General features: G+C 72.7%; 51 protein-coding genes, 3 pseudogenes and 1 riboswitch (2 of these 55 cut by a window edge). Of the genes and pseudogenes, 13 read left to right on the top strand and 41 right to left on the bottom strand.

All coding sequences use genetic code 11. The annotated features are described in order from the left end of the window. The 6 genes from AB0F01_RS10800 to AB0F01_RS10775 all read left to right on the top strand — a co-directional run. A protein-coding gene (locus AB0F01_RS10800; protein ID WP_362092363.1) for an Lrp/AsnC family transcriptional regulator crosses the window boundary here: on the top strand, positions 1-439 show its 3' portion. Its footprint begins 80 nt before the window's first position; the window shows 439 of its 519 coding nt (coding positions 81-519); the start codon falls outside the window, past its left edge; it ends in the stop codon at positions 437-439. Positions 440-441: 2 nt separating this feature from the next. Continuing rightward, on the top strand, positions 442-1815 hold the full coding sequence (locus AB0F01_RS10795; RefSeq protein ID WP_362092361.1) for an aspartate aminotransferase family protein: 1374 nt from the start codon (positions 442-444) through the stop codon (positions 1813-1815). A gap of 243 nt (positions 1816-2058) precedes the next feature. Then, positions 2059-2808, top strand: a complete 750-nt coding sequence (locus tag AB0F01_RS10790; protein WP_362092358.1) for an ATP-binding cassette domain-containing protein — start codon at positions 2059-2061, stop codon at positions 2806-2808. Further along, complete coding sequence (locus AB0F01_RS10785) at positions 2790-4187, top strand: hypothetical protein (RefSeq protein ID WP_362092356.1); 1398 nt, start codon at positions 2790-2792, stop codon at positions 4185-4187. The genes AB0F01_RS10790 and AB0F01_RS10785 overlap by 19 nt, the downstream gene beginning before the upstream one ends. 359 nt (positions 4188-4546) lie before the next feature. Next, positions 4547-4954, top strand: a complete 408-nt coding sequence (locus AB0F01_RS10780; protein ID WP_362092353.1) for a VOC family protein — start codon at positions 4547-4549, stop codon at positions 4952-4954. A gap of 238 nt (positions 4955-5192) precedes the next feature. Continuing rightward, complete coding sequence (locus AB0F01_RS10775) at positions 5193-5897, top strand: LAETG motif-containing sortase-dependent surface protein (protein WP_362092351.1); 705 nt, start codon at positions 5193-5195, stop codon at positions 5895-5897. Between the two features lie 162 nt (positions 5898-6059). Here the strand turns inward: AB0F01_RS10775 and AB0F01_RS10770 are convergent, their stop codons facing one another. The 9 genes from AB0F01_RS10770 to rpsB all read right to left on the bottom strand — a co-directional run bounded on the left by AB0F01_RS10770 (position 6060) and on the right by rpsB (position 16116). Further along, entirely contained in the window at positions 6060-7085 is a 1026-nt protein-coding gene (locus AB0F01_RS10770) for an ABC transporter ATP-binding protein (protein ID WP_362092348.1), read from the bottom strand. Continuing rightward, on the bottom strand, positions 7086-8687 hold the full coding sequence (locus AB0F01_RS10765) for an iron ABC transporter permease (protein ID WP_362092345.1): 1602 nt from the start codon (positions 8685-8687) through the stop codon (positions 7086-7088). Positions 8688-8734: 47 nt separating this feature from the next. Further along, positions 8735-9853, bottom strand: a complete 1119-nt coding sequence (locus AB0F01_RS10760; RefSeq protein WP_362092343.1) for a thiamine ABC transporter substrate-binding protein — start codon at positions 9851-9853, stop codon at positions 8735-8737. A gap of 73 nt (positions 9854-9926) precedes the next feature. Then, positions 9927-10032, bottom strand: a riboswitch (TPP riboswitch). Between the two features lie 99 nt (positions 10033-10131). Continuing rightward, entirely contained in the window at positions 10132-11238 is a 1107-nt protein-coding gene (gene rlmN, locus AB0F01_RS10755; protein WP_362092340.1) for a 23S rRNA (adenine(2503)-C(2))-methyltransferase RlmN, read from the bottom strand. A gap of 217 nt (positions 11239-11455) precedes the next feature. Beyond that, positions 11456-12583, bottom strand: a complete 1128-nt coding sequence (locus tag AB0F01_RS10750) for a phosphatidate cytidylyltransferase (RefSeq protein WP_362092337.1) — start codon at positions 12581-12583, stop codon at positions 11456-11458. Further along, positions 12583-13140 carry a ribosome recycling factor gene (frr, locus tag AB0F01_RS10745; protein ID WP_362092334.1) on the bottom strand — a complete coding sequence of 186 codons (558 nt, stop codon included), beginning with the start codon at positions 13138-13140 and terminating at the stop codon, positions 12583-12585. The genes AB0F01_RS10750 and frr overlap by 1 nt, the downstream gene beginning before the upstream one ends. Positions 13141-13267: 127 nt before the next feature. Beyond that, a complete protein-coding gene (gene pyrH / locus AB0F01_RS10740) occupies positions 13268-14026 on the bottom strand; it encodes a UMP kinase (protein WP_362092331.1) in 759 nt (252 codons plus the stop codon). A gap of 186 nt (positions 14027-14212) precedes the next feature. After that, positions 14213-15049: a translation elongation factor Ts gene (tsf, locus tag AB0F01_RS10735; protein ID WP_362092328.1), complete on the bottom strand. Its 837-nt coding sequence runs from the start codon at positions 15047-15049 to the stop codon at positions 14213-14215. 158 nt (positions 15050-15207) lie between these two features. Then, a complete protein-coding gene (rpsB, locus tag AB0F01_RS10730; protein WP_362092325.1) occupies positions 15208-16116 on the bottom strand; it encodes a 30S ribosomal protein S2 in 909 nt (302 codons plus the stop codon). Between the two features lie 718 nt (positions 16117-16834). On the opposite strand from rpsB, the gene AB0F01_RS10725 reads away from it, so the two are divergent. Next, positions 16835-17290: a M23 family metallopeptidase gene (locus tag AB0F01_RS10725; protein ID WP_362092323.1), complete on the top strand. Its 456-nt coding sequence runs from the start codon at positions 16835-16837 to the stop codon at positions 17288-17290. Between the two features lie 95 nt (positions 17291-17385). Here the strand turns inward: AB0F01_RS10725 and AB0F01_RS10720 are convergent, their stop codons facing one another. From AB0F01_RS10720 to AB0F01_RS10640, 17 genes and pseudogenes are all read right to left on the bottom strand, one after another. Beyond that, on the bottom strand, positions 17386-17943 hold the full coding sequence (locus AB0F01_RS10720; protein ID WP_362092602.1) for a helix-turn-helix domain-containing protein: 558 nt from the start codon (positions 17941-17943) through the stop codon (positions 17386-17388). Positions 17944-18453: 510 nt separating this feature from the next. Then, a complete protein-coding gene (gene whiG, locus AB0F01_RS10715; RefSeq protein ID WP_362092320.1) occupies positions 18454-19296 on the bottom strand; it encodes an RNA polymerase sigma factor WhiG in 843 nt (280 codons plus the stop codon). Between the two features lie 285 nt (positions 19297-19581). Next, complete coding sequence (gene dprA, locus AB0F01_RS10710; protein ID WP_362092600.1) at positions 19582-20670, bottom strand: DNA-processing protein DprA; 1089 nt, start codon at positions 20668-20670, stop codon at positions 19582-19584. A 119-nt stretch (positions 20671-20789) separates the two neighbouring features. Then, positions 20790-22418 carry a YifB family Mg chelatase-like AAA ATPase gene (locus AB0F01_RS10705; protein WP_362092317.1) on the bottom strand — a complete coding sequence of 543 codons (1629 nt, stop codon included), beginning with the start codon at positions 22416-22418 and terminating at the stop codon, positions 20790-20792. 1 nt (position 22419) lies between these two features. Then, positions 22420-22779: pseudogene (locus AB0F01_RS10700) on the bottom strand (YraN family protein); the annotation flags it as partial. 302 nt (positions 22780-23081) lie between these two features. Then, the gene (locus tag AB0F01_RS10695) at positions 23082-23390 is read right to left on the bottom strand and encodes a DUF2469 domain-containing protein (protein WP_003993268.1); all 309 of its coding nucleotides are present in this window, start codon (positions 23388-23390) and stop codon (positions 23082-23084) included. A 55-nt stretch (positions 23391-23445) separates the two neighbouring features. Then, the gene (locus AB0F01_RS10690) at positions 23446-23976 is read right to left on the bottom strand and encodes an NUDIX hydrolase (RefSeq protein ID WP_362092597.1); all 531 of its coding nucleotides are present in this window, start codon (positions 23974-23976) and stop codon (positions 23446-23448) included. Positions 23977-24025: 49 nt separating this feature from the next. Then, positions 24026-24880 carry a signal peptidase I gene (gene lepB, locus AB0F01_RS10685; protein WP_362092315.1) on the bottom strand — a complete coding sequence of 285 codons (855 nt, stop codon included), beginning with the start codon at positions 24878-24880 and terminating at the stop codon, positions 24026-24028. Positions 24881-24924: 44 nt separating this feature from the next. Continuing rightward, positions 24925-25902, bottom strand: coding sequence for a signal peptidase I (gene lepB, locus AB0F01_RS10680; protein WP_362092313.1), 978 nt, complete (start codon positions 25900-25902; stop codon positions 24925-24927). Beyond that, positions 25844-26881, bottom strand: a pseudogene (gene lepB, locus AB0F01_RS10675) (signal peptidase I); the annotation flags it as partial. The pseudogene lepB (AB0F01_RS10675) and the gene lepB (AB0F01_RS10680), both read right to left, overlap by 59 nt. Next, positions 26874-27611, bottom strand: coding sequence for a signal peptidase I (gene lepB / locus AB0F01_RS10670; protein ID WP_362092311.1), 738 nt, complete (start codon positions 27609-27611; stop codon positions 26874-26876). The gene lepB (AB0F01_RS10670) and the pseudogene lepB (AB0F01_RS10675), both read right to left, overlap by 8 nt. Before the next feature lie 45 nt (positions 27612-27656). Further along, complete coding sequence (rplS, locus tag AB0F01_RS10665) at positions 27657-28007, bottom strand: 50S ribosomal protein L19 (RefSeq protein WP_362092308.1); 351 nt, start codon at positions 28005-28007, stop codon at positions 27657-27659. Positions 28008-28138: 131 nt separating this feature from the next. Then, a complete protein-coding gene (gene trmD, locus AB0F01_RS10660; RefSeq protein ID WP_362092306.1) occupies positions 28139-28972 on the bottom strand; it encodes a tRNA (guanosine(37)-N1)-methyltransferase TrmD in 834 nt (277 codons plus the stop codon). After that, entirely contained in the window at positions 28972-29568 is a 597-nt protein-coding gene (gene rimM / locus AB0F01_RS10655; RefSeq protein ID WP_362092303.1) for a ribosome maturation factor RimM, read from the bottom strand. Before rimM ends, trmD begins: the two co-directional genes overlap by 1 nt. Positions 29569-29650: 82 nt before the next feature. Then, positions 29651-29890, bottom strand: coding sequence for an RNA-binding protein (locus AB0F01_RS10650; RefSeq protein ID WP_055606155.1), 240 nt, complete (start codon positions 29888-29890; stop codon positions 29651-29653). Between the two features lie 2 nt (positions 29891-29892). Further along, positions 29893-30321: a 30S ribosomal protein S16 gene (rpsP, locus tag AB0F01_RS10645; RefSeq protein WP_362092300.1), complete on the bottom strand. Its 429-nt coding sequence runs from the start codon at positions 30319-30321 to the stop codon at positions 29893-29895. Positions 30322-30589: 268 nt separating this feature from the next. Further along, complete coding sequence (locus AB0F01_RS10640; protein WP_362092297.1) at positions 30590-31189, bottom strand: hypothetical protein; 600 nt, start codon at positions 31187-31189, stop codon at positions 30590-30592. 578 nt (positions 31190-31767) lie between these two features. On the opposite strand from AB0F01_RS10640, the gene AB0F01_RS10635 reads away from it, so the two are divergent. Beyond that, positions 31768-32622 (top strand): SAM-dependent methyltransferase, encoded by an 855-nt coding sequence (locus tag AB0F01_RS10635; RefSeq protein WP_362092294.1) that lies wholly within the window; start codon positions 31768-31770, stop codon positions 32620-32622. Between the two features lie 74 nt (positions 32623-32696). Here the strand turns inward: AB0F01_RS10635 and ffh are convergent, their stop codons facing one another. The 5 genes from ffh to AB0F01_RS10610 form a co-directional block, all read right to left on the bottom strand. Then, a complete protein-coding gene (gene ffh / locus AB0F01_RS10630; RefSeq protein ID WP_362092291.1) occupies positions 32697-34247 on the bottom strand; it encodes a signal recognition particle protein in 1551 nt (516 codons plus the stop codon). Between the two features lie 134 nt (positions 34248-34381). Then, positions 34382-36823, bottom strand: a complete 2442-nt coding sequence (locus AB0F01_RS10625) for a [protein-PII] uridylyltransferase (protein WP_362092288.1) — start codon at positions 36821-36823, stop codon at positions 34382-34384. 42 nt (positions 36824-36865) lie between these two features. Continuing rightward, complete coding sequence (locus AB0F01_RS10620; RefSeq protein ID WP_362092285.1) at positions 36866-37204, bottom strand: P-II family nitrogen regulator; 339 nt, start codon at positions 37202-37204, stop codon at positions 36866-36868. Then, positions 37201-38541 (bottom strand): ammonium transporter, encoded by a 1341-nt coding sequence (locus AB0F01_RS10615; protein WP_362092282.1) that lies wholly within the window; start codon positions 38539-38541, stop codon positions 37201-37203. Before AB0F01_RS10615 ends, AB0F01_RS10620 begins: the two co-directional genes overlap by 4 nt. Positions 38542-38852: 311 nt before the next feature. Continuing rightward, positions 38853-40343, bottom strand: coding sequence for a hypothetical protein (locus AB0F01_RS10610; RefSeq protein WP_362092279.1), 1491 nt, complete (start codon positions 40341-40343; stop codon positions 38853-38855). Positions 40344-40789: 446 nt separating this feature from the next. Here AB0F01_RS10610 and AB0F01_RS10605 point away from each other — a divergent pair, with 446 nt between their 5' ends. Continuing rightward, positions 40790-41491 carry a bifunctional DNA primase/polymerase gene (locus AB0F01_RS10605; RefSeq protein WP_362092276.1) on the top strand — a complete coding sequence of 234 codons (702 nt, stop codon included), beginning with the start codon at positions 40790-40792 and terminating at the stop codon, positions 41489-41491. A 397-nt stretch (positions 41492-41888) separates the two neighbouring features. Here AB0F01_RS10605 and ftsY read toward each other — a convergent pair whose 3' ends face one another. The 5 genes from ftsY to AB0F01_RS10580 form a co-directional block, all read right to left on the bottom strand. Further along, positions 41889-43088 (bottom strand): signal recognition particle-docking protein FtsY, encoded by a 1200-nt coding sequence (gene ftsY, locus AB0F01_RS10600; RefSeq protein WP_362092273.1) that lies wholly within the window; start codon positions 43086-43088, stop codon positions 41889-41891. Between the two features lie 586 nt (positions 43089-43674). Next, entirely contained in the window at positions 43675-45093 is a 1419-nt protein-coding gene (locus tag AB0F01_RS10595) for a sugar porter family MFS transporter (RefSeq protein WP_362092270.1), read from the bottom strand. A 203-nt stretch (positions 45094-45296) separates the two neighbouring features. Further along, complete coding sequence (gene smc / locus AB0F01_RS10590; protein WP_362092267.1) at positions 45297-48851, bottom strand: chromosome segregation protein SMC; 3555 nt, start codon at positions 48849-48851, stop codon at positions 45297-45299. 287 nt (positions 48852-49138) lie between these two features. After that, positions 49139-49342 carry a hypothetical protein gene (locus tag AB0F01_RS10585; RefSeq protein WP_030824772.1) on the bottom strand — a complete coding sequence of 68 codons (204 nt, stop codon included), beginning with the start codon at positions 49340-49342 and terminating at the stop codon, positions 49139-49141. A 377-nt stretch (positions 49343-49719) separates the two neighbouring features. Beyond that, entirely contained in the window at positions 49720-50001 is a 282-nt protein-coding gene (locus tag AB0F01_RS10580; RefSeq protein WP_362092264.1) for an acylphosphatase, read from the bottom strand. Between the two features lie 794 nt (positions 50002-50795). On the opposite strand from AB0F01_RS10580, the gene AB0F01_RS10575 reads away from it, so the two are divergent. Beyond that, the gene (locus AB0F01_RS10575; RefSeq protein ID WP_362092594.1) at positions 50796-51908 is read left to right on the top strand and encodes a CAP domain-containing protein; all 1113 of its coding nucleotides are present in this window, start codon (positions 50796-50798) and stop codon (positions 51906-51908) included. Here AB0F01_RS10575 and AB0F01_RS10570 read toward each other — a convergent pair. The 3 genes and pseudogenes from AB0F01_RS10570 to AB0F01_RS10560 form a co-directional block, all read right to left on the bottom strand. After that, positions 51838-52157 (bottom strand): annotated as a pseudogene (locus AB0F01_RS10570) (hypothetical protein); the annotation flags it as partial. The gene AB0F01_RS10575 and the pseudogene AB0F01_RS10570 sit on opposite strands and share 71 nt — an antisense overlap. A gap of 171 nt (positions 52158-52328) precedes the next feature. Further along, positions 52329-52973: an SMI1/KNR4 family protein gene (locus AB0F01_RS10565; RefSeq protein ID WP_362092262.1), complete on the bottom strand. Its 645-nt coding sequence runs from the start codon at positions 52971-52973 to the stop codon at positions 52329-52331. Positions 52974-53450: 477 nt separating this feature from the next. Continuing rightward, positions 53451-54137, bottom strand: a complete 687-nt coding sequence (locus tag AB0F01_RS10560) for a hypothetical protein (RefSeq protein WP_362092259.1) — start codon at positions 54135-54137, stop codon at positions 53451-53453. A 268-nt stretch (positions 54138-54405) separates the two neighbouring features. Here AB0F01_RS10560 and AB0F01_RS10555 point away from each other — a divergent pair, with 268 nt between their 5' ends. From AB0F01_RS10555 to AB0F01_RS10545, 3 genes are read left to right on the top strand one after another with little or no spacing between them, the layout of a single operon-like run. Next, positions 54406-54621, top strand: coding sequence for a hypothetical protein (locus AB0F01_RS10555; RefSeq protein WP_362092256.1), 216 nt, complete (start codon positions 54406-54408; stop codon positions 54619-54621). Between the two features lie 19 nt (positions 54622-54640). Further along, the gene (locus AB0F01_RS10550) at positions 54641-55240 is read left to right on the top strand and encodes a GNAT family N-acetyltransferase (RefSeq protein WP_362092253.1); all 600 of its coding nucleotides are present in this window, start codon (positions 54641-54643) and stop codon (positions 55238-55240) included. 54 nt (positions 55241-55294) lie between these two features. Further along, entirely contained in the window at positions 55295-55696 is a 402-nt protein-coding gene (locus AB0F01_RS10545) for a helix-turn-helix domain-containing protein (protein ID WP_362092250.1), read from the top strand. Here AB0F01_RS10545 and mutM read toward each other — a convergent pair. After that, on the bottom strand, positions 55669-56535 hold the full coding sequence (gene mutM, locus AB0F01_RS10540; RefSeq protein WP_362092247.1) for a bifunctional DNA-formamidopyrimidine glycosylase/DNA-(apurinic or apyrimidinic site) lyase: 867 nt from the start codon (positions 56533-56535) through the stop codon (positions 55669-55671). The two genes, AB0F01_RS10545 and mutM, sit on opposite strands and share 28 nt — an antisense overlap. A gap of 124 nt (positions 56536-56659) precedes the next feature. Next, positions 56660-56845, bottom strand: the end of a protein-coding gene (gene rnc, locus AB0F01_RS10535; RefSeq protein ID WP_362092591.1) for a ribonuclease III. The gene runs 681 nt beyond the window's last position; the window shows 186 of its 867 coding nt (coding positions 682-867); its start codon lies off the right edge, out of view — the gene reads right to left on this strand; it ends in the stop codon at positions 56660-56662.

The following is a 56845-nucleotide window of genomic DNA, read 5'->3' as shown; positions in this document are numbered from 1 at the left end:
GGACGCCGTCTCCCTCGCCATCATCGAGCAGCTGCAGGAGGACGGCCGCAGGCCGTACGCCGCCATCGGCAAGGCCGTGGGCCTGTCGGAGGCGGCGGTGCGCCAGCGGGTGCAGAAGCTGCTCGACCAGGGCGTGATGCAGATCGTCGCCGTCACGGACCCGCTCACCGTGGGCTTCCGCCGCCAGGCGATGGTCGGTGTCAACGTCGAGGGCGACGTGGACGCCGCCGCCGACGCGCTGGCCGCGATGTCCGAGTGCGAGTACGTGGTGATGACCGCGGGCTCGTTCGACCTCATGGTCGAGATCGTCTGCGAGGACGACGACCACCTCCTGGAGGTCATCAACAAACGCATCCGGGCCGTGCCCGGCGTGCGCTCCACCGAGAGCTTCGTCTACCTCAAGCTCAAGAAGCAGACCTACATGTGGGGAACCCGATAATCGTGAGCAGCGACAGCCCCAAGGACCTCAGCCGGTCCGCGTACGACCACCTGTGGATGCACTTCACCCGCATGTCCTCGTACGAGAACGCGCCCGTCCCCACCATCGTCCGCGGTGAGGGCACCCACATCTACGACGACCAGGGCAAGCGGTACCTCGACGGTCTCGCCGGCCTGTTCGTCGTCCAGGCCGGACACGGCCGCACCGAACTCGCCGAGACCGCCCTGAAGCAGGCGCAGGAACTGGCCTTCTTCCCGATCTGGTCCTACGCCCACCCCAAGGCCGTGGAACTGGCGGAGCGGCTCGCCCACGAGGCGCCGGGCGACCTGAACAAGGTCTTCTTCACCACCGGTGGCGGCGAGGCGGTCGAGACCGCCTGGAAGCTGGCCAAGCAGTACTTCAAGCTCACCGGCAAGCCGACCAAGTACAAGGTCATCTCGCGTGCGGTGGCCTACCACGGCACCCCGCAGGGCGCCCTGTCCATCACCGGACTGCCCGCTCTGAAGGCCCCGTTCGAGCCGCTGGTGCCGGGCGCCCACAAGGTGCCCAACACCAACCTCTACCGCGCGCCGATCCACGGCGACGACCCGGAGGCCTTCGGCCGCTGGGCCGCCGACCAGATCGAGCAGCAGATCCTCTTCGAGGGCCCGGACACGGTCGCCGCGGTCTTCCTGGAGCCGGTGCAGAACGCGGGCGGCTGCTTCCCGCCCCCGCCCGGCTACTTCCAGCGGGTCCGCGAGATCTGCGACCAGTACGACGTGCTGCTCGTCTCGGACGAGGTCATCTGCGCCTTCGGCCGCCTGGGCACCACCTTCGCCTGCGACAAGTTCGGTTACGTCCCGGACATGATCACCTGCGCCAAGGGCATGACCTCGGGCTACTCCCCCATCGGCGCCTGCGTCATCTCCGACCGGCTGGCCGAGCCGTTCTACTCGGGCGACAACACCTTCCTGCACGGCTACACCTTCGGCGGCCACCCCGTCTCGGCCGCGGTCGGCCTGGCCAACCTCGACCTGTTCGAGCGCGAGGGCCTCAACCAGCACGTGCTGGACAACGAGGGCGCCTTCCGCGCCACCCTGGAGAAGCTGCTCGACCTGCCGATCGTCGGCGACGTCCGAGGCAACGGCTTCTTCTACGGCATCGAACTGGTCAAGGACAAGGCCACCAAGGAGTCCTTCGACGCCGAGGAGACCGAGCGCGTCCTGTACGGCTTCCTCTCCAAGAAGCTGTTCGAGAACGGCCTGTACTGCCGTGCCGACGACCGCGGTGACCCCGTCGTCCAGCTCGCGCCGCCGCTGATCTCGAACCAGGAGACGTTCGACGAGATCGAGCAGATCCTGCGCGCGACGCTCACGGAGGCGTGGACGAAGCTGTAGCCGGAGGCTGCGGTCGGGAACCGTACGCCGTCCGAGGTTGTGATCTTCCCTTTGGATGATCAACACCGGCCCCGGAGCCCCCCGTTCGAGTGAGAAACGGAGGCCCGGGGCCGCGTGCTGTCCGGCCTCCCCGCGTCGCCTGCCTAGCGTGCCAGTGACCGATCGGCCCCGCGTTTCGTTCCCCCGCACGGGGGATTTCCCGAACCGCGCACGGCATTTCCGATCCGAACCGAGGTGTACGCCATGGTGGCCCCACCGGACAACGACGTGCTCTGGGCGCGCGCCCTGCACTACCGGCACAACGACGGCTCCCCCGGGCTGAGCGGGGTCTCGCTCGGCGTCCGGGAGGGCGAGATCCTCGCCGTCGGCGGACCGCGCGGAAGCGGCAAGACGACCCTGCTGCGCTGCCTGTCCGGCCTGGTGCCCGTGCACAGCGGAGAGGTCTGGTTCAACAGCGGTCCCGTGCACACCCTCGGCCCGGTGGCCCGCGAACGGCTGCGCCGCGAGCGCTTCGGATGGATCGACCCCGCCCCGGTCCTGGTCCCCGAGCTGAATGTGTGGGAGAACGCGGCGCTGCCCCTGATGCTGCGCGGTGTCGGGCGGCGCCGCGCCAAGACGGCCGCCCTGGAATGGCTGGAACGCCTCGACGTCGGCGACAGGTCCCGCCGGCACCCGGCGGACCTGGTGCACGCGGAGCGGCAGCGGGTCTGCATCGCCCGGGCCCTCGCCCCCGCCCCCACCGTGCTGTTCGCCGACGAACCGACCGCGCCGCTGCACCGCGCCGACCGACGGCACGTGCTGCGCACCCTGACCACGGCGGCCCGCTCGCACGGCATCACCGTGGTCCTGGCGACCTCCGACCCGGACACCGCGGCCCTCGCCGACCGCACGGTGTCCCTGCTCGACGGGCGCCGCGTGCGGACCGTGCACCTGCCGCCGGTCTCCGGCACCACCGAGGCGGAAGGCCGGGCCGCGTGCTCGCTCTCCGTCTGACCCGCGGCGCCCATCCCGCCGTCCACCTGCGCCGCCTGCTGGTCGCGGCGGCCTCGGCGGGCACCGGCTTCCTGCTCCTGTGCGCGCTCGGCCACGCGCTGGGCCACACCGCCGAACCCCCCGCCTCGGCGCTGCGCCTCGCCTGGTGCGCCGCCCCGCTCGCGGCCACGGTGTACCTCGCGATCGCCGTGGCCCGGACCGACCCGGGCACCCGGCCCCGTCCGGGCCTGTCGGCGGTCGGGCTCGGCCCGGCCCGTCTGATGCTCGTCTCGGCCGCCACCACGGTCCTGTCCTGCACGGCCGGCTCGCTGGTGGCGCTCCTGGTCTTCCTGCACCTGCGCGGCGACCTCACCGGTGTCCCCGTCGTCGGCGACGGCGACTTCCTGGCCGCCGGGCAGCCCCTGCCGGTCCCGGCCACCCTCACGCTGCTGGCCCTGGTGCCGCTGACCGCGTCGGCCGCGGTCGCGATGGCCCTGCGCCCGCGCGAGGAACCGGCTCCGGCGGCGACGGGAGCGCGCGGCTTCGGACGGTTCGGGGCGTACGCGCGCACCGCCCAGCGGGAGACCTTCGGGGCGTACGGCCGCTTCGGCAAGCACCTGGTGACGGCCGGCCGCCTCCCCCAGCCCGCCGGCACGGCACAGGCCCTGGACGCCACGTCCACGGCCGGGACGGCGCCGGAGGGCACGACCCCGGTACCGGGTCAGGAGCAGCCGGCCGGGGCCGCCGCCGTGGCCGGTGACACCGGCAGTGCGGACGCCGGGACCGCCGCGGGCATCCCGCCGGCCACCCCGCTCGCCGCCCCGTCCGGACTGCCGTGGGGCATCGCGGTGCTGGCCATGGGGCTGGCCGTGGAGGCCCTCACCAGCCCGTCGGGCTCCGGCGGCACGCCCGGTGACCGTCCCGGCGCCCTGGTGGGCCTGGTGCTCGCCGCGATCGGGCTCGCCCTGGCCGGCCCCGGCCTCACCCACCTGTGCGGACGGCTCCTGCAGACGGCCCGGCCCGGCGCCCTGCGGCTGCTGGCCGGGCGGGTCCTGATGGCGGAGGCCACCCGCATCGGCCGCCCGCTGGGCGTGGTCTGCGCGGTCACCGCGGCCACGTACGCCATGGCGGCGCTGCGCTACCCGGAGGCCGGGGCCATCGGCCCGCTCACGGTGCTCGGGGCGGCCCTGGTCACCGGCTGCACGGTGGCGACCCTGCTGACAGCGGCCGTCGAGGCCCGTCAGGACCGCGCCGACACCACGGCCGCGCTGCTGCTGCTCGGTGCGCCCCCGGCGACGCTGCGCAGGGCCGCGGCCCTGCGGGCCGGGGCGCTGCTGGCCCTGTTCGGCCCGCTGACCGTGGTCGTGGCGCAGGTGTCCGCGCTGCCGCTGACCCGCTGACCCGCTGAGTCCGTCGGTCCACCGGCCGGCCGGGGGCGTGCGGCGGGTGACGCCGGCCCGCCCTCCGGCCGGTCGGCGTGACGTGACCCGCGGTGCCGCCGGCCCGGTTCCCGGGGCCACCGGGCGGCCCGTCCGGCCCCTCGACCGGATCGGATCGGAGCGGGTCGGCCGGATCGGGTCGGTCGGGTCGGGTCGGAGCGGAGCGGGTCAGTCGGGTCGGACCGAGTCGGGCCGGGACGGATCTGACCGCATCGGAGGGGGCGTGTTCCCGGAAAAAGATCCCCGGCGACCGATGAGTTCCGTCCCGGCCTCGGGTCTACCCCACCGAACGCCACGGAACCGATTGGGAGCGACCGACCATGTACCAGCAGATGATCTTCGTGAACCTGGCCGTGAACGACCTCGACGCCTCGAAGAAGTTCTACACGGAGCTGGGCTACACCCTCAACGACCAGTTCAGCGACGAGAACACCGCGTCGGTCGTCATCAGCGACACCATCGTCGCGATGCTGCACACCCGGCAGCGCTACGCGGAGTTCACCAAGAAGGAGATCGCCGACCCGACGCGCACCAGCGAGGTGCTGCTGGCGCTGAGCTCCGAGACGCGCGAGAAGGTGGACGAACTGGTGGACCGGGCCGTGGCCGCGGGCGGGTCGGTGGCCGGTGAGACCCAGGACCAGGGGTTCATGTACGGCCGTGCCTTCGACGACCTGGACGGCCACACCTGGGAGATCGTGTGGATGGACCCCTCGGCGGTGGAGGGCTGAGCCCCTGGCCGCACCGGTCCGACCGGCACCCGGCGCCCCCGTCGGCCCGCCCTGCGCGGGCCCGGAGGCGCCGAAACGTATCGGTGGTTAATATTCAGGCAAAGGCAAGTCCCGCGGCTGGCATATGCGTTGACATCCTTATGGGACGCTTATAGACCTGGGAGCCTCCCGGGAGTGCTGAGGTTTCGTCACCACTCCCTCCACCCCCCGCTTTTGCGCTCGTTCGTAAAGGACAAACGTGACTGTTTCGTCCGTATCCCGCCGTACCGCAGCCCGTACGGCTCGCTCCCTCGGTGTGGTCTCCGCCGCGGCGGCCCTCGTGCTCGGCCTCGCCGGCAACGCCGCCGCCTGCGACATCGACGACTTCTCGGCCGAGGCCAAGTGCGTCGGCGGCAAGGGCGTCATCGCCGTCACCGACGCCGACCCGACCGGCGTCCCCGCCACCGTCAGCGTGTTCCTCGAGAACAACGGCGCCGACGTGAAGAAGGTCGGCGAACAGGTGGTCAAGGGCTCCAGCAAGGGCGTCACCATCACCTTCGAAGAGGACTGGGAGCCGAACGCCGAGTACCGCGTCCACGTCACCGCCGACGGCTACGTGGACGCGGACATCGAGCCGAACCTCACCACCCCGGCCACGGCGTGCGCGAAGCAGCAGGACACCACGTCTCCCTCACCCGAGCCGACGCCCTCGGACTCCGCCTCCGCCTCGACCCCGGCCGGGGAGAGCGGCGCGCCGACGACAGAGCCGAGCGAGGGCATCCCGGCGGAGGACCCCGGAGGCAACGCCCTGTCCCCCGCCGTCGGCGAATCCCACCTCGCCGCGACCGGCGCCGACTCCAACACCGGCCTCATCGCCGGTATCGCCGCCGCCCTGGTCGCCGTCGGCGGAGTCGCGATCTTCTTCGGCATGCGCCGTCGTGGAGCGAAGACCGACGACAGCTGACGGCCCTCGGCTCCGCGTGCCGTGCGGTGGCCCGTCCCTGACGGGGCGGGCCACCGCCCGTTGCGACGCCCTTTCAGGGACGGGCCGACGAATCGGCTGCAGGACAGCCGGCCGGCGTCGGTCAGCCCGGGAGTCGGACCCGGCGGCGAGGTCACGACGTCCTCACTGTCGGTCCAGGACAACAACCTCCGCCGGGTCGAACTCCACCCCGACCTTCGCACCGGTCTCCGGCGCCGCGCGCAGCGGGCAGGCGGCCTCCAGCACGGGGGCGTTCTCGGGCTGCAGCCGGACCGCGACATGCGTGCCCCGGAAGGTGCGGGCGGCGACCCGGCACCGCAGTCCCGCGTCGGCCGGGACCAGCCGGACCCCGGCGGGCCGGACGAGCAGCGTCCGGGTGCCCCGCGGAGCGTCCTCCGGGACCGGCACCTTGCCCCACGGGGTCAGTGCCACCCCGGAGTCGACCGTCGCCTCCGTCACGTTCTCGAAGCCCAGGAAGCGCGCCACGAAGGCGTCGGCCGGCCGCTGCCACACCTCCAGCGGCGTCCCCGACTGGGCGATCCGTCCGTCGCGCATCACCACCACCCGGTCGGCCAGCGCGAACGCCTCGCCCTGGTCGTGTGTCACGGCGAGCACGGTGGTGCCCAACCGGCCGAACAGCTCGCGCAGTTCGACCACCAGCCGTTCCCGCAACGACCGGTCGAGCTGGCCGAGCGGCTCGTCGAGCATCAGCAGCCGGGGCCGCGGTGCCAGGGCCCGCGCCAGCGCGACCCGCTGCTGCTCGCCGCCGGACAGTGCGGCCACGGCCCGGCGGGCGGCCCCGGGCAGGCCGACCATGTCCAGCAACTCCCGTACCCGCTCGCGCTGTTCCGCACGCGGGGCGCCGTGCATCCGCAGGCCGAAGGCCACGTTGCCGCCCACGTCCCGCTGCGGGAACAGCTGGTGGTCCTGGAACATCAGCCCGACCCCTCGCCGGTGCGCGGGCACACCCGCCTGGTCGCGGCCGTCCAGCAGGACGCGGCCCGCGTCGAGCGGCTGCAGCCCGGCCACCGCGCGCAGCAACGTGGACTTGCCGCTGCCGCTGGGACCGAGCACGCACACGATCTCCTGCTCGGCGACCCCCAGGTCGACCCTGTCCAGCACCGCCCGGCCGCCGAAGCGGACGGTCGCGCCTGCGAGGCTCAGCAGCATCTAGAACTCCCCGGTCCGGTCGGTCCGCAGGCGCTCCAGCAGGAGCAGCGCCACCGCGCACACGATCATCAGAATCGTCGACAGGGCCATCGCCTGGCCGTAGTTGAGGTCCCCGGGCCGCCCGAGCAGCCGGGCCACCGCGACCGGCAGGGTCGGGTTGTCCGGCCTCGCGATGAACACCGTGGCGCCGAACTCGCCCAGCGACACGGCGAACGCGAACCCGGCCGCGATCAGCAGCGCCCGCCGCACCATCGGCAGGTCCACTTCCCGCCAGGCCCGCCACGGCGACGCCCCGAGCACCGCCGCCGCCTCCCGCAGCCGGGAGTCCACGGCCCGCAGCACCGGCAGCATGGTCCGGACGACGAAGGGGACACCGACCAGCGCCTGCGCGAGCGGCACCAGGATCCAGGACGCCCTGAGGTCCAACGGCGGTTCGTCCAGCGCGATCAGGAACCCGAAGCCGACGGTCACCGCCGACACCCCGAGCGGCAGCATCAGCAGCGCGTCGAACCCGCGCACCCAGCGGCCGGCGTCCCGCCGGGTCAGCGCCACGGCGGCGAGACCCCCGATCACCACGGCGATCACCGTGGCGGCGAGGGCGTAGCGCAGCGAGTTGCCCACCGCCTCGACGGGGGCGACCAGGAACACTCCCCCGTCGTCGCGGGTCAGCGCCCGGTAGTAGCCGAGACCGGCCGCGCCCAGGGAGCGTTCGACGAGCACCGCGAGCGGCAGCACCAGCAGTACGGCCGCCGTGGCGACGACCGAGCCGAGCAGCGCCCACTGTCCGGCGCCGCGCGGCCTGCGCGCGGTCGTCGCCGCGTCGACCAGGCGCAGCGCGGCCTCCCTCCGCCGCACGGTCCAGGCGTGCAGGGCGAGGATCGCGCCGACGGCGGCGAACTGGATCATCGTCAGCACGGCGGCCGTGGAGAGGTCGAAGATCTCGGCGGTCTGGCGATAGATCTCCACCTCGAGGGTCGAGAAGGCGGGTCCGCCGAGGATCTGGACCACGCCGAAGGAGGTGAAGGTGAACAGGAAGACCATCAGCGCGGCGGCGGACACGGCCGGCGCGAGCGCGGGCAGGGTGACGGTCCGCCAGGCCGCGAACCGGGAGGCGCCGAGCATCCGCGCGGCTTCCTCCTGCCGCGGGTCCAGCTGGGCCCACAGACCTCCCACCGTCCGTACGACGACGGCGTAGTTGAAGAAGACGTGGGCGAGCAGGATCGCCCAGACGGTGGTGTCCAGGCGCACCCCCCACAGGTCGTCCGTCAGCCCGCCGCGTCCGACGACCGCCAGGAAGGCGGAGCCGACGACGACCGTGGGGAGCACGAACGGGACGGTGACCACCGCCCGCAGCACCTGCTTGCCGGGGAAGTCGAAGCGGGCGAAGACGTAGGCGCCCGGCAGGGCGATCAGCAGGGTGAGGGCGGTGGAGGCGAGGGCCTGCCAGGTGGTGAACCACAGCACCTGGCGCACGTCGGACCGCGCCAGGACCTCGCCGATCCGGCCGAACTGCCACACCCCGTCGATGTTCAGTCCGCGCGCGACGATCGCGGCGACGGGGTAGGCGAAGAAGACGGCGAAGAAGGCGACGGGCAGGGCCATCAGGCCGAGCCGCGCCGCACTTCCGCGCCGCCTCGCCGCGGGTCGCTTCACTTCAGGACGAGCGAGGTCCACGACTTGACCCACTGGTCACGGTTCTCGGCGATCTTCGCCGGGTCCATGGTCTGCGGGTTCTCCGCCCGCGGACCGAACTGCGCGAACTCCTCGGGCACCTCGGCGTCCTCGCGCACCGGGTGGACGAACATGTTGAGCGGCATGTCCTCCTGGAACTGCTTGCTGATCAGGAAGTCGAGCAGTGCCTTGCCGCCCTCGGGGTTCTCGGCGTTGCTCAGCAGCCCCGCGTACTCGACCTGGCGGAAGCAGGTGCCCTCGGCGACGCCGGTGGGGGCGGTGTCCGGCTTCGGGTCCGCGTAGATGACCTCGGCGGGCGGCGAGGAGGCGTAGGACACCACGAGCGGACGGTCCGCCTTGGCCTCCTTGCCGCCTGCGGAGCCCGAGAACTCCTCGTTGTAGGCCTGCTCCCAGCCGTCGACCACCTTGACGCCGTTGGCCTTGAGCTTCTTCCAGTACCCCTCCCACCCGTCGTCGCCGTACTTCGCGGCGGTGCCCAGCAGGAAGCCCAGGCCGGGCGAGGAGGTGGAGGCGTTCTCCACGACGAGGAGGTCCTTGTACTCCGGCTCGACGAGGTCGTCGAGGGTCCGCGGCGGGTCGATGCCCTCCTTCTCGAACCATGCCTTGTCGTAGTTGACGCAGACGTCACCGGTGTCGATCGGCGTGACCCGGTGCCGGCCCTCGTCGACGCGGAACTCCGGCAGGACGAGGTCGGCGTCCTTGGCCTCGTACGGCTGGAACACGTCGTTGTCGAGGGCCCGGGAGAGCAGGGTGTTGTCGACGCCGAAGAAGACGTCGCCCTGCGGGTTGTCCTTGGTGAGGATGGCCTTGTTGACGGCGGAGCCGGCGTCGCCGTCCTTGAGGACCTTGACCTTGTACCCGGACTCCTTCTCGAAGGCGGCGATCACGTCCTTGGACGCGGCCCACGAGTTGTGGCTGACGAGGGTCACGGTCTTCGACCCGCCGGACCCGGACGTCCCGCCGTCGCCGTCGCCGCCGTTGCCGCCGGACGAGCAGGCGGACAGCGTGACCAGCCCGAGCCCGAGGGCCAGGACGGTGGCCCGCTGTGTGACCTTGTGGGTGATGCTCACTGACATTCCTCCTGGAGGCGACCAGGAAGAGACGCGGCCCTGCCCGGGACCGGTGAGGGTCCCGGGCAGGGCGCAACAGCTCGAGTGGTGACCGATCTCCCTACCCAGAATGACCTGGGCGAGGTTCGGAGGGTCTGCGGCCGGTGCCGCACTCTCAGCGCTGTGGCGCTCCCCTGTCGGAATATGAAGATGTGACTGCCGTGACGGGCCGGGTGCCCGGCCACGGCGATCCATGCGGGTGCCCTGACGGTCCCCGCACGTGTCCTACTGTCCTGCGGGCCAGGCTACCTCTCGCTCGCGGCGAGCTGGCCACAGGCCCCGTCGATCTCCTGACCACGGGTGTCCCGGATGGTCACCGGCACCCCGTGCGCGGCGATGGCCTCGACGAACGCCTTCTCGTCCTCCGGCCGCGAGGCGGTCCACTTCGAACCGGGCGTCGGGTTCAGCGGGATCAGGTTGACGTGCACAGGCCGCCCCTTGAGCATCCGGCCGAGCCGGTCGCCCCGCCACGCCTGGTCGTTGATGTCCCGGATCAGCGCGTACTCGATGGACAGCCGCCGCCCGGACCGGGCCGCGTACTCGAACCCGGCGTCCAGCACCTCGCGCACCTTCCACCGCGTGTTGACGGGCACCAGGGTGTCGCGCAGCTCGTCGTCGGGAGCGTGCAGGGAGATCGCGAGCCGGCACTTGAAGCCCTCGTCGGTGAACCGGTGGATCGCCGGGACCAGCCCGACGGTCGACACGGTGATCCCGCGCTGCGACAGCCCCACACCGTCCGGCTCGGGATCGGTCAGCCGACGGATCGCGCCGACCACCCGGTTGTAGTTCGCCAGCGGCTCACCCATGCCCATGAACACGATGTTCGACAGCCGCGCCGGCCCGCCCGGCACCTCGCCGTCCCGCAGCGCCCGCATGCCGTCCACGATCTGATGCACGATCTCCGCCGTGGACAGGTTCCGGTCCAGCCCGGCCTGTCCCGTCGCGCAGAACGGGCAGTTCATGCCGCAGCCCGCCTGCGAGCTGATGCACATGGTCACCCGGTCCGGGTACCGCATCAGCACCGACTCGACGAGCGTGCCGTCGAACAGCTTCCACAGCGTCTTACGGGTGGCCCCCGCGTCGGTCGACAGGTGCCGCACCACGGTCATCAGCTCCGGCAGCAGCGCCTCCCGCAACCGCCCCCGCGACCCGGCCGGGATGTCCGTCCACTGCTCGGGGTCGTGCGCGTACCGCGCGAAGTAGTGCTGCGACAGCTGCTTGGCCCGGAACGCCTTCTCACCGGCCGCGACGACCGCCTCCTTGCGCTCGGCGGGCGTGAGGTCGGCAAGGTGCCGCGGCGGCTTCTTGGCTCCGCGCGGCGCTGTGAAGGTGAGTTCTCCGGGCTTAGGCATGGCTGTACCAGTGTCGCAGATCCAGAGGGGTGGCCCGCGGGTGTCGGCTGCCACACCTGTCGGGGGTGGTCGTCGCCGGTCGCCCGGGAGCGGCGCGGGACGGAGTTCCCGCCCGGCGACAGGGCCGGCGCCCGGGCGCCCGCTCGAACCGCCCGGCAACGACGCGGCCCCCGCCCCGGAGTGGCGGGGGCGGGGGCCGTGACGCGCAGGCGGGCCGTCAGGCCGAGCCGACGAAGAGGACTAGGAGCAGCCAGACCACCGGGGCGGTCGGGAGGAGGGAGTCCAGGCGGTCCATGATGCCGCCGTGGCCCGGGAGGAGGGTGCCCATGTCCTTGATGCCGAGGTCGCGCTTGATCATGGACTCGCCCAGGTCGCCGAGCGTGGCGCTGACCGCGACCGCGAGGCCGAGGAGCAGGCCCTGCCACCAGGAGCCGTCGTCGATCAGGAACTGCATGCACAGCGCGCCCGCCACCATGGCGAAGCCGATGGCGCCCAGCAGGCCCTCGCGGGTCTTGCCGGGGCTGATGCGCGGGGCCAGCTTGTGGGTGCCGAAGCGCCAGCCGACGGCGTAGGCGCCGGTGTCGCTGACGACGGTGAGCACCAGGAACGTCAGCACCCGCCAGGAGCCGTCGTCCGCGGTCAGCATGAGCGCCACGAAGGTCGCCAGGAACGGCACGTAGAAGGCGGTGAACACGCCGGCCGTGACGTCCTTGAGGTAGCCCTCGGGCGGTTCGGTCATCCGCCAGACCAGGACCGCGAGCGCGGTGAGCGCCATGGCGGCCCAGGCTCCCTCGGCGCCCCGCGCGTACCCGGCGACGACCATCGCGGCGCCGCCGATCGCGAGGGGGACGAAGGGCGCCCGGATGTCCTTGCGCTCCTGGAGCCGCTTGGTCAGCTCCCAGACGCCCACCACGACCGCGACGGCGATCACGCCGACGAAGACCGCCTTGACGACGAACAGGGACGCGACGATCACCGCGCCGAGTCCGACACCGACCCCTATCGCGGCACCGAGGTCACGACCCGCGCTCTTCTTCTGCGGGACGGGTGCCGGCTGCGGGGCGTCGGGCATGGGCTCCGGATTCTGCGGCACCTCCCCCGGGTGGGGCCGCGCCTGTGGTGTCTCGTCCCGGAACAAAGGACCGCTCAGCCGAGCGGCCCCCTGGTCCGGGTCCTGGTCTCCACCGGGTTCGGGCAGGTCGGGCACGATGGGCATGGGGCGAGTCTGCTGCGCGGGATGCGCATCGTACGCGGGACCCGCCGGGACGGCCCCCTGGACGGGCCCCTGGTCGGAGGGCCCCCAGTACCCGGCCTGCGGCGACGCCCCCCAGGAAGAGTCGTTCATCAGACTTCGAGGAGTTCCGCTTCCTTGTGCTTCAGGAGCTCGTCCACCTGGGCGACGTACTTCGCGGTGGTGTCGTCGAGCTCCTTCTCGGCACGGCGGCCCTCGTCCTCGCCGACCTCGCCGTCCTTGATCATCTTGTCGATGGCGTCCTTGGCCTTGCGGCGCACGGCGCGGATGGAGACCTTGGCGTCCTCGCCCTTGGCCTTGGCGACCTTGATGAACTCACGGCGGCGCTCCTCGGTGAGCTCCGGGAACACCACCCGGATGATGCTGCCGTCGTTGCTCGGGTTGACGCCCAGGTCGGAGTCGCGGATCGCCTGCTCGATGTTGCGCAGCGCGGTCTTGTCGAACGGCGTCACCACGGCCATGCGCGGCTCGGGCACCGAGAACGAGGCCAGCTGGTTGATCGGGGTCAGCGCGCCGTAGTAGTCGGCCACGATCTTGTTGAACATCGCCGGGTGCGCACGGCCGGTGCGGATCGCGGCGAAGTCCTCCTTGGCGACCACGACGGCCTTCTCCATCTTCTCCTCGGCCTCGAGGAGGGTCTCTTCGATCACCACTTGCTCCTGCGTGTCTTGAGTAGGCCCGGCTGCGGTGCCTGTCGTGGCGGCGGCCGGCTGCGTCGTGTCTTCCTTCTGCACGGTTCCCGACCGGCGGGGCGTTGTCCACCCCCGGCCGGGCTGATCAGCCCTGGCTGACCGGGTCACCGACCAGCGTGCCGATCTTCTCACCCTTGACGGCGCGGGCGATATTGCCCTCCTTCAGGAGTTCGAAGACGACGATCGGGAGCTTGTTGTCCCGGCACAGCGTCACGGCCGTGGCGTCGGCGACCTTCAGGTCGCGCGTGATGACCTCGCCGTAGCCGAGGTGGTCGAACTTCACCGCGTCGGGGTTGGTCTTCGGGTCGGAGTCGTAGACCCCGTCCACACCGTTCTTGCCCATGAGCAGCGCCTCGGCGTCGATCTCCAGGGCACGCTGGGCGGCGGTGGTGTCGGTGGAGAAGTACGGCATGCCCATACCGGCGCCGAAGATGACGACGCGGCCCTTCTCCAGGTGGCGCACGGCGCGCAGCGGGATGTACGGCTCGGCGACCTGGCCCATGGTGATGGCGGTCTGCACCCGGCAGTCGACGCCCTCCTTCTCCAGGAAGTCCTGGAGGGCCAGGCAGTTCATGACGGTGCCGAGCATGCCCATGTAGTCGGAGCGGGCCCGGTCCATGCCGCGCAGCTGGAGTTCGGCTCCGCGGAAGAAGTTGCCGCCCCCGATGACGATCGCGATCTGCGCGCCGTCGCGGACGACGGCCGCGATCTCACGCGCGATGGCGTGCACGACGTCGGGGTCGACGCCCAGGCCGCCGCCGCCGGAGAAGGCCTCTCCGGACAGCTTCAGCAGGAACCGGCCGTGTACTTTGCCGTCGTCGCTCTTCTCAGCCTTGGTGGTCATCGGGGATCCCGCCTCTTTCGTTGCACATACGAAGAAGGCCATTGCCGGTGGGGCGTGGTTCGCATCCCATGCGGCAATGGCCTCCTCGTCAGATCTGCTGTCGCCCGGCACGCGCGCGTGCGTGACGGCGTGTCCGGACGACTGCTGCCGACCCTATCGGGGCCGGCCGCCCGTCGCGGTACGGACTCAGATGCCGACCTTGATGCGCGTGAAGCGCTTCAGGGTGACACCGGCCTCGTCCAGGACCTTCTGGACGGACTTCTTGTTGTCGAGCGCGTAGGGCTGGCCGAGCAGCGTGGCGTCCTTGAAGAAGCCGTTGAGGCGACCCTCGACGATCTTCGGCAGGGCGGCCTCGGGCTTGCCCTCGGCGCGGGTGGTCTCCTCGGCGACGCGGCGCTCGGACTCGACGACGTCGGCCGGCACGTCCTCCTTGGAGAGGTACTTCGGCGCGAAGGCGGCGATGTGCTGGGCGATGCCCTTGGCGACCTCGGCGTTCGGCTTGTCCAGCTCGACGAGGACACCGATCTGCGGGGGCAGGTCGGGCATCGTGCGGTGCATGTACGCCGACACGTAGCCGTCGGAGAACTGCGCGAAGCGGTCCAGGACGATCTTCTCGCCGAGGTTGGCGTTGGCCTCGTCCACGTACGCCTGGACGGTCTTGCCGGCCTCGATCTCGGAGGCGAGCAGGGCCTCGAGGTCGGCCGGGGAGGTCTTGGCGACGTGCTCGGCGATGGCGGTGGCCACGGCCTGGAACTTCTCGCCCTTGGCGACGAAGTCCGTCTCGCACTTCAGCTCGACCAGGACGCCGGAGGAGTTGTCGTCGGCGATGATCGAGACCACGGCGCCGTTCTCGGCGGAGCGGCCCTCGCGCTTGGCGACGCCCTTCTGGCCCTTGATGCGGAGCGCCTCGACGGCCTTGTCGACGTCGCCGTTGGCCTCGTCCAGCGCCTTCTTGCAGTCCATCATGCCGGCGCCGGTGAGCTCCCGGAGCTTCTTGACGTCGGCGGCGGTGTAGTTCGCCATGAGTCTGTGTGTCTTTCTCGAAGTCTGGAGGTTCGAAGGTCCGCGGGCCGGGTCCGCAGCGGGACTGCGGGGGCCCGGCACATCGCCGACCTACGGGTGAACGGCGGGAGGGGACGTCATGTCACCGCTCCCGCCGTTGACACCACGGACGGGCGCGGTCAGGCCTGCTCGGCCTCGGCGGCCGGGGCGGCCTCGGCGGGCTTCTCGGCCTCGGCCGGCTTGTCGGCCTCGGCGGCGGGGGCCTCGGCCGGCTTCTCACCCTCGGCGGCGGCCGGGGCGGCGGCCTCCGCCTTCTTCTCGCCCTCGAGCAGGTCGCGCTCCCACTCGGCCAGCGGCTCGCCGGCGGCCTTCTCGCCCTTGCCCTCGGTGGCGACACCGGAGCGGGCGATGAGGCCCTCGGCCACGGCGTCGGCGATCACGCGGGTGAGCAGGGTGACGGAGCGGATCGCGTCGTCGTTGCCCGGGATCTTGTAGTCGACCTCGTCGGGGTCGCAGTTGGTGTCGAGGATGGCGACGACCGGAATGTTGAGCTTCCGGGCCTCGCCGACCGCGATGTGCTCCTTCTTGGTGTCCACGATCCAGACGGCGCTGGGCACCTTCTGCATCTCGCGGATACCGCCGAGGGTCTTCTCCAGCTTGGCCTTCTCGCGGGAGAGGACCAGCAGCTCCTTCTTGGTGAGGCCGGAGGCGGCCACGTCCTCGAAGTCGATCTGCTCGAGCTCCTTCAGGCGCTGCAGGCGCTTGTAGACGGTCGAGAAGTTGGTGAGCATGCCGCCCAGCCAGCGCTGGTTGACGTAGGGCATGCCGACGCGGGTGGCCTGCTCGGCGATGGCCTCCTGCGCCTGCTTCTTCGTGCCGACGAACATGACCGTGCCGCCGTGGGCCACGGTCTCCTTGACGAACTCGTAGGCGCGGTCGATGTACGACAGCGACTGGAGCAGGTCGATGATGTAGATGCCGTTGCGCTCGGTGAAGATGAAGCGCTTCATCTTCGGGTTCCAGCGACGGGTCTGGTGACCGAAGTGGACGCCGCTTTCCAGCAGCTCCCGCATCGTGACGACGGCCATGGCCGTATCTCCTTGATTTTCTCGGTTGTGCCGCGGGTGCCGGACGGCTCCCGCGCCTGACGCCCACGACGCGCCGTGCCACGAAGGACCGAGGGGCGCTGACACCGGGGTCCGGCCGTGACCGGGCGCCCGATGTCGGGGCGTGCGAAGTCGACCCGGCTGCCCGGGTCGCCATAGAAGTGTACGGGACCCACGGCGTGCCGGGTGACGCCGTTGTCCACAACCGCCCGGCGGTCCACAGGCCGCTGCCGTGATCGCGGATCTCCGGGAGGCTGCGGACATGCGATCCACGACTGATGCCGGGGACTCCGGAGACACCGGACGCCCCCTGACCGCGCGGTGGACACGGGTGTGCGCGCGGTCGGCACTCCTGCTGTTCCTGACCGCGACGCTGCTGCTGGCGCCCTCCCCCGCCCAGCTGTCGGCGGCGACGGGCGTGACGGACGTGACGACGACGCAGTTCGGCACGCCGCCGATCCCTGCGGCGCCCCGGGGCACGACCACTGCGGCGGCGTCCCGGGTCACGGCCACTGCGGCGGCGTCCCGGGTCACCACCGCTACGGCCCCCCGGACACCCGCCGGGGCGGTTGCGTCCCTGGCGGGTTCCGCCCTGCCGTGGGCCGGCCCTTACCCGCCCCGGGCGCACCCGGCACGGTCGCGGGCGGCCCCGGCTCCGCCGGGTGGTGCCGTCGCGTCGCCGCCCGCGGGGGTTCCCGCGGTGGGACGGACGTGGCCGGTGGGTGTGCGGCCTCGGGTGCTGCGGGGCTGGGAGCCACCGCCGACGGTGTACGGGCGGGGGCACCGCGGCGTCGACCTGGCGGCGCCTCCCGGGACACCGGTGAGGGCGGTCGCGGCGGGGCGCGTCTCGTTCGCGGGCCGGGTGGCCGGCAAGGGGGTGGTGGCCGTGGAGCTGGCGGGCACGGGAGACCCACCCCTGCGCACGACCTACGAGCCGGTCCGGGTGTCCGTGACGAAGGGGGACCGGGTCGGCGCGGGCACGGTCCTCGGCACGGTGGAACCCACGGGCTCCCACTGCGCCGCCGACCCGTGCCTGCACTGGGGGCTGCTCAGCGGCGACACCTACCTGGACCCGCTCGCCCTGCTCCCGCCGTGGCTGCTGCACCGCGGCCCCTCGAGACTCCTGCCGGTGCTGGACCTCCCGGTGCCGGAGTGAAGGGCAGCGGTGGGGGACGGGGAGGGAGGGGGTGGGGAGGGAGGGGCGGGGAGCGACATCCCGGCGGACGTTGCAACCGCCGCTGCCTGGGAGGGTCAGGCCCGGACGCCCCGCAGGGCCATGGAGACCGCCGCGTCGGTGATGGTCCGCGGATCCTCCGCCGCACCGAGTTCGAGGCGCCGCACGGCCGCGTCGACCACGCCCTGGAGCAGCATGGCCGCCAGCCGCGGCTGGTCGTGGCCCAGTTCTTCGAGAGCCTCGACGATCATGGTGATCAGACCGCCGTGCGCGGCCCGGATCTTCTCCCGGGCGCCGGCGTCCAGCTCGCTCGCCGAGATCGCCACCACCGCCCGGTGCCGTCGGTCACCGACCAGTTCCAGCTGCTTGCGGACGTACGCCTCCACCTTGGCGTCGGTGCCCTCGGCCGCGGCCATCGCCGCCTCGACCTCGGCCGCCCAGACCGGGAAGTCGACCTCGCAGAGTTCCTCGACGACGGCGGCCCGCGACCGGAAGTACTCGTAGACGGACGAACGGGCAAGACCCGTGCGTTCGGCGAGTGCGGGGAAGGTCAGCGCCTCCGTACCGCCCTCGGACAGCAGGGAGCGTGCCGCGTCCAGCAGGGCGGCTCGCTGCATCGACCGGTGCTCGGCCACGGAGGCCGCTCGAATCCTTGGCACGCCGTCCACTGTACGGATGGACCGTCCGGGACGGGAGTCACCCGACCGGAACCGCAGGTCGAGGGCTCGCGAGCGGGGGGCTCCGGCGTCCCACGGATCCGGCCGAAAAGCGACGGCCACGAGCGACCACGGACGGAGGGCGGCAGGCCGGCCCGCGCCCGAGGAGTCGTCCCCGGAAGGAGCGCGCCCTGCCGAAGGAGTAGCCCCTGTGCTGTGGGGAGAGCAGGGTCCTCCGGGAAGAGCCGTCCCCGGAGGAAGCACCCCCGGGCAATCGAGCCCCTGCAGAGAGGGTCCGGCGGAGCGGGCCCTGCCTCAAGAGGTGCGGGGAAGCGAACCCTGCGGAAAGAGGTCCGAGGAGGGCGGGTCCTACGGGGAAGCGGGCCACCGCGGTGCTGCCCTGCAAGACGCGACGGGGCCAAGGGGAGGCGGGACGGGGCGGGGCGGGCGCACTGCACAGCCCTTCCGTCACCGGGAGGCGCCGTCGGCTCAGCGGGCGAATCCGGCCAGCTTGGCCCGCAGCTGGAGCACCGACTTGGTGTGGATCTGGCTGACCCTGCTCTCCGTCACGCCCAGCACGTTGCCGATCTCGGCCAGGGTGAGGCCCTCGTAGTAGTAGAGCGTGACGACGGTCTTCTCACGGTCGGGCAGGGTGTTGATCGCCCGGGCCAGGAAGCGCCGGAGCTCCCGGTCCTCGGCCACCTCCACCGGGTTGTCGGCGGAGGTGTCCTCCAGGGTGTCCATCAGGCTCAGGCGGTCGCCGCCCTCGCCCCCGACGTGCAGCAGTTCCTCCAGGGCGACGACGTTGGCGAGTGACAACTGGCTGAAAACCGCGTGCAGGTCGTCCACCGCGATGCCCATCTCACGGGCGACCTCGCTCTCCGACGGGGTGCGCCGCAGTCGTGCCTCCAGGGTCGCGTAGGCCCGCTCCACGTTGCGCGCCTTCTGCCGCACCGAGCGCGGGATCCAGTCCAGCGCACGCAGTTCGTCGATCATCGCGCCGCGGATGCGAGTGATCGCATAGGTCTCGAACTTGATCTGTCGCTCGACGTCGAACTTCTCGATCGCGTCGATCAGTCCGAAGACACCGGAGGAGACGAAGTCCGCCTGGTCGACGTTGGACGGGAGTCCCACGCCGACCCGGCCCGCGACGTACTTGACCAGCGGTGAGTAGTGCAGGATCAGCTGCTCCCGCAGCCGCTCGTCCCCCGTCTCCTTGTACGACCGCCACAGCTCGTCGAGCGTCGAGGGAGCGGGCGGCCGCACGTTGCCATGGTCGCGGGCGGCTGGGGGGATCGCCGCCCGGTCTGACCCGGAGGTGTGCTGGGGCATTCGTCGCCTTGTGCCGTTCTGCCGAGGAGTGGTGCTGCCTGGTGTCGGGGTGCCGGTGGGATGGGATGCGTGCCCGTTCGGACCCTTGTGAGCGTAGCGTGACTGAGGCGTCGCGTTGTGCGAAGAGGGGTGGGTGGACCGGACACGGAGGCGTTCCGCACCCGGCCCACCCGACGCCCGACCGTCGCTCTCGGTGATCACCCGAGTGTCCCAACTGACGTATTTTCCAAGGGATGTCGGTGTTCCCCCGGACGGCCGAACACGCTCGGTCAGGACGCGCCTCGATCACCGCTCGGCCGGGATCACCGCCTGGCGTGTCAACTTCCAGCCGTCGCCGTGTCGTTCGACGTATCCGAGTGCTCGCAGTTCGTACAGTCTCGCGACCGCGTCGTCGGGCGTGGTCTGCGCGCCGCGGGCGACCTCGTCGGGGGAGGCCGCACCACGTCCCGGCAGGGCGGCCAGGACCCGGCGGGCGGCGGGTTCCAGCAGGTCCCTGGGCAGGACGGGCCCCCGGCGCTCGGGTGCCAGTTCGCCCATCCCGCCGACCAGTTCCACGACCTCGGCTGCGTCGGTGACGAGGACGGCGTCCTGTCGCAGCAGTTCGTGCACACCGGCGGAGAGGCCGCTGGTGGCGGGTCCCGGTACCCCCATCGTGTGACGCCCCAGGCGCCGGGCTGCCCTCACCGTCACCAGGGACCCGCTGCGGTGAGCGGCCTCGACGACCACGGTGCCGCGGGTGAGGCCGGCGATCACCCGGTTCCGGACGATGAACCGGCTCTGTGTGGGATGGTCGCCGGGCGGCAGTTCGCCGATCACCAGGCCCTGTTCGGCGATCCTGGTGATCAGCCCGGTGTGCCCGCGGGGGTAGGGCCGGTCGACGCCGCAGGCGAGGACGGCGACGGTCGCGCCGCCGGAGCCGAGGGCCCCGCGGTGGGCGGCGCCGTCGATGCCGTAGGCGCCGCCGGACACCACGACCCACCCGCGCTCGGCGAGTCCGGCGGACAGCGTGGCCGCCATGTGGGCGCCGTACGGGGTGCAGGCACGCGCGCCCACGACGGCGACCGAGCGCAGGGCCCACATCCGCAGGTCGGCCGGGCCGCGCACCCAGAGGCCCAGGGGGCGGGCGTCGCCCAGGTCGTCGAGCTGCCGGGGCCACTCGGCGGTCCCCGGGCACACGAACCGCACACCGGCTTCCCGGGCGACGGCGAGATCCCTGTGCGGATCGCCCCGCTCGGCCCGGCTGCGGAGCCCGGCCCACCGCTTGCCGCTCACTCCGGGCAGGGGCTGCCCGGCCGATCGCAGCCGTCGTACCACCGCCGGCGCCCCGCGCTCCCGCACCCACCGCCCGACGGCCTCGTCACCGGGTTCGAGCACCCGGGTGAGGAAGACCCGGGCGAGGAGGTCCTCGGGGTGGTCCTCGACGTGGTCCTCGTCGTCGGCGCCGCCTCCGTCCGGCCCGCTCCCGGCCGGGGCGCCCGGGGCCGCCCCGGCGCTCACGTCAGGGCTCCGATGGCCATCACCGCGCCCCGGGGAACGCCGGTGCGCAGTTGCAGGGCGAGGGCGACGTCCGCGGCCTGGGGGCGGTCGTGGCCGACCAGGTCGGCGACGGTCCAGGCGACCCGCAGCACCCGGTCGAGGCCCCGGGCGGTGAGCACGCCCCGTTCCAGGCTCCGTTCGGCGTCGTCCATGGCGCCGGGGGCCGCCCCCCAGCGGCTGCGCAGTTCCCGGCCGGGGATGTCGCTGTTGGTGCGCCACGGGGTGCCCTCGAAGCGGGCCGCCGCGCGTTCCCGGGCACAGCGCACCCGGGCCGCGACGGTGGCCGTGGACTCGCCCCGGGCACCGGCGGCGGTGAGTTCGGCGCGGGTGACGCGGTCGGCCTCCACGCGGAGGTCGACGCGGTCCAGCAGGGGCCCGGAGAGCCGCGCCTGGTAGCGGCGGACGGCGGAGGGCGGGCAGTCGCAGGAGCCGTCCCGCAGCGAGAACCTCCCGCACGGGCAGGGGTTGGCCGCGAGCACCATCAGGAACCGGGCCGGGAAGCGCACGACCCCCGAACTGCGGGCGATCACCACGTGCCCCGACTCCAGCGGCTGGCGCAGGGCGTCCAGGGCGTGGCTGCTGAACTCGGGCGTCTCGTCCAGGAACAGCACACCTCGGTGGGCGAGCGAGACCGCCCCGGGCCGGGCGACGCCGGGGCCGCCGCCGACGAGCGCCTGGAGCGTGGCCGAGTGGTGCGGGGCGCAGTAGGGGGCGGTGGCGACGAGGGGCTTGCCCGGAGGAAGCAGGCCGGCCACCGAGTGCACCGCGGTGACCTCGAGCGACTCCTGGCGGTCCAAGGGGGGCAGCAGGCTCGGCAGGCGCTCCGCCAGCATGGTCTTGCCGGCGCCCGGGGGGCCTTCCAGGAACAGGTGGTGACCGCCGGCCGCGGCCACCTCGACGGCGGTCCGTGCCGAGGTCTGGCCGACGATGTCGGCGAGGTCGTGCCCCTGCCCCTGGTCCCAGGTGGCCGCGGACCCGTGCATGCCGGTGGCCGCGCCGGCGCCCGGGACCCGCAGGCCCGCCAGGAGCGGATCGGGACGGCCGGGCTCCACGGGTTCCTCGTCCGGCACGGGTTCGTCGGTGAGCACGGCGATCAACTGACGCAGGCTGCGGATGCCCAGTACGGACACCCCCGGCACCAGCGACGCCTCGGCGGCGGCGCACTCCGGTACGACGACCTGTTCGTATCCGGCGTCGGCGGCGGCCAGCACGGCCGGCAGCGTGCCGCGGACGGGCCGGACCCGGCCGTCCAGCCCCAGCTCGCCGATCATCACGATGTCGGCCAGCACCCGCGGGTCGACCCGTTCCGCCGCGCCCAGCACGGCGCTCGCCACGGCGAGGTCGAAGCCGCTGCCGCCCTTGGGCACGGAGGCGGGGCTGAGGCCCACGGTGAGCTTCTTCTGCGGCCATTCGGCGCCGGAGTTGACCACGGCCGCGCGGACCCGGTCCCGGCTCTCCGTCAGGCTCTTGTCCGGCAGGCCCACCAGGGTGAACGCGGCGACTCCCGGTTCCAGGTCGGCCTGGACCTCCACGACGACGCCCTCGACGCCGACCAGCGCCACCGCGCACGTACGGGCGAACCCCATCTCAGGCCACCCCCCGCGCGTGCTCGACCCGGGGAGCCCCACGGGTGGGCAGCAGGACACCGACCAGGTCGATGCGGACACCTCCCGGGGGCGCTCCCCCGTGCTGGCACAGCCAGCGCTCGGCCAGGTCGCGCAGGCGGCTCGCCTTCGCCGCCGTGACCGCCGCCATGGGGTGCTGGAACTCCCCTGACCTGCGCGTCTTCACCTCGCAGACGACCAGGACGTCCCCGTCCCGGGCCACGATGTCGATCTCGCCGACCCGGCCGCACCGCCAGTTGCGTTCCAGGACGGTCATGCCGGCCTCGGTCAGTCGCCGTGCGGCCAGTGCCTCGCCGTACCGGCCGAGTGCGCCGCGGGCGCTGCGGGCGCCGTGAGCGCCGTGGGCGCGCGTCGCGCCGCGGGCCCGTACACGGGCGCCCTCGGCCGTACGGGTCGCCGGCCGGGCGGGGAGCCGTCCTCCGGGACGCGCGGAGCCCGCGCCCTCCGGCGGCTCCTCCCCGGCTCGTGGACCGGATGCGGAATGTGCGCCATGCCCGGGGGACCTGCCCTGACCGGGGTCTGCGTTCGGTTTCATGTAGGCACCGCCTTTCGGCACCCACCGTCACGCAGCCTGCCGCCCCGAGTGGATCTTGGTGGACTACCGGCCGGTTGTGGAAAACTCCGTCACCCGCTCGGCAGCTCCAGGTCGCTCTTGTTGAGCTCCTCGATGTTCACGTCCTTGAACGTCAGGACGCGCACCTGCTTGACGAACCGGGCGGGCCGGTACATGTCCCACACCCAGGCGTCCGCCATCGACACCTCGAAGAACACCTCTCCCTGGACCGAGTGCACCTGCATCTCGTAGTCGTTGGTCAGGTAGAAGCGGCGCTCGGTCTCGATCACGTATTTGAACAGACCGACGACGTCGCGGTACTCCCGGTAGAGCTTGAGCTCCATCTCGGTCTCGTACTTCTCGAGGTCCTCGGCGCTCATGGCATGTTCCCCTTCAGCGTGCGATCCCCCCATTGTGCGCCAGTCCCGGAAACCCTCAGACGATGTGGGTGTCCAGGGTCTCGGGCCCGGCGGGAGGACCTTCGTCGAGCAGCCTCCGCAGCAGCCCGGCGAGTCCGGTCGGATACACCGTCTCATGCGCCCGTGCCAGTTCCGGGCACGTCCACCACCGTGCACCCACCACACTGCGGCGTTCCAGATCGGTCAGCGCGGTCGCCGCGGTCGCGGTCTGTTCGGTCCGCCCCAGGAAGTACCACTCGTCCTGGTCCCATCGGCGGCCGGCGAAGGGGAAGGAACACCGGCGCCGCCAGAGCACGGGACCGAGTTCCACGTCCGTGATGCCGGTCTCCTCGGCGAGTTCCCGCCGGGCGGCCTCCTCGCGGGTCTCCGAGCCCTCCACGCCGCCCCCGGGGGTGAACCACCAGTCGTCCGAGGGGTCGTCCGGTTCGTGACCGTGCAGCAGCAGGATGCGGTCCCGCGGGTCCAGCAGCACCACGCGGGCCACCCGGCGGGGTCCGTCCGGCCCCGGCCCGTCCAACCCCGATCCGTCCTGCCCCGGCCCCGCCAGCCCCGGCCCGTCCCGTCCGGTCTGCTGCTCGCCGGGCACCGGAGGGGGTTCAGCGGCCACCGGAGGACCCCGTGCCCGTTCCGGAGGACCCGGCTGCCGGTCCTGCGGACCCGGCGCGCCCCGCGGACCCGGCAGACCCGCCCGCACCCTTGCCGGCCCGGGCCCGGGAGGCCGCCGCGCGCTGGGCGAGCGGGGTGTACGCGGCGCCGCCGAGCACCAGCACGGCCCCCGTGACGATCATGGCCAGCATCACCGGCAGCGGGCCCGGGGAGGACAGGGCACCCAGCTCGCGGAAGCCGGAGGGGGCCGGGAGCATGCCGTCCATCGGCCACACCACGGCGTCGACGCGGGCCTGGACCGCGCTGCGCGCGACGGTGCCGTTGGCGGCGTCGGTGAGGTGGGCGGTGGAGTCCACCGAGCCGGACCGCTCGTCGCCGAGGAGGAACAGCCGGCCCTCGGGCACGGTCACCTCCGGGAAGGTCTGGAGGTCGGCGAGGTCGTCGCGCGACAGGTACGGCTCGTCGATCTCCTTGCCGTTGACCTCCAGCCTGCCGTCCTCGCAGCAGGAGACGGTGTCGCCGCCGACGGCCACCACGCGCTTGAGGACCGGCACGTCGGCCCAGTTCTCGTCGCGGAAGACGACGACGTCGCCGCGGCGCACGTCGGCGTCGTCGATCCGCTGGGCCAGGACACGGTCACCGGCGCCGATCGTGGGCGCCATGGAGGTGGTCGGCACGGTGTACGGGCGGTACACGACGGCGCCCCAGACGAAGCCGCCGAGGAACAGCACCATGCCCAGGGCCACGGCGAGCCCGGACAGGATCCGTCCGGTCCGGCCCGGCGCGGAGCCCCGGCCGGTGCCGCCGCTGCCCGAGGCCGTGCGCGTCGTGCTCTGACCACTCATGGGCGGCACCCTACCCGGCGGTACCTCGGCGGGTCAGCCCTTTCTCAGTGGCCCGGGGCGACGTGCGCGCGCCGGCGGCGCCACAGGACCAGCGGCACCGCGCCGACGAGTGCCAGGCCCTGCGGGGCGAGGGTCAGGGCGGTTCCGGCCGAGGACGCGGCGTCAAGTGCGGGCTGGTCGTAGGTGTCCGGGACCGGGAGGTTGTCCCAGCGGTTGACGGGCCAGGCGATGACGACGGCCCGGCCGACGACCTCCTTCACGGGCACCATGCCGTTGTTCTTGTCGGCCCGGTTGTACCGCGAGTCGCGGGAGTTCTGCCGGTGGTCGCCCATGACCCAGATGTGGCCCTCGGGCACCTTCACCTTGAACTGGCCGCCCTGGTCGTCCTGGCTGCACGGGGTGTTGCCCGGGTACACGTAGGGCTCGTTCAGCGCCTTGCCGTTGACCTTCAGCGGGCCGGTGCCCTTGCACTCGACCGTGTCCCCGCCGACGCCGACGACCCGCTTGATCAGGTCCTTCTCCTCGGCGGACGGCATCAGACCGATCCAGCTGAGCACCTGCTGCAGTGCGTTGGGCTCGGGGGTGGGCTCACCCGCCAGCCAGTTGTCGGGGTCGTGGAAGACGACCACCTCGCCCCGCTCGGGCTCGGAGCCGAACCACGGGGTGAGCTTGTCGACGAGGACCCGGTCACCCTGCTGGAGGGTGTTCTGCATCGAGTCGGACGGGATCGAGAAGGCCTGCACCAGGAACGTCTTGATCAGCAGCGCGAGGACCAGCGCGATGCCGATCAGGATCGGCAGTTCCTTCCAGAACGAGCGCGGCTTCTTCGCCGGGGACCCGCCGCTGTCCGCCCCTCCGTGTGCCGTGGGGGGCTGGTCCCCGGGTCCGTCCCCGCCGTCCGCCGGGTCGTGGTTCCGGGAGGTCACGGAGTCCCCCGGCGACGGACGGGCCGCTCCGACGGAACGTCCTCGGTACTCCTCGCCCTCGTGCCCGGACCGTGCGCCAAGCGCCGCATCCCCCACGCCAACTCCTTACTCTCTGCCGCCGCCCGCCCCTCGGACGGAGCAGGCCCACCACTCCCATAACGAGCGGGAGTTCCGCAGGGATCGGGAGCTGCATCATCGTGTTCGGATCGTCGGGGGCAACCCTATGCGACGGCGGGGGGCCCGCTGTCGCGGCGGGCGCCGAGTCCGACACGGAGGCGTAGGTTCTCGGTTCGTCCAGGGTGCTCCAGTGACCGAGGGGCCAGGCGATCACCATCGCCCGTCCGACGACCTCGTCCTCGGAGACGGTGCCGCCGTAGTCGGTGTCCTGGTGCGAGCGGGAGTCGGCGGAGTTGGACCGGTGGTCGCCCATCACCCACAGCCGTCCCTCGGGGACGGTGATGTCGAAGGGGATCGTGGACGGGCGGTTGCCGGGGTACAGATAGTCGTTCTCGTCCAGGGGGACGCCGTTGACGCTGACGCGGCCCTGGCGGTCGCAGCACTGGACCCGGTCGCCGCCGACCCCGACGACCCGTTTGATCAGGTCCTGTTCGTTGTCGGAGGGCAGCAGTCCGATGAAGGTGAGCCCGTCCTTGATCTGCTTGATGCCGATCGGGTCGTCCTTCTTCGGCGCGGGCTGCTCGTTCTGGAGCCAGCCGCCGGGGTCCTTGAACACCACGACGTCCCCGCGCTGCGGCTTGGAGCCGAACCACGGGGTGAGCTTGTCGACGAGGACCCGGTCGCCGATCTGGATCGTCTGCTCCATCGAGCCGGACGGGATGACGAAGGCCTGCACCAGGAAGGTCTTGAGGACCAGCGCGATCAGGACGGCGACCCCGACGAGCAGGGGGATCTCCTTGACGGCACTGCGCCGGCGGCGCCGCTTGACCTTGCGCTGGAGCCTGCGCCGCTCGGCCCGGCCGCGGGAGTCACCCTTGGCGGCCCGGCGGGAGCCGGTGGGCAGCAGGTTCTCCACGGCGCTCGCCGGTGCGCCCCGGGGCTTGCCGCGGTTACCCATGGGAACCCCCCGTGGTGCGCGGGGCGCCGGATGCCGGGGACGGGACGCGCGCGTAGGCGTCGGGGCGGTGCAGCCGGCGGGCCCGGTCCATTGGCCAGGCGATCGCGTCGGCGCGGCCGATCAGGTCGTCGGCCGGGACCATGCCGCCGCCGGGCGAGCCGAGGCGGTCGCGTGAGTCGCTGGAGGCGCTGCGGTGGTCGCCGAGGAGGAACAGGCGCCCCTCGGGCACCACGACGTCGAAGGGGACCGTGGAGGCGTCGTCGCCGGGGTACAGGAAGCCCGACTCGTCGACCGACCGGCCGTTCACCCGGATCCTCCCCTCCTCGTCGCAGCAGACCACGCGGTCGCCGCCGACCCCGACGACGCGCTTGATGAAGTCGCCGTCGCCGAAGTACCCGCCTCCGTCGAACACCACCACGTCACCGCGCTGCGGCGCGGATCCGAAACGGTATGCCAACTTGTTTACGAGAACGCGGTCCCCGATCCTCAACGCGGGCTCCATCGAGCCGCTGGGGATCTGGAAGGGCCGCACCACGAACGTGCTGAGCGCCAGCAGGAAGGCCAGGCAGAGCGTCAGGGTCAGCGTGACCCATCCGCCGGGAAGCCAGGCGACGCCCCGCCCCAACGCGGAACGCGACCGGCCCTCCGGGCCCGGTGTCCCCGAGGTGTCCTCGGTCGTGTCCGGGCGGGAGGAGCGGTCGCGCTCCGTCTGCTGTGCTTCGGTGTCCATCGGGGCCAGATGGTATCCGGCCCCGGCTCGACCCCGGAAAAGCGCTCAGCTCTCGCGCTTCTCCTTGATCTTCGCGGCCTTGCCGCGGAGGTCGCGCAGGTAGTACAGCTTGGCGCGGCGGACGTCACCCTTGGTGACGAGCTCGATCTTCTCCACGATCGGGGTGTGCACCGGGAAGGTGCGCTCGACGCCGACGGAGAAGGAGACCTTGCGGACCGTGAAGGTCTCGCGGACGCCGGCACCCTGGCGGCGGATCACCACGCCCTTGAACTGCTGCACACGGGAGCGGCTGCCCTCGATGACGCGCACGTGGACGTTGACGGTGTCGCCGGGGCGGAAGGCCGGGATGTCGCTGCGCAGCGACGCGGAGTCGACGGAGTCGAGCAGGTGAGACATTTCGTCTGCTTTCTTCGCTGATGCCGCAGGTCATCAACGGCAAGGAGGTTCGGATCGGGGATGTGCGGTGCGGGCGGGCGTCGTGTCCCCCTGCGGCAGGGGCGCACGCCGGAACGACGCACAACAGCGGCCTATTCTTCCACGGCGTCGGTCCTGCGCCAAAATCGGCCGTACGGCTCGCCCTCGGGGTCCGGTTCCCAGCCCAGGATCGACAGCATCTCGCGGTCCTTGCGGTCGAACGCCCCGGGCTCGCAGCGTGCGATGAGGTCCGGGCGGTGGGCGGTGGTGCGCTTGAGCGCCTCGTCGCGGCGCCAGCGGGCGATCCTGCCGTGGTGGCCGCTGAGCAGCACGTCCGGGATGCCCCGCCCCCGCCACAGCGGCGGCTTGGTGTGCACGGGGCCCTCCAGGAGGTTGGCCATGGCGCCGGGGGCGAAGGAGTCGTCGCGGTGCGACTCGGCGTTGCCCAGCACGCCGGGCAGCAGGCGGGCCACGGCCTCGGTGACGACGAGCACCGCCGCCTCGCCGCCGGCCAGGACGTAGTCCCCGATGGACACCTCGTACACGGGCATCCGGGTCGCGTACTCGTCGACGACCCGGCGGTCGATGCCCTCGTAGCGGGCCGGGGCGAAGATCAGCCAGGGGCGCTCGGACAGTTCGACGGCGAGGTCCTGGGTGAAGGGGTGCCCGCTGGGGGCGGGCACGATCAGCGCCGGTGCGCCGGCCCCGGTCTCGTAGCCGTCCGCGAGGACCGTGTCGAGGGCCTCGCCCCACGGTTCGGGCTTCATCACCATGCCGGGGCCGCCCCCGTAGGGGGTGTCGTCGACGGTGTGGTGCCGGTCGTGGGTCCAGGCGCGCAGGTCGTGCACGCGGACGTCGAGCTGTCCGCGGGCGCGGGCCTTGCCGACCAGGGAGACGTTCAGTGGTTCGAGGTACTCGGGGAAGATCGTGACGACGTCGAGCCGCATCAGGCGTCGTCCCCGGCGTCGTCGCGGGTCCCGTCGGCGGCGTCGCGGGTCCCGTCGGCGGCGTCGCGCGCGGAGGCGATCTCGGCGCGGTCGTCGATGAGGCCCGGGGGCGGGTCGATGACCGCGCGCTGTTCCTCCAGGTCGATGACGGTGACGATCTCCTCGACGAACGGCACGTAGACCTCGCTGCCGTCGGGGCGTTCCACCACGAAGAGGTCCTGGGCGGGCAGGTGGGAGATCTCGGTGATCCGGCCGACGGCGGTGCCGTCCACGGTGACCACGTCGAGGTCGATCAGCTGGTGGTCGTAGTACTCGTCCTCGTCCTCGGGCCGCTCGTCGGGGTCGACGTCGGCGATGAGGAGGGTGTTGCGCAGCGCCTCGGCGCCGGTGCGGTCGCGCACGCCCTCGAAGCGCAGCAGGAGGCGCCCGCTGTGGACCCGGCCGGTCTCGATGGTCAGCGGTCCGGCCGAGGGCGGGTCGGTGGCCAGGACGGCGCCGGGGCCGAGCCGCAGCTCGGGCTCGTCGGTGCGGACCTCGACGGTGACCTCGCCCTTGATGCCGTGGGCGCGGCCGATGCGTGCGACTACCAGCTGCACGGTGCGGTATCTCCTGTCGGGACGACTTCGGGCCGGGGACGGCCGGTGGCCCTCCCCGGCCCGAGCCGGTTTGCGATAAGCGTCAGCGGACGTGGTCCACGTCGACGAGGTCGACGCGGACACCGCGGCCGCCGATGGCGCCCACGACGGTGCGCAGAGCGCGTGCGGTGCGGCCGTTGCGGCCGATCACCTTGCCGAGGTCGTCCGGGTGGACCCGGACCTCGAGCACACGTCCGCGGCGCAGGTTGCGCGAGGCGACCTGCACATCGTCAGGGTGGTCGACGATGCCCTTCACGAGGTGCTCGAGAGCCTCCTCGAGCATGCTCAGGCCTCGGTCGGCTCGGACGCGGAGGAGTCGGCCGCGGCCTCGTCCTTCTTGTCCGCCTTCTTCTTCCGGGTGATGGCCTCACCCTTGGCGTCGTCGTCGCCGCCGATCGCCTCGAAGGAGGGGCGGGCCGCCTTCTCCTCGGGCTGCAGCAGCGGCGCCGGGGCGGGCTCGCCCTTGAACTTCTGCCAGTCGCCGGTCTTCTGCAGGATGGCGCGGACGGCCTCCGTCGGCTGGGCGCCGACACCGAGCCAGTACGCCACGCGCTCGCTGTCGACCTCCATCACCGACGGGTTGTACGTCGGGTGGTACTTGCCGATCTCCTCGATCGCCCGGCCGTCACGGCGGGTGCGGGCGTCGGCGACGACGATGCGGTAGTGGGGCGAACGGATCTTGCCCAGACGCTTCAGCTTGATCTTGACTGCCACGGGAGTGGAATCTCCTGGTTTTGACGTGGTTGGGCACGGCGGGAAGGCCGCGTGGGGTTGCGGTACCCGAGTGCCCGACGGACGCGTCAGCCGGAGGAGAGAGGGGTCCTGTGCGGCTGTCGAGTACAGCAGGCCATTCTGCCACACCCGTGAGGGGCCGCGGACCACGGGTGCGAGCGGGCACGACGCCGAGGCGCTCCGCGCGTGGGCGGAGCGCCTCGGCACACCGGCACCCGACCCTCCGGCACCCACGAGATGCCGGGCGGGGTCAGCCTGCCGCTGCCACGACCTCCGGAATGCGGAACGGCTTGCCGCAGCCGCCGCAGACGATGGGGGCCTGGGCCAGGACGGACGGGACGACGCGGACGTTGCGTCCGCAGTCGCACACCGCCTTGACGCGTACACCTCCTCCGGAGGATCCGTGCCGTGCGGCGGGACCGCGGAAGCTGCGCGCGGTGTCGCCGGCGGTTGCGGCGGAGTGGGCCTTCAGCGCGCGCTGGAGGCGTTCGATGGTCGGGCGGTACCGGCGCTTCGCCTCGGGAGTGAGCGTGACCAGCGAGAAGCCGCTGCTCGGGTGCGGCTCCTCGGGGTGGTCCAGGCCCAGCTCCTCGGCGATCGCGAGGAACCGGCGGTTGTGGTAGCGGCCCGCTCGGGACGTGTCGCGTACACCGCGCGCGGCGGCGACGCCATGGACTGCCTCGTGCAGCAGTCGCTCGAAGGAGAGCTCGTGACCGCACGCGGACGACGACTCCCCGATCAGGGACTCGGGCGCGGCAAGATCCGGCAGTTCGGGGTGGTGCCGCTGAATGTCGGCCCACGCCTGCGCCAGTTCTGCGGCGAGTACAGGTGGTGTCTGTGTCGTGCTCACGTAATGACAACGAGCCGGGGTGGCTGTGTGTTCCGATTCCGGGCCATCGCAAATATTTTGCACGTACCCGTCAGTTCGCACTGATGCGTCGCGACGAGGGCGCGTGCGCCGATCTGCGGAGAAGCCTCGCAGCTCGCCGCAGAGCGGTACGTAGACCGACGTACGGCCCGGCCCCCGGACCGAGCGGGTGCGCCGAGCATGCCAGGGACGACGGGGACGCAAGAGGCGTTTCGGCCGTTCTGCCGGCCGGACGCGCGCCCGCACCCGGCCCGGCAGGAGGTCGCCGCGACCGGTCCGGCGGTACCACCGGACGAGTCGTACGACGGTGACGTTACCGGTCCCCCGGCCCGGCCGCCGCCCCGCCCCGCCCCTTTCGGGCCGCCGGCCCGGGGCGAGCGTGTTGCCGCGAGGTGAATTCTTGCCACTGGCACGAGCGACTCCCAAGCCACCGCCTCCTTCCACTGGACGCCGGGTCGAGGGCGGAGTTACCTGGCATACGGGGGGGAGTGCGAGCGCATTGCACGGGGGCCAAGGAATCGGGCACAGCGGCAACTCTCGGCTGATTGGGGCGCTTACCTATGACACCTACGCTCGTGCGGCAGCACCTGCCTCAGGCGGGCGCCGCCCCCCGCGTGGACCTGCGTGCACGCGCGCGTGACTGGTCCGAGATCCAGGAGCGGATGCTCGTCCCGCTCTACGAGGCCGTCCACGAACGGCTCGACGTGGGGCCGGCGACCCGGCTCCTCGGCCTCGGCTGCGGTTCCGGACTCGCGCTGCTGATGGCCGCCTCGCGCGGCGCCTCCGTCACCGGGGTCGACACCGGCACCGACCGGCTGCGCCTGGCCCGCGAGCGGCTGCTGCCGGAGGACCGGGAGCCGCGCGGGCGCCCGGACACCCGCATCGTGAGCGGTGAACCGCGCGACGCGGCCCCCGGCCCGCGGCACCCGTACACCGTGGTCACCGCCTTCGAACCGATCGGCTGCCTGGCCGGGGACGCGGACGCCCTGGCGGGCCTGCTCGCCGAGGCCGTACCGCTCGCCGGACGCGGCGCCGCCGTGGTGCTGGCCGGGTGGGGGCCGCCGGAACGGTGCGCCACGCTCTCGGTGCTGCGCACCGCCACCGAGGCGGCCCAGCCGCTGCGCGGCAGCGGCACCTGGCGTCCCGCGCACCGCGACGACCTGGAGGACGTCGCCGCCCGGGCGGGTCTGCGGCCCGACGGCTCGGGGCGGGTGGCCTGCCCGTTCGGCTACGCCGACCCGGACAGCGCGCTGCGGGGCCTGCTGTCGACCGGCCTGTTCGACCCGGCGATCGCGGCGACGGACCAGGTGCAGGTCGCCAAGGAGCTGACCGAGGCGCTGCACCCGTACCAGCGCCCGGACGGCACGGTGTGGATGCCGAACGTCTTCCGGTACCTGATCGCCCGCACCCCCTGAAACGCCCGGAGGGCGCCGCCTCCCACGGGAGGGGCGCCCTCGGCGGACGTGGGGCGGGGCGGGCCGCCGGCCCGTCAGCCCATGAACTTCTTGAACTCCTCGGGCAGTTCGAAGTCCTTGGCGCCCTGCTGCGGCAGCCCGAAGGCGTTGCCGCCCTCGGCCGCCGCCGCGCGGCGGGCGGCCTCCTCCTGCTCCTGCTGCTTGCGCTTCATCGGGTTGCCGGAGCGCTGCTTGCCCTTGGCCTGCTTCTGCTTCTTCTTCTGCCGGCCGGGGCCGCCGCCCATGCCCGGCATCCCGGGCATCCCCGGCATGCCCCCGCCCTGCGCCATGCGGGACATCATCTTGCGGGCCTCGAAGAACCGCTCGACGAGGTTCTTCACGGCGCTGACCTCGACACCGGAACCCTTGGCGATCCGGGCGCGGCGGGAGCCGTTGATGATCGTCGGCTCCTGGCGCTCTGCCGGGGTCATCGACTTGATGATGGCGGCCGTGCGGTCGACGTCCCGCTCGTCGAGATTGTTGAGCTGGTCCTTCATCTGCCCCATGCCCGGGAGCATGCCGAGCAGCTTGGAGATGGAGCCCATCTTGCGGACCTGCTCCATCTGGGCCAGGAAGTCGTCCAGGGTGAAGTCCTGGCCCTTCTTGGACGCCAGCTTGGAGGCCATCTTCTCGGCCTCTTCCTGGCTGAAGGTCTTCTCCGCCTGCTCGATCAGGGTGAGCAGGTCACCCATGTCGAGGATGCGGGAGGCCATCCGGTCCGGGTGGAAGGCGTCGAAGTCGTCCAGCTTCTCGCCGTTGGAGGCGAACATGATCGGCTTGCCGGTGACCTGGCGGATGGACAGCGCGGCACCACCGCGGGCGTCGCCGTCCAGCTTGGAGAGCACCACGCCGTCGAAGCCGACGCCGTCGCGGAACGCCTCGGCGGTGTTGACGGCGTCCTGACCGATCATCGCGTCGACGACGAACAGGATCTCGTCGGGCGAGACCGCGTCGCGGATGTCTGCGGCCTGCCGCATCATCTCCTGGTCGATGCCCAGGCGTCCGGCGGTGTCCACGATCACGATGTCGTGGACCTTGGTCCGGGCGAACTCGATGGAGTCCTTGGCGACCTTCACCGGGTCGCCGACCCCGTTGCCCGGCTCGGGGGCGTAGACGGCCACACCGGCGCGCTCGGCGACCACGCTCAGCTGGTTGACGGCGTTCGGGCGCTGGAGGTCGGCCGCGACCAGGACCGGGGAGTGCCCCTGGTCCTTGAGCCACTTGCCGAGCTTGCCCGCGAGGGTGGTCTTACCGGCACCCTGCAGACCCGCGAGCATGATCACGGTGGGGGGCTGCTTGGCGAAGCGCAGCCGACGGGTCTCACCGCCGAGCACCTGGACCAGCTCGTCGTTGACGATCTTGATGATCTGCTGGGCGGGATTGAGCGCCTTGGAGACCTCGACGCCGAGCGCGCGTTCCTTGACGTTCTTGATGAACGCGCGCACCACCGGCAGGGCGACGTCGGCCTCGAGGAGGGCGATACGGATCTCGCGCGCCGTGGCGTCGATGTCCGCTTCGCTCAGCCGGCCTTTTCCGCGGAGGTTTTTGAAGGTCGCGCTGAGGCGGTCGGAGAGGGTGTCGAACACGGCGGCGTCGGTCCTCGGGGTCGGGGGCGTTCTGGACTGCCCTCCAGAGTATCCGGCCCCGCGGGCAATTCCTCCCCGCCCGCCGTACTCGGGGGCCCGGCGGGAGGGCGGGGGCGCGGGTGCGGGGCGCCCGGTCACTCCCGCAGGGCGGTCTCCAGGGTGCGGGCCACGGCCCGGGCCGCGTCGTGGGGCAGCGGCACCCCGTCCTCGCGCGTGACGTAGAACGCGTCGACGGCGTTGGCGCCCAGGGTGCTGACGTGCGCGCTGCGCACCCGGACCCCGGCGTCCTCCAGGGCCCGCCCGATGCGGAACAGCAGCCCCGGGGCGTCCTGCGCCCGTACCTCGATCACCGTGGCGTGCCGGGAGGCGGCGGGGGCGACGGTCACCCGGGGCGGCGGGGCCGCCCGGCCGGGGCGGCGCGGGTGGGCGGCGTCCCGCTCGGCGAGGCGGCCGGCGACGCGCAGGCTGCCGTCGAGGGCGCGCACCAGGTCCGCGCGCAGCCGGGCGGCCTGGGGCAGGGAGCCGTACTCGGCGGCCACCCGCCAGTCCAGCAGCAGCACGGAGCCGTCGACGCCGTCGGGGAGGTCCACCGCGCGCAGCCCGGCGGTGCGGACGGTGAGCCGGTGCAGGGCGAGCACCCCGGCGACCGCGGGCAGCACGCCCGGCTGGTCGGGCACGGCGACGAGGAGTTCCACGCCGAGCGGCTCGGGGCCGACGGGGGTCTCCCCCGGCCCGGACGGCTCCGGCCGGGTGCGCAGGGCGAGCACCGGCCCGCCGGTGGCGGCGGCCTCGACGGCGAGCCGTTCCTGTTCGGTGGTGGGCGCCGTCTCCTCCGGGTCGGCGGGCGGATCGCCGGCCAGCACCGCCGCGACGCGGTGCACCAGCTCGGTGACCAGGGAGGCGCGCCACGCGGACCAGGCGGCGGGCCCGGTGGCGAGGGCGTCGGCCTCGGTGAGGGCGTGCAGCAGTTCCAGGGTGCCGGGCGATCCGACGGCGCCGGCGACCGCGCGCACGGTGGCCGGGTCGTCCAGGTCGCGCCGGGTGGCGGTCTCGACGAGGAGCAGGTGGTGGCGGACGAGGGTGGAGACCACGGCGACGTCGGGGCCGTCGAAGCCGAGGCGGGCGGCCATGTCCTTGGCGATGACCTCGCCGGCCACCGAGTGGTCGCCGGGCCAGCCCTTGCCGATGTCGTGCAGCAGGGCGGCGACCAGGAGCAGGTCGGGGCGGTGGACGCGGCGGGTGAGCGCGGAGGCGCGCACGGCGGTCTCGACGAGGTGCCGGTCGACGGTCCAGACGTGGACGGCGTTGCGCTGCGGGCGGCAGCGCACACGTTCCCAGTCGGGCAGCAGCCGGCTGATCAGGCCCTCGGCGTCCAGGGCCTCCCACACGTCGACGGCCGGAGGTCCGGATCCGAGCAGGGTGACGAGCTGCTCGCGGGCCTCGGCGGGCCAGGGGGCGGGCAGCGGGGGCGCGGTGGCGGCCAGGTGCCGCACGGCGTGGCGGGAGAGCGGGAGTCCGGCCTGGGCGGCGGCGGCCGCGGCGCGCAGCGGGAGCACGGGGTCGCGTTCCGGGCGGGCGGTGCGGGCGAGGACCGCTTCGCCGTCCTGGTCGACGACGCTTTCGGCGAGGGGGGTCCGCTCGGCGGTGCGCCGGCCGCCGAGGAGGGTGCGCAGGGTGGGCCGGGCGGCGCGGGAGCGCAGGACGCGTCCCACCTCGCGCCAGGTGACGTCGCTCGCGTAGGTGATGACGCCGGCCGCCTCGTAGACCTGGCGCAGCAGGGCGTCGGCGTCGAGGAGGCCGAGCCTGGCGGCGACCTGGTCCTGTTCCTGGAGGGCGAGCCGGTCGGTCGCGCGGCCGGTGGCCAGGTGCAGGGCGTCGCGTACGTCGAGGAGGTGGCGGCGGGCGTCGGCGAGGCCCTCGCGGGGGGCGTCGGCGAGCCAGGAGGCGGCCACGGCGCGGAGTGCGGTGGCGTCCCTGAGGCCGCCGCGGGCCTCCTTGAGGTCGGGTTCCAGCAGGTAGCGCAGTTCGCCCTGGCGTGCGGCGCGCTCGGCGCACAGGGCCCGCAGCTCCGGCAGGCGCCGGGGGGCGAGGTTCCGCCAGTCGGCGAGCACGGTGGTGCGCAGGGCGGTGGTGAGGCCGAGGTCTCCGGCGAGGTGCCGGGCGTCGAGCAGACCCAGTTGGACCTTGAGGTCGTCGGCGGCGGTCCGGCGGGCCTCGGCGGGGGTGCGTACCGAGTGGTCGAGGGCGAGGCCGAGGTCCCACACGGGGTACCAGAGGCGGTCGGCCAGGGCGGCGACGGCCTCGCTGTCGCCGCCGTCGTGCAGGAGGAGCAGGTCGAGGTCGCTGCGCGGGGAGAGTTCGCCGCGTCCGTATCCTCCGACGGCGATCAGGCTGACGCCCCGGGGAACCGGACCGGCTGCCGTGAACAGGGCGGTGAGCCAGGCGTCGGTGAGGTCCGCGAGGGCGGTGCGGCGGTGCGGCCCCGGCCGCGCGTCCTCGGTGAGGAGGCGCAGCCGGGCCGCCGCGTAGCCGCCGGGTTCCGTCGTGTCCGTGTCGTGCGTGTCCGTACCCGTCACCCGGCGACTCCCGTTCCGTGCGGTGCGATGCAGTGCGTGCCGTCAGAGGGCGTCGGGGCCGCGTTCGCCGGTGCGGACCCGTACGGCCGTCTCGACCGGCAGGGACCAGACCTTGCCGTCCCCGATCTTGCCGGTGCGGGCCGCCTTGACGATCACGTCGATGAGCTGTTCGGCGTCGTCGTCCTCCACCAGCACCTCGATGCGGATCTTGGGGACGAGGTCGACGGTGTACTCGGCGCCCCGGTAGACCTCGGTGTGGCCGCGCTGGCGGCCGTAGCCGCTGGCCTCGGTGACGGTCAGGCCGTGCACTCCGAAGGCCTGGAGGGCCTCCTTGATCTCGTCGAGCCGGTGCGGCTTCACGACGGCGATGATGAGCTTCATGCGTCCACCTTCTTGCTTTCGGCCGGGGCGGCGGGAGCGGGGGCGGCGGCGGTGCGGGATCCGCCGCCGGTGCCGCTGAAGTCGTAGGCGGTCTCGGCGTGTTCGGCCTGGTCGATGCCGGCGACCTCGTCGTCCTCGGGGACCCGCATGCCCATGGTCCGGTCGAGGAGCAGGGCGAGCAGCGCGGAGACGGCCAGGGAGTAGGCGAGGACGCCGAAGACGCCGGCGCACTGCTTCCAGAACTGGTCGAGGCCGCCGCCGTAGAAGAGGCCGGCGACGTCGGACTGGCCCTTGCCGGTGGCGAAGAAGCCGACGAGCAGGGAGCCGATGATGCCGCCGACGAGGTGGACGCCGACGACGTCGAGGGAGTCGTCGTAGCCGAAGCGGTACTTCAGGCCGACGGCCATGGCGCACAGGACACCGGCGATCAGGCCGACCGCGATGGCGCCGAGCGGGGAGACCGCGCCGCCCGCGGGGGTGATGGCGACGAGGCCGGCGACGGCACCGGAGGCGGCGCCCAGCGTGGTGAAGGCGCCGTGGCGGATCTTCTCGTAGGTGAGCCAGCCGAGGACCGCGGCGCCGGTGGCGACCTGGGTGTTGACGAACATCAGCGCGCCGACGCCGTCGTCGTTGCCGAGCCACGAGCCGGAGTTGAAGCCGAACCAGCCGAACCACAGCAGGGCGGCGCCGAGCATGACCAGCGGGAGGCTGTGCGGGCGCATCGGGTCCTTCTTGAAGCCGATGCGCTTGCCGATGACGAGGATCACGCCGAGCGCGGCGGCACCCGCGTTGATGTGGACGGCCGTGCCGCCGGCGAAGTCGATGACGCCGAGTTCGAAGGCCCAGCCGCCGGAGCCCCAGACCCAGTGGGCGACCGGGAAGTAGACGACGGTGACCCACAGGGCGACGAACAGCGCCCAGGCGGTGAACTTCACGCGGTCCGCGAGGGCGCCGCTGATCAGGGCGGGGGTGAGGACGGCGAACATCATCTGGAAGACCAGGAACACGAAGAGCGGGATGGTGGTGCCGTCCCACAGATCGGTGAGGCCGATGCCGCTGAGGCCGACCCAGTCGGAGTTCCAGCCGATGAGGCTGCCGGAGTCGGTGCCGAACGCCATGGAGAAGCCGTAGAGCACCCAGAGGACGGTGACGATGCCCAGGCTGATGAAGCTCATCATCAGCATGTTCAGGGTGCTCTTGACGCGGACCATGCCTCCGTAGAAGAAGGCCAGGCCTGGCGTCATGAGCATCACCAGGGCGGAACAGATGAGCATGAACCCTGTGTTGGCGGCGGACAGCGTGGGCGCGTCCGCGGCCAGGGCGACGGCTGGTGCCATCGGCGTCTCCTCGTCTTGTGTACGGCCCGTGCGGGGGGAGCCTCGAGCGGATGGAGGGGTGGGCCGGTCGTGCGCCATGAGATTCGCGCAGCGCCGTTTCGGCGGGCGCCCCTCGGTGTTTCGCCGTCGTGACGAAGAGGTGTGGCGTGTTACGCGTCGGTGAACCGGGCCCCGTCGCCGCGGGCGGCCGGTGCCGCGGACGCGGGAACGGGACCGGCCGCGGCCGGCCTCCGAAATGACTGGCATGGGGGAGCCGAGTCGGGCAGTTCGGGAGGGCCGGCCGCGGCCGGGGTCTGCGGGTTCCGCCGCGGTCAGACCGCTTCGGCGGTCTCGGACAGCTCGGTGGCGAGCCGCTCGGTGAGGTCGACGACGGCGGCGAGGTCGCCGAAGTCGCGGGCGGCGGTGTCCACCGTCTTTCGGATACGGGTGTTCAGACGTTCCGAACGGACCTTCCTGGCCGCGCGGATGGCGTCGGTGGCGAGGGCCGCGCCCTGCTCGGGCTCGCGCTGGAGGAGGTGGACGGTGGCCATGCCGATCAGGTTGAGGGCGTAGGAGCGCTGGTGCTCGACGCTGTCCCGGGCGAAGAGTTCCACGGCGCGCTGCATCAGCGGCTCGGCGAGGGAGGCGTAGGTGGGGCTGCGGCCGGCGACATAGGCCAGGTCCCGGAAGGAGTGGGAGTTCTCGCCGTACAGCTCGGCCTCGGTGAAGAAGCTGATCCAGCCGGGGTCGGGCTCGTCCCACTCGACGGCTTCGGCGAAGGTGTCCTCGGCCATGCGGACCGCCCGCTTGCACCGGCCGGGCTGGCCCATGTTGGCGTAGGCGCGGGCCTCCATCGCGTACAGCATCGACTGGGTGCGCGGGCCGGCGCAGTCGCGGCTGCCGTACTGGGCGAGGTGGATGAGTTCCAAAGCGTCGTCCGGGCGGCCGAGGTGGATCATCTGCCGGCTCATGCTGGAGAGGATGTACGAGCCGAGGGGGCGGTCGCCCGCCTCCTTGGCGGCGTGCAGCGCGAGGACGAAGTACTTCTGCGCGGTGGGCTGCAGCCCGACGTCGTAGGACATCCAGCCCGCCAGTTCGGCGAGTTCGGCGGCCACCTTGAACAGCCGCCGGGTGGTGGCCTCGGGCTGGGGTTCCTGCAGGAGGTCGGTCACCTCGTGCAGTTGGCCGACGACGGCCTTCCGGCGCAGGCCGCCGCCGCACTGGGCGTCCCACTGCCGGAACATGACGGTCGTGGTCTCCAGCAGGTCCAGCTCCGGCTTGGACAGCCGGCCCCGGCCGCGGCCCGAGGAGGGGTCCGCCGCCGGGTGCGCCTGCGGGGCGGACGGGGTGGGGACGAGCCAGCGCTGCATGGGCTCGATCAGGGACGGGCCCGCGGAGAGGGCCAGCGAGCTCCCGAGGAAGCCGCGCCGCGCCAGCATCAGGTCGCTGCGCGAGAACTCGCTGAGCAGGGCCACGGTCTGCGGGCCCGTCCACGGCAGGTCGACGCCGGTGGCGGAGGCTGCCGGGCGCGTCGTGCGCAGGCCCAGGTCCTCGACGGAGACGACGACGCCGAAGCGCTCGGAGAACAGGTCGGAGAGGATCCTGGGGATGGGTTCGCGGGGGTTCTCGCCGTCCAGCCAGCGGCGGACGCGCGAAGTGTCGGTGGAGATGTGGTTGGCACCCAACTGGCGGGCCCTGCGGTTGACCTGACGGGCCAGTTCGCCCTTGGACCATCCGCTGCGGACGAACCACGAGGCGAGCAGCTCGTTCGGACGTTTCTCCGGACTCGCCGTACTCGTCCCGCCACCGTCGTTGCCGCTCACTGGAACGCCCCCATCCCTGAAGACCACTTGTCGCTGAGTGCGCCAAGCCTTATCAGAATGCCGGTTGTCGGGGCCGCCCGTCCGGCGGTTGCCACCCTTCGAACGGAGAACCGAGTTGCCTCCGGCATACCCACGAGTGCATGTGCCCCAAGAAGCCGTGCACACACCGTAATCCCACGATCACCCGTCCAGCCACGGCGGATGCACAATCGCCACCATTCGCCACCCCTTCGAATGAACTCACGGTTGCCGTCCCACGGTTCACTTGACACTGGACAGCCAACAGCGGACGCGGTGACGCAGACGGGGGCGCATATCGTCGGGCGCACCACCCCCGGAGCTTCCGGACGCCGCTTGAGCAGGCCGGCACCGGGAAGCCGGAAACAGAGCGTCACATTCCGCGTCCGCTACGTAACCACCGGTGCGCCGGACCCGTTGGAGGGGGCATGGGCTTCACGATCGGCATCAGCCGGGGCATCCGCGACATCCGGTCCGGCTCGCGCCGCCGCGGCCGCGCGTCGGACGCCACCACCGTGGCGGAGTACACCGGCCTGTGGGGCTGGGACGTCCTCCCGGGCGCCCGGGCCGCCGCCGGCTCCTGCTCCTGCGGCCGGCCGGACTGCCCGACGCCGGGCGCGCACCCGCTGGACTTCGCGCCGCGGATCCCCGCCGGGGCTCCGCTGGACGAGGTCACCCGGACCTGGGCCGAGTTCCCCGGGGCGTCCGCGATGCTCCCGGTGGGACTCGCCTTCGACGTGCTGGAGGTAGCCGAGCCCGCCGGTCTGAACGCGCTGGCCCGGCTGGAGCGCATGGGCCTGCCCGTCGGCCCGGTCGCCGCCACCCCGGACGGACGCGCGCAGTTCTTCGTCGCCCCCGGTGCCGCCGCCGCCCTGCCCCGGCTGCTGTACCGCACGGGCTGGGACGACCCGGCCGCCCTGGACCTCCGCGCCCTCGGCCCCGGCACGCATGTCACGGCCCCGCCCTTCGACCGCGCCGGACTCGGTCCGGTCCGCTGGCTCCGCTCCCCCGCCCTGGACTCGGCCACCCGGCCTCCGGAGGCGCGCCTGCTCCTGGGCACCCTGGCCTACGTGGCCCACCGCTCCCGCGCCCGCACGGCGGGGATGCTCCGGCGGGAGCGCGGCGACTGAGGCCGGGGGCCCCTGTCGCCACGCTCCCTTCGCCGTGGCGCCCGTCGCCGTGGCGCCCGTCGCCGCGCTCCCCTCTCCCCGCCCGGCAGGCGAGCCGGGCTCGCTCCCGGCTGCGGGCCCGGCCCTTACGCCGTCAGGCCCGCCAGGCACTCGCCCGCCCCGCACGCGCCTACCCTGCCGCTCCCGGCTCCCGGCTCTCGACTCCGCCAACACCGGCCCCGATGGCTCGGTTCCGATGGCCCGGTTCCGGCACTCCGCGTCCATCGGACCGCTCACCGCCCACCGGACGGCCATCCCGGCTGCATCCCGGCTGCATCCCGGCTGCCGGAACGGCGAAGCGCCCGTCCCCGGTCGGTCCGGGAGGCGGGCGCTTCTTCGCGTGCGGGGCGGCGGGCGGTCACTCCCCGAGGAGAGCGTCCACGAATGCCGCCGGTTCGAACGGTGCCAGGTCGTCCGCGCCCTCGCCGAGCCCGATCAGCTTGACCGGGACGCCCAGCTCGCGCTGGACCGCGACGACGATGCCGCCCTTGGCCGTGCCGTCCAGCTTGGTGAGGACGATGCCGGTGATGTCGACGACCTCGGCGAACACCCGCGCCTGGACCAGGCCGTTCTGGCCGGTGGTGGCGTCGAGCACGAGCAGCACCTCGTCCAGCGGGGCCTGCTTCTCCACGACCCGCTTGACCTTGCCGAGCTCGTCCATGAGACCGGTCTTGGTGTGCAGGCGCCCGGCGGTGTCGATGAGCACCGCGTCGGCGGCCATCTCCTTGCCCTCCTTGACCGCGTCGAACGCGACGGAGGCCGGGTCGCCGCCCTCGGGACCGCGCACGATGTGGGCCCCGACCCGCTCGCCCCAGGTCTGGAGCTGGTCGGCGGCGGCGGCGCGGAAGGTGTCGGCCGCACCCAGCACGACGGTGTTGCCGTCGGCGACCAGCACGCGGGCCAGCTTGCCGGTGGTGGTGGTCTTGCCGGTGCCGTTGACCCCGACGACCATCACGACGCCGGGGCCGCCCGCCTCGTTCTCGGTGTGCACGGTGCGGTCCATGTCGGGGCCGACCAGGGTGATCAGCTCCTCGCGGAGCAGACCGCGCAGTTCCTCGGGCGTACGGGTGCCGAGAACCTTCACGCGCTCCCGCAGCCGCTCGACGAGCTCCTGGGTGGGCTGCACGCCGACGTCGGCGGTGAGCAGGGTGTCCTCGATCTCCTCCCAGGTGTCCTCGTCGAGGTGCTCGCGGGACAGCAGGGAGAGCAGGCCCTTGCCGAGGGCGTTCTGCGAGCGGGAGAGACGGGCCCGCAGCCGGATCAGGCGGCCCTCGGTGGGGGCCGGGATCTCGATGGCGGGAGCCTCCGCGGCGGGCGGCTCCTCGATGACGACGGCGGAGCCGTCGGGTAGGTCAACCTCCTCGATGGTGCGCCGCGGTTCCTCCCGCGGCGTCTCGGCCTCGTCGCCGACGTGCGGCTCGGCCGGAGGGGCGGTGATGTCGGGCGCGGCGGGCGGCGGCGGGGGCAGCGGCTTCTTGCGGCGGCTGCCGACGATGAGCCCGCCGATCGCGCCGAGCACGACCACGGCGATGACTACAGCAAGGATGACGATGTCCATAACCCGTCCAGTATCAGCCATGGCACCCCCGCTCGCCCCGACCCCGGGCCGCCGTGGAACGGCCGTGCCGGGGGCCCGGCGCCTTGGCACGGCCGCCCCCTCGTGAGGCCGGGCAGCGCCTCCTCGCACCGGACGTCCGCCCAGCCGTCGGGCGGAACCCCCTCGTGCAGTACCCCTGGTGTGGGGTGCCGGTGGACGAGGGGTGCCGGTGGACGAGGGGTGCGGGGTGGACGAGGGGTGCGGGTTCTGTGTGCGGCTATGCGGCTGTGCGGCTGTGCGCGGAGGCGTTCGGTTCCGGCTGGGCGGCTGAGCCCGCACCGGAGGCGGGCCCGGGACCGCCGACCGCGTACCGACGGGTCCGCCCGCGAGGGAGGTTCGAGCCGGCCAGCCGGTTCGCGAGGGAGGTCCGAGCCGGCCAGCCGGTCCGGGCAGCCGGCCCGGATTCCCGGCCCCGGACAAAGCACCGCCCCCGGTCCGGGGGTCCGGGCCGGGGGCGGCGGTGGGGGGTTCGAGGGAGGGGCAGCGGGGACTGGAACCCTTCCCCCGATCGTGGGGCGCCGGCCGTGGGGGGCCGTGGGCGCCGGTGTCAGCCCATCTCCTCCAGGGACTTGCCCTTCGTCTCCTTGACGAACTTCAGGACGAAGGGGATGGAGAGTGCGGCGAAGAAGGTGTAGATCAGGTAGGTCGTCGACAGGTTCCAGTCGGCGAGCGACGGGAAGCTCGCGGTGATGGCCCAGTTGGCGATCCACTGCGCGGCGGCGGCCACACCGAGGGCAGCGGCGCGGAGCCGGTTGGGGAACATCTCGCCGAGCATCACCCACACGACGACACCCCAGGACAGGGCGAAGAAGAGGACGAAGACGTGGGCGGCGATCAGGGCGACCCAGCCCTGCGTGGCGGGCAGCTTGCCGTCGACCAGGTCGAAGGAGAAGGCCCACGCCTCCAGCGCGAGGCCGATCGCCATGCCGACGGACCCGATGATGGCGAGCGGCCTGCGCCCGATGCGGTCCACGAAGATCATCGCGATCACGGTGCCGACGATGTTGATGATCGACGTGGTGAAGGAGTAGAAGAACGAGTCCGTCGGGTCGACGCCGACCGACTGCCAGAGGGTGGCCGAGTAGTAGAAGGCGACGTTGATGCCGACGAACTGCTGGAAGACCGACAGGCCGATACCGATCCAGACGATCGGCTTGAAGAAGAAGCTGCCGCCCAGGAGGTCCTTGAAGCTGGACTTCTCCTCCCGGTGCATCGCCTGGCGGATCTCGTCGACGCGGGCGTCCAGGTCGACGCCCTTGCCCTCGACCTCTTCGAGGATGCTCCGGGCCCGCTCGTGCTTGCCGACGGAGATCAGGTAGCGGGGGGACTCGGGGATGGCGAAGGAGAGCAGGCCGTAGAGGACGGCCGGCACCACCATGACCCCGAGCATCAGCTGCCAGGCCTCCAGGCCGAGCAGCTCGCCGCGCTGGTCGCCGCCGGCGGCGTTGAGGATGCCCCAGTTGACCAGCTGCGACACGGCGATGCCGACCACGATCGCGGCCTGCTGGAAGGAGCCGAGCCGGCCGCGGTAGGCGGGCGGGGCCACCTCGGCGATGTAGGCGGGGCCGATCACGGAGGCCATGCCGATGGCGATGCCGCCGACGACGCGCCAGAAGGCGAGGTCGTACAGCGTGAAGGGCAGCGCGGAGCCGATGGCGCTGACGGTGAAGAGGACCGCGGCGATCTGCATGCACCGGATGCGTCCGATGCGGTCGGCTATCCGGCCCGCGGTCGCCGCGCCGATGGCGCAGCCGATCAGGGCCACGGCGATGACCTGCGCGAGGGCGGCGGAACCGATGTCGTAGCGGTCCCGGATGGCCTCGACGGCGCCGTTGATGACGGAGCTGTCGTAACCGAAGAGGAAACCGCCCATGGCGGCCGAAGCCGCGATGAAGATGACGTGCCCGAGATGGTCGGGGTGAGCCGTTGCGGCTCCTGATGTCTGTGCCTGCGTCGAGCTGGTCACGTGTACTCCTCGGGCCGCCGGCAGCATCGCCGGACGGGGGTCAGCCCTTCGAGGTTCACCGGAAGGCACCTGAAGGTAAGAACAACTTCGCAGAGACTATGCCTTCAACTCTTGAAGTCAATAGCCGATGTCATGTGACTTTTGAGACCACAGAGGCAGACAGAAGGACTCATGCGTTCAATGTTTGAAGCTGATGTGACCGTTCAGCGCAGACGCTGACTGATGACCTTGGATACGCCGTCGCCCTGCATGGACACGCCGTAGAGCGCGTCGGCGACCTCCATGGTCCGCTTCTGGTGCGTGATCACGATCAGCTGCGAGGCCTCCTGCAGCTCCTGCATGATCCGGATCAGCCGCTGGAGGTTGGTGTCGTCGAGCGCGGCCTCGACCTCGTCCATCACGTAGAACGGACTGGGCCGCGCCTTGAAGATCGACACCAGCAGCGCCACGGCGGTCAGGGACCGCTCACCGCCCGAGAGCAGCGACAGCCGCTTGACCTTCTTGCCGGGCGGACGCGCCTCGACGTCCACGCCCGTGGTGAGCATGTTGTCGGGATCGGTCAGCACCAGCCGCCCCTCACCACCCGGGAACAGGCGGGCGAAGACGCCCTCGAACTCCCTGGCGGTGTCCCGGTACGCCTCGGTGAAGACCTGCTCGACGCGTTCGTCGACCTCCTTGACGACCTGCAGCAGGTCCGCGCGTGTCTTCCTCAGGTCCGCCAGCTGCTCGCTGAGGAACTGGTGACGCTCCTCCAGCGCCGCGAACTCCTCCAGGGCGAGCGGGTTCACCTTGCCGAGCTGCTGATAGGCGCGCTCGGCGGCCTTCAGACGCTTCTCCTGCTCGGCCCGGACGAAGGGGCGGGGCCTGTTGCGCGGGTGCTCCGGGTCCTCCGGCAGCTGCTCACCCTCGGCGGGGGGCGCGGGCGGCACCAGCTGGTGCGGACCGTACTCCGCCACCAGTCCGGCCGGTTCGACACCCAGTTCCTCCAGCGCCTTGGTCTCCAACTGCTCCACGCGCAGCCGCTTCTCGGCGCCGAGTACCTCGCCCCGGTGAACTGAATCCGTCAACTTGTCGAGTTCCGCCTTGAGATCGCGTCCCTCGGTGCGCGCCCGGGCCAGCTCCTGCTCGCGCTGGGCCTTGGCCGCCTCGGCGGCGGTGCGCTCGGTGTCCGCCCGCGCCACCGACACCTCGACGTGGGCGAGCAGTTGCCGGGCGCCCGCGGCGACGGCCCCGGCGACGGCGGCCTCGTGGCGCAGCCGCGCGCGACGCTGCTCGGCCCGCGCCCGGGCCTCGCGCTCGGCGCGGGCCGCGCGGTCCAGCGAGTCGGCCCGTCCGGCCAGCCCCTTCACCCGCTCCTCGTGGGTACGAGCCTGGAGGCGGGCCTCCATCTCGGTCTGCCGGGCGTTGGCCCCGTCGGCGGCGAGCCGGTCGCGCACGGCGGTGTCGGGCTCCTCCTCGAAGGGCATCTCCTCGGCGACGGCGAGCCGTTCGGCGAGTTCCTCGACCTCCGCGAGCGCGCTCTCGTGGGCCTGCTGCGCCCGGGCCGCCGCCGTTGCGGCCCGCTCGGCCTCCCCGGCGGCGCCGCGCGCCTGTCCGGCGAGCCGGCCGAGGCGTTGGGCGACAGCGGACTTCTCCCGGTCCGCGGCCCGCCGCCGCTCCCCCAGTTCCTCGACGAGGGCAGCGCACTCCCGGCGCCGCCCCTCCGCCGCCGTCTGGGCGTCGGCCAGCTCCTCGCAGCGCACGGCCAGTTCCGCGAGTTCCGCGGCGGCCTCGTCCACGGACGCCTGGACCTCCAGCAGGCTGGGTGCGCCGGCCGACCCGCCCTGCGCGAAGTGGGCGCCGAGCAGGTCGCCCTCGGCGGTCACGGCGGTCAGCGCGGGGCGCGCGTAGACCAGTTCCTCGGCGTCCTCCAGGGTGCCGACGACGACGATGCCGCGCAGCAGCCTGCGCACGGCCGGCATCAGCTCCGCGGGTCCGCGCACCAGGTCGGCCGCGTACGGCGGACCGTCGGCGCACGCTTCACCCGGCTCCTCCTCCGCGACCCCGGCGAGCAGCAGCGCCGCCCGGCCCGCGTCCTGCTTGCGCAGCAGGCGCAGCGCCTCGGCGGCGGCGGTGGGGGTACTGACGGCGACGGCGTCGGCCGCGGCTCCGAACGCCGCGGCCAGGGCGGTCTCGTGACCGGGGGTCACGGTGAGGAGTTCGGCGGCGGGGCCGAGGAGCCCGGTGAGGCGGTCCCGCGCGGCGAGCAGGGCACCGGTGCCGTCCTTGCGGCGCAGGCCGAGGGCGAGGGCGTCGTGGCGGGCCCGGGTCGCGGCCCGCTCGCGATCGGCGGCGGTGGCGGCCTCGCGGGCGGCGGTGAGGGCGGCCTCGGCGTCCGCGAGGTGCTGCCGGGCCGCCTCGTGCCGCTCCGCGAGCTCGGCGTCGTCCACGTCGAGGCCGTCCACCTCGGCCTTCAGGGCCTCGTACTCCTCCTGGGCGGCGACGGCCCGCTCCTGGGCCTCGTCACAGGCGGCCGCCAGCCGCTCGATCTCGGCCTGGGCCGCCGCGGCCCGCGACCGGGCCGCACCGACCTGGCCCTTGAGCCGGGCCAGGCCCTCGCGGCGGTCGGCGATGGCCCGCGCGACGTCCTTCAGGCGCCGCTCCTCCTGCGCGAGTGCGCGCTCCAGTTCGGCCCGGTGGGCGACGGTGTCCTCCAGCGCGCGTTCGGCCGCTTCCAGGGCGGCTTCCAGCTCGGCCTCCTGTTCGCGGATCCGGGCCGCCTCGCGTTCCAGGTCCTCCGGGTCCCGGCCCCGGCGTTCCTCCGGCGGGGCGGAGGTGGCGCTCTGCACCCGCGCGTCGGCCAGCGAGACGGTGCCGCGCACCCGCTCGGCGAGCCGGGAGAGCTCGTACCAGGTCTGCTGGGCGTTCTGCAGGCGCGGGGTGAGGCGGCGCACCTCCTCCTCCAGTTGCGCCTCCCGCCGCAGGGCCTTCCCCAGGGCCTGCTCGGCGGCCTCCTTGCGTTCCTTGAGGGCGGCCTCGTCGGCGATCTCGGCCGCCAGCGCCTCCCGCAGCCGCACCAGGTCGTCGGCGAGCAGGCGCAGGCGCGCGTCGCGCAGGTCGGCCTGGATGACGGCGGCCCGCCGGGCCACGGCGGCCTGCCGGCCGAGCGGCTTGAGCTGACGGCGCAGCTCGTCGGTGAGGTCCTGCACGCGCGCGAGGTTGGCCTGCATCGCGTCCAGCTTGCGCAGCGCCTTCTCCTTGCGCTTGCGGTGCTTGAGGACGCCCGCGGCCTCCTCGATGAAGGCGCGGCGGCCCATCGGGTCGGCGTGCAGCACGGAGTCGAGCTGGCCCTGGCCGACGATGACGTGCATCTCGCGGCCGATGCCGGAGTCGGAGAGCAGTTCCTGGATGTCGAGCAGCCGGCAGGTGTCGCCGTTGATCTGGTACTCGCTGCCTCCGTTGCGGAACATGATCCGCGTGATGGTGACCTCGGCGTACTCGATGGGCAGGGCCCCGTCGGAGTTGTCGATGGTCAGCGAGACCTCGGCCCGGCCGAGCGGCGGACGGCCGGTGGTGCCGGCGAAGATGACGTCCTCCATCTTGCCGCCGCGCAGCGACTTGGCCCCTTGCTCGCCCATGACCCAGCTGAGGGCGTCCACCACGTTGGACTTGCCCGAGCCGTTCGGACCGACGACGCAGGTGATCCCCGGTTCGAAGCGGAGCGTGGTCGCGGAGGCGAACGACTTGAAGCCGCGGAGGGTCAGGGCCTTGAGGTGCACGCCGCCGGACTTTACCGGCCGCGGTCGGGGTCACTCCATGAACGCGCGGTTTCGCCGGTGAACGGGAAGGGCAGACCAGACGTTGAAGAGGGTGAAAGGATGCGCGGGACAAGGACCCGAGGGGCGGGCGCCGCGGATCCCGAGGGCGGGGCCGGTGAGGCGGGGCACACGGACGGCAGGACGGCAAGAAAGAAGGGACGCCGAGGCGTCCCTTGCACTTCAATCAACGCGGCGGGTGTGATGAGCGGCCCGACCACTGCGGTGCTGTTCGTGGAGCGGTGCAGTGATCAGGTCAGCGCGGGCTCCGCCTGGTGTGCGTCAACGCTCTCCATGATCCTGTCGTGAGAAGCGGCAGCCGCCAGCGCGTCCTTCTCGGCCTGGATCCGGACGAGCTCCGATTCCAGGTCCTGGACACGCTGCTGGAGCCGTCGCATCTCGGCGAGGAGTCGCGGGTCGGAGCCGCCGACGTAACCGAGAAGCGCCTTTGCCATGATGGATGGTCCTCCACAATGAGTGACCGACCGATGCGGTGTGGGTCGTGAGGGATTCGCACCGCCGGTGTTCGGCAGGCTTGCAGTTGTGCTGCCGTTCAGCCATGCCAAACAGCTAAGGTGCGCGGGGCTTTCAGCGTCTCACCAAAAAGTTTGACGGTCAACACGATCACGCCCCGTAGGGGCGGACAACCGGGTGCGTACGGCCGCGGAGCGGCGGCCTCGCGATCTTCACGGGTCCTCGGGACGTGGCCGCCATCCTGTCGGCCCGACCGGTCCGCCGCAAGCGCCTTTCCGCAATCACCAGGACGTTTTCCGTCCCGGGGTCGGCGATCCGGGGGCCGGTGGCCTCGCGCGGGGGCCTCGGGGCCGGGCGGTCAGCGGATGGCGAAGCCGTCGTAGCCGCCGCGCGGTGTGTCCCAGATCTCGGTGACTCCGTCCACGCGCCCGGGCGTGTCGCCGTCCCGCAGCCAGTCCAGCAGCGCCTCGCAGCGCGTGCGGGGGCCCTCGGCGACCACCTGGACCCGTCCGTCGCCGAGATTGAGAGCAAAGCCACTCAGGGCGCCCAGCTCCAGCGCCTTGGCCCGGGTGAACCAGCGGAAACCCACCCCTTGTACCCGCCCGCGGACCCAGGCGACCAGTCGCACATCCTCGCTCATGACTGCAACCTAACCGGACAATGTCACACCGGGCACACGGTCCCCTGGCGGCATGCGGTACCGTCCCGACCCAGTGAATCTCACATGAAACTCACTCGATGGTGTGAGTTTCGTGGTGATCGCGAGGACGAGTCGACCGCAAGGACGAGGAAGGCCAGAACATGGGACGCCACCGACGCTCCGCCGCCGGCCGCGCCGCCACGGGCCGCGCCACGGGGGTCACTCACCACGACGGCGCCCAGGACGCGGGGCTCGACGGCCTGCCGGACGCACACCACGGCTACGACGGCCAGTTGGACGCCCACGCCGCCGAGCGGCCCACCATGGGCATCGCCCCCTACCTGAACCCCGAGGCGTACGCCGAGACCCACGCGAAGAGCGAGGCCTACCTCTTCGACACGGGCGACGCCACCGGCCCGGACCTCGCCGCCGGCCACGACGTCACCGCCGGCCCCTACGGTGCGGCGACCCCGGCCGCCCCCGCGCCGACGACGACGGAAGCCCCCGTCCCGCCGACCGCGCCCGGCGTCATCGGCACGGCCGAGACCGCCGCGTTCCCGGCCGCCCCCTCCTTCGCGACCGAGGGCGCCACCGGGCAGGCCTTCCAGGACACCGACGCCGCGCACGGCGTCCAGCACGGCGGACACCCGCACGACGGATACCCGTACGGCGGACACCCGGGCGACGGACATCAGTACGACTGGAACCCGCACGGCGCACACCAGTACGGCGGACACGCCGACCACGGCCACGCGTTCGCGGCCCACCCGGACGCCTCCTTCACCGACGACCGACTGCCCGGCAACCGCCTCGTCGCCGACCCCTTCGGCCCCGACGTCCCGGACGGACCGTTCCCGGAGGCCCCGGCCCCGTCCGCCGCTGAAGCCGGCGGCGCGCACGGCTTCGCCGACGACGCGGCGTCCGACGGCCACCGATCCGTGCCCCGCCCCCCGGCAGCCCGTAGCACCGACGGCCCCGCCGCCGACGCCCGGCACCCGGACGAGGGCTTCCCGCCCGGCGACGGGGCCCGCCGCCCCGCCGGACACCGGCGCCGGAAGAAGAAGGCCGGCGCCCCGGTCCGCAGCGGCCTGCTCGGCGTCTCCGCCGCGGTCGCCATCGGCACCGTCGCGGTCGCCACGGGTGCGGTCCCCGGTCTGGAGAACTACAAGCTGGGCGGCGACAGCTCCCCCGGCGAGACCGTCGAGGCGGGCGGCGCGCCGACCAACTCCCCCGTCGGGCAGGGCGGTAGCTCCGGCAGCCTCGAGAGCCCGGGCCGCGAGGCCGGCGCCCCGGCCAGCCGCGACGGCGACCGCGCCACCTCGCCGGAAGCGTCCCCGTCGGGGGCGTCCACGGCGACTCCGTCCGAGACCCCGGAGAAGGACAAGGACAGGGACAAGGGCGAGGGCAAGGAGAAGCAGAAGGCTCCCTCCGCCACGCCGAGCGAGGAGACGCCGCAGGAGCGGACCACCCCGCCCCGCAAGGCCGACCCCGCCCCGAAGAAGCCGAGCAGCCCCGGCTCCCAGTCGGCCGAGCAGGCCGCCGGTGCCCAGGTGCTCGCGCTGGTCAACCAGGAACGGGCCAAGGTCGGCTGCCGTCCCGTCGCCGCGAGCGGCCCCCTGACCGACCTGGCCAAGGCGTTCAGCGACGACATGGCCGAACGCGGCTTCTTCGACCACACCGACCCCGACGGCGCCACGCCCTGGGACCGCGCCAAGAAGGCCGGCATAACCGACCTCGGCGGCGAGAACATAGCCCGCGGCCAGGCGACCGCGGCGGCCGTCATGGCAGCCTGGATGAACAGCCCCGGCCACAAGGCGAACATTCTGAACTGCGACTTCAAGACCCTGGGCGTCGGCGTCCACATGGGCCCGGGCGGGCCTTGGTGGACGCAGAACTTCGGGTACTGAGACAACCGCGGGTCAGGAGCCTGAACCGGGCCCTGGGCCGTCTCCGGCCCGGCTTCCGCAGGATCATCGTCCTGGACGACGCGAGCCAGGGCGCCCGGGTCCGGGGCTCACCGGACGGCACCAGGTGCGGATACGTCCTCAGGGTGAAGCCGGGGTCATGGTGGCCCAGGTAATCGCTGAGAGCCTTCATGTTCTCCCCGCGTCCAGGAGGACCGACGCGTAGAGGTGTCGCACCGCGCGCATGCCGTTGCGGCGTCCCGCCTCGACGTCCGCCGCCCGGAGTGCCGGCCGCCAGACCCGATCGTTGAAGCGTTTCCGGTCGAGCGCCAGGCCGGTGGAGCCGGTGAGGACGATCGGCGCCGTGACCGGAGGACCATCGAGCGTCTTCCACGGCAAGGTGACCTCACCCCCGCTGCCGCCTCATGACCGATGCACGGTCCGCTCACCGCGCAGCGGCAGGAAGTCCCAGTCCAGCCTCTGCTCCTCGTCCACCACCGGCGTGTAGCGGCCGAGGGGTCGTGAGGTCTCGAGAGACGTGGCGATCGCCTCCATGAGCACCGGCAGGGACGCCCACATCTCGTGCGGTAGGCGCATGACGCCTTCCACGGCCTCGGCTGCGTGGACGCGCCCCCGGTCGGCCTCGGGGCGGTGGTCCAGCACGAGGTGACCTCCGCCGACGTCCCGCGCGATGGGAATCAACTGCGGGTGGCCGAACAGGACGCTGCTGAACCCGAGCTTCATGAAGTCGTGGTCCGCCTCCTCTCCCCTCCCATCCGCCGTGCGCTGGTCGTAGAAGCCGGTGAGACGTTGCCACGCAGCCGCGATCTCGCGTGCACTCATCAGTCGGTAGCAGGCCGGCAGCAGCGAGCCCCGCTGATCGAGAAGACCATCGTGCCGCAGCAACGACCTCACCACGGGCCTCAGCAGCGGCCGGCCGATGACGCGTTCGGCCTCGGCGATGTCCGCCGGATCCGCGGGCGGCGCCAGCACGGCGCAGGTCGCCGGGGCGTGCTGGGCCAGCCAGTTCTCGATGCGCGTCCACGACTCACTGATCGGTGCGGTCATGGCACGGCATCGTGCCACCTGGCACTGACACCCCCCGGGGAACAGTCAGACGGTGGCCGTGATCCCGGTATGCCTGACCAGGGCCGTCTCTGGGCCGTGCGAGGGCACTCCACGACGGCAGGCGACGGTAGGCGACGGCAGCCGCCGACCGCTGACCCGCAGGCCAGAAGGACGGCGGCTGGAGGGCGTGCAGGTCGGAAGGGTCCCGCGTCACTTCTTCGGGTACCGAGACAACCGTAGGTCGCGGCCGGGCGCCCTCGTGGGCCGTGTCCGGAGGGCAGTCACCTCGTCGGGGATCTCGTCGTCCGTCGGCGCTCGTTCGAAGAGGATGGGGCCGATCTGGATGGTCCTGTAGTACACGCGCGGACGGACATCCACCGCGTTGATCAGAGTGGGCACTCGCTCTCCTCACCATCGAGCGAGCCGGCTCGTCAGGCCGTCACCGGTCTGAACCGCACGCCGCGTCGACTCATCTCGTCAGCCGATACCGCTCATGTCCAGGACGTCGTCCTCGTCGGGGGGCCGGACGTCCAGCGGCTCGTCGAAGGCGCTGAACGACGTGGTGGTGTGGAAGCCGTCGTCCCGGTAGACGACCTTCAGGAGGTACGGCTTGCCCTCGGTGGCGACGTAGAAGGTGTACGTGCCGTCCTTCTCGGCCACCGTCAACGGTATCGCCGGAGTGCCGTCGACCTCGGTCGGTTCGCCCTTCTCCGGCCGGCCGAACGAGGCGAACTCGTGCGTGCACGAGGAGAGTCCGTCCCCCGGCTGCGACCTGTCGGCCGGCACCTTGGCCCAACGGTTCTGCTTGCCCTTTCCGGAGCCGGGATAGCCCGACTCCTCCAGGTAGGCCCGGTTCGGCCGGACGTAGTCCGTCCCGTCGATCCGGATCTGTTCGAGGCGGGCACCCGAGGCCGAGGTCGACGTGAACGCGCACGTGCCCTTCAGGTCGGTCGTCAGACGGCTGGAGCGGTCGTCGCCGTCGGTCACCTCGACGACCGCCTCGACGGTGACCGAGGTCAGAGCGCGCATCGTGGCGTTCGCCTCGTCGAGCATGTGGCCGGCGGTAGGGGACGGGGCTACGTCGTCGTCCGCACAGCCGGTCGCGGTCGCCCCCAGGGCCAGGCAGGCCAGGACGGCTGGCACGGCGGTCGGTGTCGTTCGCACGCATGTCCCCCTCAGGTCAGAAGCCGGATCATGCTACGGGACACGGGCCGCCCCAATGGCCGCGGGACGGCGGCGGTGCACCGGCGCCGTGCGGCCGTTGCGCCCGATGGACCGGTCTGCCTCCGCAGCCGGCCACCCGCCGGCCCCCGTTCGTCCGCTGACCACGCCGGCCACCCGGCCGGGACCGCACCCTGCGTCCGGATGGCGCGGCAACTGCGGCGGTACCATGGTCAGTTCGTACCGGCAGCGCGCTCACAGGGGGACACGCATGGTGGAGGTGGGCATCCTGTTCGGGCTGCTGGGGGCGGCGATGCTCGGTCTGGTCGTCGTGCTCCTGCGGCGGCAGAACGGCCGTACGGAGAACGCCGAGGGGCTCCGCATCGAGCGGGCGCGGCTGGTGCAGGCGCAGAACGACCGGGTGGTCCACGGGTCCGGGGCCGTGCGCGACCGCGCTCACCACACGTCCGGCCCGCACCGCCCGTGAGCCGCGCGGTGCGATCGCCATGACCACCCCCGCCTCCGGTCCGCCCGCCGGCCCCCTCGCCACCCCGCCCGCGCCCCTGCGTACCGCCCGGCTCGTACTGCGGCAGGCCGAGGCGCGGGACCGGGACGGGTTCATCGCGCTGTTCTCCTCGGCGGAGGTCTACGCCCATCTCGGCGGGCCCCGGCCGCGGGAGGAGCTCGAACGGGTCGTGCCCCGGGTGCCCGGGCGGCGGGCCGGGGTGTTCGTGATCGAGCGGGACGGGGCGTTGATCGGCACCGTCGAACTGAAGCGGCGCGGGCCGGGGCGCCCGGGGCACGTCCGTCCCGGGGGCTGCGAAGTCGAGCTGGGGTATCTGCTGCTCCCGGAGGCGTGGGGGCACGGGTATGCCGCCGAGGCGTGCGGGGCCGTGCTCCGGTGGGTGGCCCAGGTGCTGCCCGACGAGCCGGTGGTGCTGTGCACGCAGACGGCCAACCTCCGCTCGCTGCGCCTCGCGGCGCGGCTGGGCTTCACGGAGGTGGCGCGGTTCGAGGAGTGGGGTGCCGAGCAGTGGTTCGGCGTGTGGGACCCGGTGGCGGCGCTTCCGCCGGACGGTGCGGCCGACGCCGGACGGAGCGAGTGATGCCGGGCGGAGCGACTGATGCCGGGCTCGGGCCGCTGACGTAATCTCGGTGGCATGACGACCGTGCAGCGGGGACCGGCGGAGGACGATCTGCCGTACGACGTGTTCGCCCGGGCCTGCCCGTCCCGGAGCACGCTGGAGCACGTGACCGGGCGCTGGGGCTCGCTGACGCTCGGGGCACTGTACGAGGGCTCGCTGCGGTTCAACGCCCTGCGGCGACGGGTCGACGGCGTGAGCGAGAAGATGCTGTCCCGAACGCTGCAGGCGCTGGAGCGCGACGGTCTGGTGCACCGCGAGGCGCAGCCGACGATCCCGCCGCGTGTGGACTACGAACTGACCCCGCTGGGCCGTGAGGTCGCGGAGCGGCTGCTCGCCCTCATCCGGTGCGTGGAGGGCGGTATGGACGCCGTGCTGGAGGCGCGGGAGCGCTACGACGGGACCCGCGGGGCCCGCTGACACCGGGGACAGTAGTAGCTGGAGCGGTTCATCCAGGGCCGGCGGCGGATCGGCGTGCCGCAGCGGCGGCAGGGCAGCCCCTCGCGGCCGTAGGCGTCCAGGGAGCGGTCGAAGTAGCCGGATTCGCCGTTGACGTTGACGTAGAGGCTGTCGAAGCTGGTGCCGCCCACGGCGAGCGCGGCGTTCATCACGTCCCGGACGTGTCCGAGGAGGAGCCGGGTGCGCGGGCGGGTGAGGGTCGCGGTGGGGCGCTCGTAGTGCAGGCGCGCCCGCCACAGCGCCTCGTCCGCGTAGATGTTGCCGACCCCGCTGATCAGGGACTGGTCGAGCAGGGCCCGTTTGACGGTGGTGCGCCTGCGGCGCAGGGCCCGGTGGAAGGCGTCCTCGTCGAAGAGGGGGTCGAGCGGGTCGCGGGCGATGTGGGCGATGACGTCGGGCAGGCCGTCCGGGGTGGTGTCGTGCAGGGAGAGGCCGCCGAAGGTGCGCTGGTCGACGAAGCGTAGTTCGGTGTCGCCGGCCGGGCCCTCGGTGAAGCGGACCCGGACGCGCAGGTGCTTCTCGTCGGGGGCGCTGTGCGGCTGCACCAGCAGCTGGCCGCTCATGCCCAGGTGGGCGAGGACCGCCTGGCCGGTGTCCTCCAGGGGCAGCCACAGGTACTTGCCGCGCCGGCTGGGGGTGCCCATGCGGTGGCCGCGCAGGCGGTGCGCGAAGTCGTCGGGTCCGGCGAGGTGACGGCGCACCGCGCGCGGGTGGAGGACCTCGGCGTCGGCGACGGTCCGATGGGCGACCCAGCGCTCAAGTCCGCGCCGGACGACCTCGACCTCGGGCAGTTCGGGCATGGCGTTCCCTCGGGACCCTTTCCGGACCGGTGTCGACGCGAGCGCCCGCCCCGGGAGGGACGGGCGCTCGTGTCGCGCTGCTGTCGTGCTCCTCGCGCACCCCGGCCGGGGTGCGCGACGGGCCTCAGGCGGGGGCCGACGGGGCGTCGGCTCCCTCGGCGGAGGCCGGGGCGTCGGCTGCCCCTGCGGAGGCTTCGGCTGCCTCGGCGGATGCCTTGGCCTCGGCGGCTTCGACGACCTGTTCGGCCTCGGCCGCCGCCTTGGCACGCTCGTCCGCGGCGGCCCGGATGGAACGCCACGCGGATTCCGC

The sequence above is a fragment of the Streptomyces sp. NPDC029526 genome (assembly GCF_040637405.1).
Taxonomy (GTDB): Bacteria; Actinomycetota; Actinomycetes; order Streptomycetales; family Streptomycetaceae; genus Streptomyces.
The sequence above is the reverse complement of the archived record's forward strand: the minus strand, read 5'-3'. Positions and strand labels throughout refer to the sequence as shown.

Bases quoted from the DNA above. Each gene is read 5' to 3' on its own strand.
- AB0F01_RS10760 (WP_362092343.1), bottom strand. From the start codon at position 9,853: ATGTCAGTGAGCATCACCCACAAGGTCACACAGCGGGCCACCGTCCTG.
- AB0F01_RS10780 (WP_362092353.1), top strand. From the start codon at position 4,547: ATGTACCAGCAGATGATCTTCGTGAACCTGGCCGTGAACGACCTCGAC.
- AB0F01_RS10750 (WP_362092337.1), bottom strand. From the start codon at position 12,583: ATGAACGACTCTTCCTGGGGGGCGTCGCCGCAGGCCGGGTACTGGGGG.
- AB0F01_RS10615 (WP_362092282.1), bottom strand. From the start codon at position 38,541: ATGGCACCAGCCGTCGCCCTGGCCGCGGACGCGCCCACGCTGTCCGCC.
- AB0F01_RS10695 (WP_003993268.1), bottom strand. From the start codon at position 23,390: ATGAGCGCCGAGGACCTCGAGAAGTACGAGACCGAGATGGAGCTCAAG.
- AB0F01_RS10705 (WP_362092317.1), bottom strand. From the start codon at position 22,418: ATGGGGTTCGCCCGTACGTGCGCGGTGGCGCTGGTCGGCGTCGAGGGC.
- trmD (WP_362092306.1), bottom strand. From the start codon at position 28,972: ATGCGGCTCGACGTCGTCACGATCTTCCCCGAGTACCTCGAACCACTG.
- AB0F01_RS10635 (WP_362092294.1), top strand. From the start codon at position 31,768: ATGACACCTACGCTCGTGCGGCAGCACCTGCCTCAGGCGGGCGCCGCC.
- AB0F01_RS10650 (WP_055606155.1), bottom strand. From the start codon at position 29,890: ATGCTCGAGGAGGCTCTCGAGCACCTCGTGAAGGGCATCGTCGACCAC.
- mutM (WP_362092247.1), bottom strand. From the start codon at position 56,535: ATGCCCGAACTGCCCGAGGTCGAGGTCGTCCGGCGCGGACTTGAGCGC.
- ftsY (WP_362092273.1), bottom strand. From the start codon at position 43,088: ATGGACATCGTCATCCTTGCTGTAGTCATCGCCGTGGTCGTGCTCGGC.
- AB0F01_RS10555 (WP_362092256.1), top strand. From the start codon at position 54,406: ATGGTGGAGGTGGGCATCCTGTTCGGGCTGCTGGGGGCGGCGATGCTC.
- AB0F01_RS10765 (WP_362092345.1), bottom strand. From the start codon at position 8,687: ATGGCCCTGCCCGTCGCCTTCTTCGCCGTCTTCTTCGCCTACCCCGTC.
- AB0F01_RS10580 (WP_362092264.1), bottom strand. From the start codon at position 50,001: ATGAGCGAGGATGTGCGACTGGTCGCCTGGGTCCGCGGGCGGGTACAA.
- AB0F01_RS10565 (WP_362092262.1), bottom strand. From the start codon at position 52,973: ATGACCGCACCGATCAGTGAGTCGTGGACGCGCATCGAGAACTGGCTG.
- pyrH (WP_362092331.1), bottom strand. From the start codon at position 14,026: ATGACCACCAAGGCTGAGAAGAGCGACGACGGCAAAGTACACGGCCGG.
- whiG (WP_362092320.1), bottom strand. From the start codon at position 19,296: ATGCCCCAGCACACCTCCGGGTCAGACCGGGCGGCGATCCCCCCAGCC.
- AB0F01_RS10605 (WP_362092276.1), top strand. From the start codon at position 40,790: ATGGGCTTCACGATCGGCATCAGCCGGGGCATCCGCGACATCCGGTCC.
- AB0F01_RS10790 (WP_362092358.1), top strand. From the start codon at position 2,059: ATGGTGGCCCCACCGGACAACGACGTGCTCTGGGCGCGCGCCCTGCAC.
- tsf (WP_362092328.1), bottom strand. From the start codon at position 15,049: ATGGCGAACTACACCGCCGCCGACGTCAAGAAGCTCCGGGAGCTCACC.
- AB0F01_RS10545 (WP_362092250.1), top strand. From the start codon at position 55,295: ATGACGACCGTGCAGCGGGGACCGGCGGAGGACGATCTGCCGTACGAC.
- AB0F01_RS10620 (WP_362092285.1), bottom strand. From the start codon at position 37,204: ATGAAGCTCATCATCGCCGTCGTGAAGCCGCACCGGCTCGACGAGATC.
- rlmN (WP_362092340.1), bottom strand. From the start codon at position 11,238: ATGCCTAAGCCCGGAGAACTCACCTTCACAGCGCCGCGCGGAGCCAAG.
- lepB (WP_362092315.1), bottom strand. From the start codon at position 24,880: ATGAGTGGTCAGAGCACGACGCGCACGGCCTCGGGCAGCGGCGGCACC.
- AB0F01_RS10770 (WP_362092348.1), bottom strand. From the start codon at position 7,085: ATGCTGCTGAGCCTCGCAGGCGCGACCGTCCGCTTCGGCGGCCGGGCG.
- AB0F01_RS10585 (WP_030824772.1), bottom strand. From the start codon at position 49,342: ATGGCAAAGGCGCTTCTCGGTTACGTCGGCGGCTCCGACCCGCGACTC.
- rpsB (WP_362092325.1), bottom strand. From the start codon at position 16,116: ATGGCCGTCGTCACGATGCGGGAGCTGCTGGAAAGCGGCGTCCACTTC.
- AB0F01_RS10550 (WP_362092253.1), top strand. From the start codon at position 54,641: ATGACCACCCCCGCCTCCGGTCCGCCCGCCGGCCCCCTCGCCACCCCG.
- rplS (WP_362092308.1), bottom strand. From the start codon at position 28,007: ATGTCTCACCTGCTCGACTCCGTCGACTCCGCGTCGCTGCGCAGCGAC.
- lepB (WP_362092311.1), bottom strand. From the start codon at position 27,611: ATGGACACCGAAGCACAGCAGACGGAGCGCGACCGCTCCTCCCGCCCG.